57 protein-coding genes, 2 pseudogenes and 1 riboswitch (2 of these 60 only partly in view) are annotated in these 55,162 nt (G+C 65.0%); of the genes and pseudogenes, 32 read left to right on the top strand and 27 right to left on the bottom strand.

The window, feature by feature from the left end; translation table 11 throughout:
• The 3 genes from ACQP2U_RS39460 to ACQP2U_RS39450 all read right to left on the bottom strand — a co-directional run.
• Window positions 1-272, bottom strand: the 5' portion of a protein-coding gene (locus tag ACQP2U_RS39460) for a cupin domain-containing protein (protein WP_433712255.1). 139 nt of this gene lie to the left of the window's left edge; 272 of the gene's 411 nt are visible here — the first part of the coding sequence; the start codon lies at window positions 270-272; its stop codon lies off the left edge, out of view.
• A gap of 224 nt (window positions 273-496) precedes the next feature.
• Complete coding sequence (locus ACQP2U_RS39455; RefSeq protein WP_433712254.1) at window positions 497-1,069, bottom strand: methylated-DNA--[protein]-cysteine S-methyltransferase; 573 nt, start codon at window positions 1,067-1,069, stop codon at window positions 497-499.
• Between the two features lie 52 nt (window positions 1,070-1,121).
• Window positions 1,122-1,436 (bottom strand): hypothetical protein, encoded by a 315-nt coding sequence (locus tag ACQP2U_RS39450; RefSeq protein ID WP_433712252.1) that lies wholly within the window; start codon window positions 1,434-1,436, stop codon window positions 1,122-1,124.
• A gap of 62 nt (window positions 1,437-1,498) precedes the next feature.
• Between ACQP2U_RS39450 and ACQP2U_RS39445 the strand changes: the two genes are divergently transcribed.
• Complete coding sequence (locus ACQP2U_RS39445) at window positions 1,499-3,001, top strand: PLP-dependent aminotransferase family protein (protein ID WP_397033890.1); 1,503 nt, start codon at window positions 1,499-1,501, stop codon at window positions 2,999-3,001.
• Window positions 3,002-3,390: 389 nt separating this feature from the next.
• The gene (locus tag ACQP2U_RS39440) at window positions 3,391-4,056 is read left to right on the top strand and encodes an NUDIX hydrolase (protein ID WP_433712251.1); all 666 of its coding nucleotides are present in this window, start codon (window positions 3,391-3,393) and stop codon (window positions 4,054-4,056) included.
• A gap of 235 nt (window positions 4,057-4,291) precedes the next feature.
• On the opposite strand, the gene ACQP2U_RS39435 is transcribed toward ACQP2U_RS39440, so the two are convergent.
• Together ACQP2U_RS39435 and ACQP2U_RS39430 are read right to left on the bottom strand one after the other, a co-directional pair.
• Window positions 4,292-5,389 carry a CaiB/BaiF CoA transferase family protein gene (locus ACQP2U_RS39435; protein ID WP_433712250.1) on the bottom strand — a complete coding sequence of 366 codons (1,098 nt, stop codon included), beginning with the start codon at window positions 5,387-5,389 and terminating at the stop codon, window positions 4,292-4,294.
• Between the two features lie 82 nt (window positions 5,390-5,471).
• Window positions 5,472-5,786, bottom strand: coding sequence for a hypothetical protein (locus ACQP2U_RS39430; RefSeq protein WP_433712248.1), 315 nt, complete (start codon window positions 5,784-5,786; stop codon window positions 5,472-5,474).
• Between the two features lie 81 nt (window positions 5,787-5,867).
• Between ACQP2U_RS39430 and ACQP2U_RS39425 the strand changes: the two genes are divergently transcribed.
• Entirely contained in the window at window positions 5,868-6,455 is a 588-nt protein-coding gene (locus tag ACQP2U_RS39425; RefSeq protein ID WP_433712247.1) for a TetR/AcrR family transcriptional regulator, read from the top strand.
• Window positions 6,456-6,550: 95 nt separating this feature from the next.
• Here the strand turns inward: ACQP2U_RS39425 and ACQP2U_RS39420 are convergent, their stop codons facing one another.
• Window positions 6,551-7,021: a hypothetical protein gene (locus tag ACQP2U_RS39420; protein ID WP_433712246.1), complete on the bottom strand. Its 471-nt coding sequence runs from the start codon at window positions 7,019-7,021 to the stop codon at window positions 6,551-6,553.
• 362 nt (window positions 7,022-7,383) lie between these two features.
• Between ACQP2U_RS39420 and ACQP2U_RS39415 the strand changes: the two genes are divergently transcribed.
• Window positions 7,384-8,130 (top strand): hypothetical protein, encoded by a 747-nt coding sequence (locus ACQP2U_RS39415; RefSeq protein ID WP_433712245.1) that lies wholly within the window; start codon window positions 7,384-7,386, stop codon window positions 8,128-8,130.
• A gap of 96 nt (window positions 8,131-8,226) precedes the next feature.
• Window positions 8,227-8,898 carry a hypothetical protein gene (locus tag ACQP2U_RS39410; RefSeq protein WP_433712244.1) on the top strand — a complete coding sequence of 224 codons (672 nt, stop codon included), beginning with the start codon at window positions 8,227-8,229 and terminating at the stop codon, window positions 8,896-8,898.
• Between the two features lie 32 nt (window positions 8,899-8,930).
• On the opposite strand, the gene ACQP2U_RS39405 is transcribed toward ACQP2U_RS39410, so the two are convergent.
• From ACQP2U_RS39405 to ACQP2U_RS39395, 3 genes are all read right to left on the bottom strand, one after another.
• Window positions 8,931-10,145, bottom strand: coding sequence for an O-succinylhomoserine sulfhydrylase (locus ACQP2U_RS39405; protein WP_433712243.1), 1,215 nt, complete (start codon window positions 10,143-10,145; stop codon window positions 8,931-8,933).
• The gene (locus tag ACQP2U_RS39400) at window positions 10,142-10,558 is read right to left on the bottom strand and encodes a rhodanese-like domain-containing protein (protein ID WP_433712242.1); all 417 of its coding nucleotides are present in this window, start codon (window positions 10,556-10,558) and stop codon (window positions 10,142-10,144) included. Before ACQP2U_RS39400 ends, ACQP2U_RS39405 begins: the two co-directional genes overlap by 4 nt.
• A gap of 14 nt (window positions 10,559-10,572) precedes the next feature.
• A riboswitch (SAM riboswitch) is annotated at window positions 10,573-10,689 on the bottom strand.
• Between the two features lie 65 nt (window positions 10,690-10,754).
• Complete coding sequence (locus tag ACQP2U_RS39395; protein ID WP_433712241.1) at window positions 10,755-11,210, bottom strand: Rv0361 family membrane protein; 456 nt, start codon at window positions 11,208-11,210, stop codon at window positions 10,755-10,757.
• 318 nt (window positions 11,211-11,528) lie between these two features.
• On the opposite strand from ACQP2U_RS39395, the gene ACQP2U_RS39390 reads away from it, so the two are divergent.
• Window positions 11,529-12,971 (top strand): FAD-dependent oxidoreductase, encoded by a 1,443-nt coding sequence (locus ACQP2U_RS39390; RefSeq protein ID WP_433712240.1) that lies wholly within the window; start codon window positions 11,529-11,531, stop codon window positions 12,969-12,971.
• A gap of 94 nt (window positions 12,972-13,065) precedes the next feature.
• Window positions 13,066-13,956 (top strand): amidohydrolase family protein, encoded by an 891-nt coding sequence (locus ACQP2U_RS39385; protein ID WP_433712239.1) that lies wholly within the window; start codon window positions 13,066-13,068, stop codon window positions 13,954-13,956.
• A 56-nt stretch (window positions 13,957-14,012) separates the two neighbouring features.
• On the opposite strand, the gene ACQP2U_RS39380 is transcribed toward ACQP2U_RS39385, so the two are convergent.
• Entirely contained in the window at window positions 14,013-14,510 is a 498-nt protein-coding gene (locus ACQP2U_RS39380) for a DUF456 domain-containing protein (RefSeq protein WP_433712238.1), read from the bottom strand.
• Window positions 14,511-14,738: 228 nt separating this feature from the next.
• On the opposite strand from ACQP2U_RS39380, the gene ACQP2U_RS39375 reads away from it, so the two are divergent.
• Both ACQP2U_RS39375 and ACQP2U_RS39370 read left to right on the top strand, forming a co-directional pair.
• Window positions 14,739-15,242: an effector-associated constant component EACC1 gene (locus ACQP2U_RS39375; protein ID WP_433712236.1), complete on the top strand. Its 504-nt coding sequence runs from the start codon at window positions 14,739-14,741 to the stop codon at window positions 15,240-15,242.
• Window positions 15,242-16,597 carry a caspase family protein gene (locus tag ACQP2U_RS39370; RefSeq protein ID WP_433712235.1) on the top strand — a complete coding sequence of 452 codons (1,356 nt, stop codon included), beginning with the start codon at window positions 15,242-15,244 and terminating at the stop codon, window positions 16,595-16,597. The genes ACQP2U_RS39375 and ACQP2U_RS39370 overlap by 1 nt, the downstream gene beginning before the upstream one ends.
• 1,142 nt (window positions 16,598-17,739) lie before the next feature.
• On the opposite strand, the gene ACQP2U_RS39365 is transcribed toward ACQP2U_RS39370, so the two are convergent.
• The 5 genes from ACQP2U_RS39365 to ACQP2U_RS39345 are packed head-to-tail and all read right to left on the bottom strand — an operon-like array spanning window position 17,740 to window position 20,803.
• Window positions 17,740-18,849 carry a hypothetical protein gene (locus tag ACQP2U_RS39365; protein WP_433712234.1) on the bottom strand — a complete coding sequence of 370 codons (1,110 nt, stop codon included), beginning with the start codon at window positions 18,847-18,849 and terminating at the stop codon, window positions 17,740-17,742.
• A 22-nt stretch (window positions 18,850-18,871) separates the two neighbouring features.
• Entirely contained in the window at window positions 18,872-19,354 is a 483-nt protein-coding gene (locus ACQP2U_RS39360) for a hypothetical protein (RefSeq protein WP_433712233.1), read from the bottom strand.
• Between the two features lie 54 nt (window positions 19,355-19,408).
• On the bottom strand, window positions 19,409-19,627 hold the full coding sequence (locus ACQP2U_RS39355; protein ID WP_433712232.1) for a hypothetical protein: 219 nt from the start codon (window positions 19,625-19,627) through the stop codon (window positions 19,409-19,411).
• A complete protein-coding gene (locus ACQP2U_RS39350) occupies window positions 19,624-19,956 on the bottom strand; it encodes a hypothetical protein (RefSeq protein ID WP_433712231.1) in 333 nt (110 codons plus the stop codon). Before ACQP2U_RS39350 ends, ACQP2U_RS39355 begins: the two co-directional genes overlap by 4 nt.
• Before the next feature lie 52 nt (window positions 19,957-20,008).
• Window positions 20,009-20,803 carry an IS5 family transposase gene (locus ACQP2U_RS39345; RefSeq protein ID WP_433716563.1) on the bottom strand — a complete coding sequence of 265 codons (795 nt, stop codon included), beginning with the start codon at window positions 20,801-20,803 and terminating at the stop codon, window positions 20,009-20,011.
• A 1,299-nt stretch (window positions 20,804-22,102) separates the two neighbouring features.
• Between ACQP2U_RS39345 and ACQP2U_RS39340 the strand changes: the two genes are divergently transcribed.
• The 5 genes from ACQP2U_RS39340 to ACQP2U_RS39320 all read left to right on the top strand — a co-directional run bounded on the left by ACQP2U_RS39340 (window position 22,103) and on the right by ACQP2U_RS39320 (window position 26,364).
• Window positions 22,103-23,338 carry a helix-turn-helix domain-containing protein gene (locus ACQP2U_RS39340; protein ID WP_433712230.1) on the top strand — a complete coding sequence of 412 codons (1,236 nt, stop codon included), beginning with the start codon at window positions 22,103-22,105 and terminating at the stop codon, window positions 23,336-23,338.
• A 554-nt stretch (window positions 23,339-23,892) separates the two neighbouring features.
• Window positions 23,893-24,636: an SDR family NAD(P)-dependent oxidoreductase gene (locus ACQP2U_RS39335; protein ID WP_433712229.1), complete on the top strand. Its 744-nt coding sequence runs from the start codon at window positions 23,893-23,895 to the stop codon at window positions 24,634-24,636.
• Window positions 24,637-24,725: 89 nt separating this feature from the next.
• On the top strand, window positions 24,726-25,172 hold the full coding sequence (locus tag ACQP2U_RS39330) for an RpiB/LacA/LacB family sugar-phosphate isomerase (RefSeq protein ID WP_433712227.1): 447 nt from the start codon (window positions 24,726-24,728) through the stop codon (window positions 25,170-25,172).
• 40 nt (window positions 25,173-25,212) lie between these two features.
• On the top strand, window positions 25,213-25,854 hold the full coding sequence (locus tag ACQP2U_RS39325; RefSeq protein WP_433712226.1) for a DJ-1/PfpI family protein: 642 nt from the start codon (window positions 25,213-25,215) through the stop codon (window positions 25,852-25,854).
• A 57-nt stretch (window positions 25,855-25,911) separates the two neighbouring features.
• Entirely contained in the window at window positions 25,912-26,364 is a 453-nt protein-coding gene (locus tag ACQP2U_RS39320) for a MarR family winged helix-turn-helix transcriptional regulator (protein ID WP_433712224.1), read from the top strand.
• A 168-nt stretch (window positions 26,365-26,532) separates the two neighbouring features.
• Here ACQP2U_RS39320 and ACQP2U_RS39315 read toward each other — a convergent pair whose 3' ends face one another.
• A complete protein-coding gene (locus ACQP2U_RS39315) occupies window positions 26,533-27,288 on the bottom strand; it encodes an HAD-IIA family hydrolase (protein ID WP_433716734.1) in 756 nt (251 codons plus the stop codon).
• Window positions 27,289-27,771: 483 nt separating this feature from the next.
• Here ACQP2U_RS39315 and fgd point away from each other — a divergent pair, with 483 nt between their 5' ends.
• Entirely contained in the window at window positions 27,772-28,782 is a 1,011-nt protein-coding gene (gene fgd, locus ACQP2U_RS39310; protein WP_397033859.1) for a glucose-6-phosphate dehydrogenase (coenzyme-F420), read from the top strand.
• 95 nt (window positions 28,783-28,877) lie between these two features.
• On the opposite strand, the gene ACQP2U_RS39305 is transcribed toward fgd, so the two are convergent.
• The gene (locus tag ACQP2U_RS39305) at window positions 28,878-29,381 is read right to left on the bottom strand and encodes a nitroreductase family deazaflavin-dependent oxidoreductase (protein ID WP_433712223.1); all 504 of its coding nucleotides are present in this window, start codon (window positions 29,379-29,381) and stop codon (window positions 28,878-28,880) included.
• 80 nt (window positions 29,382-29,461) lie between these two features.
• Here ACQP2U_RS39305 and pta point away from each other — a divergent pair, with 80 nt between their 5' ends.
• Window positions 29,462-31,534: a phosphate acetyltransferase gene (gene pta, locus ACQP2U_RS39300; protein ID WP_433712222.1), complete on the top strand. Its 2,073-nt coding sequence runs from the start codon at window positions 29,462-29,464 to the stop codon at window positions 31,532-31,534.
• A gap of 182 nt (window positions 31,535-31,716) precedes the next feature.
• Window positions 31,717-32,979, top strand: coding sequence for an acetate kinase (locus ACQP2U_RS39295; protein WP_433712221.1), 1,263 nt, complete (start codon window positions 31,717-31,719; stop codon window positions 32,977-32,979).
• Between the two features lie 385 nt (window positions 32,980-33,364).
• Here the strand turns inward: ACQP2U_RS39295 and ACQP2U_RS39290 are convergent, their stop codons facing one another.
• The 3 genes from ACQP2U_RS39290 to ACQP2U_RS39280 are packed head-to-tail and all read right to left on the bottom strand — an operon-like array spanning window position 33,365 to window position 38,255.
• Entirely contained in the window at window positions 33,365-35,896 is a 2,532-nt protein-coding gene (locus ACQP2U_RS39290) for a serine/threonine-protein kinase PknG (protein WP_433712220.1), read from the bottom strand.
• Window positions 35,897-35,901: 5 nt separating this feature from the next.
• On the bottom strand, window positions 35,902-36,879 hold the full coding sequence (locus tag ACQP2U_RS39285) for a glutamate ABC transporter substrate-binding protein (RefSeq protein ID WP_397033850.1): 978 nt from the start codon (window positions 36,877-36,879) through the stop codon (window positions 35,902-35,904).
• Entirely contained in the window at window positions 36,876-38,255 is a 1,380-nt protein-coding gene (locus tag ACQP2U_RS39280) for a hypothetical protein (RefSeq protein ID WP_433712219.1), read from the bottom strand. Before ACQP2U_RS39280 ends, ACQP2U_RS39285 begins: the two co-directional genes overlap by 4 nt.
• Before the next feature lie 114 nt (window positions 38,256-38,369).
• Here ACQP2U_RS39280 and ACQP2U_RS39275 point away from each other — a divergent pair, with 114 nt between their 5' ends.
• On the top strand, window positions 38,370-39,077 hold the full coding sequence (locus tag ACQP2U_RS39275) for an NUDIX hydrolase (RefSeq protein WP_433712218.1): 708 nt from the start codon (window positions 38,370-38,372) through the stop codon (window positions 39,075-39,077).
• Between the two features lie 305 nt (window positions 39,078-39,382).
• On the opposite strand, the gene thiE is transcribed toward ACQP2U_RS39275, so the two are convergent.
• The gene (thiE, locus tag ACQP2U_RS39270; protein ID WP_433712217.1) at window positions 39,383-40,090 is read right to left on the bottom strand and encodes a thiamine phosphate synthase; all 708 of its coding nucleotides are present in this window, start codon (window positions 40,088-40,090) and stop codon (window positions 39,383-39,385) included.
• 57 nt (window positions 40,091-40,147) lie between these two features.
• Here thiE and thiO point away from each other — a divergent pair, with 57 nt between their 5' ends.
• The 5 genes and pseudogenes from thiO to thiG all read left to right on the top strand — a co-directional run.
• Window positions 40,148-41,245, top strand: coding sequence for a glycine oxidase ThiO (gene thiO, locus ACQP2U_RS39265; protein ID WP_433716733.1), 1,098 nt, complete (start codon window positions 40,148-40,150; stop codon window positions 41,243-41,245).
• The gene (thiS, locus tag ACQP2U_RS39260; RefSeq protein ID WP_062990150.1) at window positions 41,242-41,454 is read left to right on the top strand and encodes a sulfur carrier protein ThiS; all 213 of its coding nucleotides are present in this window, start codon (window positions 41,242-41,244) and stop codon (window positions 41,452-41,454) included. The genes thiO and thiS overlap by 4 nt, the downstream gene beginning before the upstream one ends.
• A gap of 4 nt (window positions 41,455-41,458) precedes the next feature.
• The gene (locus ACQP2U_RS39255; RefSeq protein WP_433716732.1) at window positions 41,459-42,220 is read left to right on the top strand and encodes a thiazole synthase; all 762 of its coding nucleotides are present in this window, start codon (window positions 41,459-41,461) and stop codon (window positions 42,218-42,220) included.
• A gap of 236 nt (window positions 42,221-42,456) precedes the next feature.
• Window positions 42,457-42,678, top strand: a complete 222-nt coding sequence (locus ACQP2U_RS39250; protein ID WP_433716817.1) for a hypothetical protein — start codon at window positions 42,457-42,459, stop codon at window positions 42,676-42,678.
• Window positions 42,679-42,709: 31 nt separating this feature from the next.
• A pseudogene (gene thiG / locus ACQP2U_RS39245) lies at window positions 42,710-43,000 on the top strand (thiazole synthase); the annotation flags it as partial.
• Between the two features lie 142 nt (window positions 43,001-43,142).
• Here the strand turns inward: thiG and ACQP2U_RS39240 are convergent.
• From ACQP2U_RS39240 to ACQP2U_RS39225, 4 genes are all read right to left on the bottom strand, one after another.
• Complete coding sequence (locus ACQP2U_RS39240) at window positions 43,143-43,535, bottom strand: hypothetical protein (RefSeq protein ID WP_433712215.1); 393 nt, start codon at window positions 43,533-43,535, stop codon at window positions 43,143-43,145.
• Window positions 43,532-43,972, bottom strand: a complete 441-nt coding sequence (locus ACQP2U_RS39235; protein ID WP_433712214.1) for a hypothetical protein — start codon at window positions 43,970-43,972, stop codon at window positions 43,532-43,534. Before ACQP2U_RS39235 ends, ACQP2U_RS39240 begins: the two co-directional genes overlap by 4 nt.
• A gap of 123 nt (window positions 43,973-44,095) precedes the next feature.
• Window positions 44,096-44,350, bottom strand: a complete 255-nt coding sequence (locus tag ACQP2U_RS39230; RefSeq protein ID WP_433712213.1) for a hypothetical protein — start codon at window positions 44,348-44,350, stop codon at window positions 44,096-44,098.
• Between the two features lie 2 nt (window positions 44,351-44,352).
• A complete protein-coding gene (locus ACQP2U_RS39225) occupies window positions 44,353-44,649 on the bottom strand; it encodes a hypothetical protein (protein WP_433712212.1) in 297 nt (98 codons plus the stop codon).
• Window positions 44,650-45,090: 441 nt separating this feature from the next.
• Here ACQP2U_RS39225 and ACQP2U_RS39220 point away from each other — a divergent pair.
• Window positions 45,091-45,270: pseudogene (locus tag ACQP2U_RS39220) on the top strand (helix-turn-helix domain-containing protein); the annotation flags it as partial.
• A 258-nt stretch (window positions 45,271-45,528) separates the two neighbouring features.
• Here ACQP2U_RS39220 and ACQP2U_RS39215 read toward each other — a convergent pair.
• Window positions 45,529-45,747 (bottom strand): hypothetical protein, encoded by a 219-nt coding sequence (locus ACQP2U_RS39215; protein WP_433716816.1) that lies wholly within the window; start codon window positions 45,745-45,747, stop codon window positions 45,529-45,531.
• Here ACQP2U_RS39215 and ACQP2U_RS39210 point away from each other — a divergent pair.
• From ACQP2U_RS39210 to ACQP2U_RS39190, 5 genes are all read left to right on the top strand, one after another.
• Window positions 45,746-46,348 carry a hypothetical protein gene (locus ACQP2U_RS39210; protein WP_433716815.1) on the top strand — a complete coding sequence of 201 codons (603 nt, stop codon included), beginning with the start codon at window positions 45,746-45,748 and terminating at the stop codon, window positions 46,346-46,348. The two genes, ACQP2U_RS39215 and ACQP2U_RS39210, sit on opposite strands and share 2 nt — an antisense overlap.
• On the top strand, window positions 46,345-46,722 hold the full coding sequence (locus ACQP2U_RS39205) for a hypothetical protein (RefSeq protein ID WP_433712211.1): 378 nt from the start codon (window positions 46,345-46,347) through the stop codon (window positions 46,720-46,722). The genes ACQP2U_RS39210 and ACQP2U_RS39205 overlap by 4 nt, the downstream gene beginning before the upstream one ends.
• 230 nt (window positions 46,723-46,952) lie before the next feature.
• The gene (locus tag ACQP2U_RS39200) at window positions 46,953-47,897 is read left to right on the top strand and encodes an ABC transporter ATP-binding protein (protein WP_433712210.1); all 945 of its coding nucleotides are present in this window, start codon (window positions 46,953-46,955) and stop codon (window positions 47,895-47,897) included.
• Complete coding sequence (locus ACQP2U_RS39195; protein WP_433712209.1) at window positions 47,897-48,655, top strand: ABC transporter permease; 759 nt, start codon at window positions 47,897-47,899, stop codon at window positions 48,653-48,655. Before ACQP2U_RS39200 ends, ACQP2U_RS39195 begins: the two co-directional genes overlap by 1 nt.
• 369 nt (window positions 48,656-49,024) lie before the next feature.
• Window positions 49,025-49,942 (top strand): adenylate/guanylate cyclase domain-containing protein, encoded by a 918-nt coding sequence (locus ACQP2U_RS39190; RefSeq protein ID WP_433712208.1) that lies wholly within the window; start codon window positions 49,025-49,027, stop codon window positions 49,940-49,942.
• 923 nt (window positions 49,943-50,865) lie between these two features.
• On the opposite strand, the gene ACQP2U_RS39185 is transcribed toward ACQP2U_RS39190, so the two are convergent.
• A complete protein-coding gene (locus ACQP2U_RS39185; RefSeq protein ID WP_169338115.1) occupies window positions 50,866-51,009 on the bottom strand; it encodes a hypothetical protein in 144 nt (47 codons plus the stop codon).
• 175 nt (window positions 51,010-51,184) lie between these two features.
• Between ACQP2U_RS39185 and ACQP2U_RS39180 the strand changes: the two genes are divergently transcribed.
• The 3 genes in view from ACQP2U_RS39180 to ACQP2U_RS39170 are tightly spaced (each overlapping or abutting the next) and all read left to right on the top strand, a layout consistent with a single transcriptional unit that may run on beyond the window.
• Window positions 51,185-52,897 carry an acyclic terpene utilization AtuA family protein gene (locus ACQP2U_RS39180; protein WP_433712207.1) on the top strand — a complete coding sequence of 571 codons (1,713 nt, stop codon included), beginning with the start codon at window positions 51,185-51,187 and terminating at the stop codon, window positions 52,895-52,897.
• Window positions 52,894-54,084 carry an acyl-CoA dehydrogenase family protein gene (locus ACQP2U_RS39175; protein ID WP_433712206.1) on the top strand — a complete coding sequence of 397 codons (1,191 nt, stop codon included), beginning with the start codon at window positions 52,894-52,896 and terminating at the stop codon, window positions 54,082-54,084. Before ACQP2U_RS39180 ends, ACQP2U_RS39175 begins: the two co-directional genes overlap by 4 nt.
• Window positions 54,081-55,162, top strand: partial view of an acyl-CoA carboxylase subunit beta gene (locus tag ACQP2U_RS39170; RefSeq protein WP_397033826.1) — the 5' portion only. 517 nt of this gene lie beyond the right edge of the window; only the first 1,082 of its 1,599 coding nucleotides appear in the window; it begins with the start codon at window positions 54,081-54,083; its stop codon lies beyond the right edge, outside the window. The genes ACQP2U_RS39175 and ACQP2U_RS39170 overlap by 4 nt, the downstream gene beginning before the upstream one ends.

The raw sequence follows: 55,162 nt of genomic DNA, 5'->3' as shown, positions 1-55,162 counted from the left end.
TCGGGCCCGAGGATGATCTCCTCGCCCCCGATGTCGAGCGCCAGCGCCCCACCCCGATGCCACAACCACACCTCATCCGACCGCACCGTATGCGGCGCTGACCGCTCACCAGGCATCAACAGGAAATAGATCGCGGTCCCACTGGCTCGCCGCCCGGGGTAGCCCTCCGGCCTGAATTCCACCGCACTACGCCAGGTTTGCCGATACCACCCGCCCTCCGGATGCGGCTCCAAATCCAGTGCAACGGCCAGCGCCGGTCGATCATCACTCATGTCCCGACTATGCCCGATCTATGGTTTTCTGGGAGCCCAGCCACGATGCGGCTGACCGGTCACTGCGGCGATGCAGTCGAAGTCGTGATCCCGATGCAGCAAAGTCAGCCCGCGCAACTCGGCAGTGGCTGCGAGCACGAGGTCGACCGGGACCGCGCTGCGATGCTGTCCCCGCTTGGTGAGCTCGGCCTGAACCTCCCAGGCGCGGGCGTAGGCGATTCTGGTCAGAAGAGGGTGGGTTCGCCGAAGCCGGGGGTGCGTTCGATTTCCAGAAGGCGTTGCTTGGTGGTGATACCGCCGGGAGCGGAGAAGCCGGTGAGAGTGTGGTCGGCGGCCAGGACTCGGTGGCAGGGGATGATCAGCGGGATCGGGTTGCGGCCGAGGGCCTGCCCGACGGCTTGGGCGGCGCCGGGCGCGCCGATACGGTCGGCGACCTGGCCGTAGCTGAGGGTGTGGCCGGGATCGATCGCACGGGTCACTTCGTAGACGGCGCGGTGGAATTCCGGAATTCCACTGGTGGTCACGGGAATCCAGCGCAGATCGTCGAGTTCCCCGGCGAGGTGGGCCTGGATGCGGGCGATGACATCGGCGAGCGGGCCGGTGGGTTTCGCCTCCGGAATGTCCTGCGAGTCCGGAATTCGGCTGCTGCGACGCATGATCCGGGTCCGCGTCGCGGCGGGGCTGGCCTCGGGCAGTCCGAATCGGAATACGAAGTCGTCGGCCCAGGCGATCGCGCAGGTGCCGATGGCGGTTTCGAACTGCGCCGACCCGGTGACCGGACGAGCGGAAGCACTCATACGGTCAGTGTGCACTCCGGGTCCGACAGCTGAGAGCAGACCAGTCCAGTTCTCAGAAACTGGCCTGGATACCACCGATGGTCGGCTTCACGGCCCCGCAGCTCGGGTTCGAGATCCGGCGCTGCGCGGCCCGCTCGGGATTCGCGAGGGCCGGCGCATCCGGATCCGGCACATCGTCGCGACCGTAGATCGCGGCGAGATCCGCGTATTGGCGCTGGTTTTCGTAGTAGGAAGGCGACCAGTCGGTCAATGGTCCCGGCGCGTGGAACCGTTCGAGGCGAAAGGCCTCGCTCGGGCGTCGCGGTGCGAACCGATGGATGAGATAGGCGAAGGCGGCGATGACGAGCAGGGTGGCGAGAGCGGTCATAGAAGTCAGCGTGCGCGCACTGGCCTTGTCATTGAATATCCACTTGGCTAATACTGGACTTTATGTCGACGAGAGTTATCGGTGCCGCCAGTCTTGCCCGCGATCTGGGGAGTTGGCGCAGTGCGGACGAGAACGGCGAACCGGGGGAGCGCCGCTCGACGCGACCGGCCTATCTGGCTCTTGCCGAAGGCATACGCCTGCTCATCCATGACGGTCGCGCACCGCTCGGTGTCGCGCTGCCCAGTGAGCGCGACCTCGCCACCACCCTCGGCGTCAGTCGCACGACCATTACCTCCACCTACAGCCTGCTGCGCGAACACGGCTATCTGATCAGCCGTCAGGGTTCGCGCAGCACCGTCGCCCTGCCGCGCGATGTGCAGCACGACGGCACCAAACCGGCCCGCAGCATCCTCGCGATGATGGCGCAACCGGAACTGCCGACCATTGATATGACCTATGCCGCCATGGCCGCGCCCATGGAGATGCAGGAGGCGTACTCCGTTGCACTGCAAGGCCTTCCGGCCTATCTCGGCACGCACGGCATGGATCCGGTCGGTGTGCTCGCGCTGCGCGAGGCGGTGGCCCGCCGCTACACCGAGCGCGGCCTGCCCACCGAACCGGACCAGATCCTGGTCACCCTGGGTGCCCAGCACGGCCTGCGGCTATTGCTGAATGTGCTCACCGCGCCCGCGGCCCGGGTTCTCATCGACCACCCGACCTATCCGAATGCCATCGAGGCGATCCGCGATGTCGGCGCCCGCCCGGTACCGGTGCCGCTGCGCCCCGAAACCCCGGAGTCCGGCTGGGATCTCGACGGGATCCGCAGTGCGGCAAGGCAAACCGCGGCCACCCTGGCTTACCTGGTCCCGGACTTCAACAACCCGACCGGCCTGTTGCTCGGCGCCGACGGCCGCGCCGAACTGGCCGCCATCGCTCGCGAAACCCGGATGACCGTGGTGATCGACGAGTCGATGGTGGACCTGAGCCTGACCGACCGGACCGCGCCACCGCCGGTCGCGGCCTTCGCCAAGGGCAGCGAGATCATCACCATCGGCTCGGCCTCCAAATCCTTCTGGGGCGGTCTGCGCGTCGGCTGGATTCGCACCAACCAGTCGCTGATCACCAAACTGCTCGGCATCCGATCCACCGTCGACCTCGGCACGCCCGTCATGGACCAGTTGGCCACCATCCACCTGCTGGACAACGCCGACACCATCCTCACCCGTCGTCGCGACCAACTCCGCGCCCAGCGTGCGGCTTTGCTCACCACGCTCGGCGAAGAGCTCCCGGACTGGCGCACGATCGTCGGCGATGGCGGAATGTCGGTCTGGGCGCAGCTACCGGCTCCGGTCTCGACGGCACTGGCCGCAACCGCCCCCAACCACGGTGTATTGCTCGCCGCCGGACCGAGATTCGGTGTTCAGGGCGCCTTCGAACGCTTCATCCGACTGCCCTTCACCCATCCCGAACCGGAACTGCGCCTGGCGGTGAAGTCCATCGCCGCCGCCTACGAAGCCCTCACGCCCCGCGCCGCGGACCCCCTCCAACCGCTTACCTGCTACTAATGCTTCTCACATAGCGAATGGCTATCTCGTGCACGGCGTGGAACCTATTGCCGAATTGTTGCGGATTTGGCCATTGCGCAGGTCGCCCCTATTTCGTCGGTGGCCGTGCAATCATGCTCAGCCGGGGGTGATTTGGTCCCCCGAGTGTGACGTTGATGTGACGGAACAGCCGCCCAGGGGCGCATTGGGCAACAGGAGTCCGATCCGCTGCGTGGATACCGTTGGGGCGGGAAATCGGTGTGTTCGTCCGGGACGTCGTTTGAGGCTTGATGCGCACAGTTCGCGCAACAGGCTCAATGCGGTACGTGAGACAGCGACTTGGTGTGCGAGAGCCGTAGGGCAAGATCTAGGGTATGGGACCTAGTGCGGGACCAGGTGTCCCTGAGAGTGTGGATGCCTTCCGTGTGCTCGCGCGTGCGCGGTTGGGCGAGTTCCCGCATACCGAGGTGGCCGATGTGCCAGGTATTCGGCGGGCAGCGGTGTTGTTATGCGTGGTAGCAGTGGACGGCCCACCATCGGTGATGGTCATCAGACGCGCGTATCGGGGACGCAACGCCGGGCAATGGGCGTTGCCCGGTGGGCGGGTCGACGACGGGGAAACGGTTGAGCAGGCGGCGATCCGTGAATTGCACGAGGAACTCGGACTGACCGCCAGTCAGGCCGATCTGCTCGGCAGGCTCGATGACTTTCCCGCCGCGTCGGGCTTCGTCATCACCCCGATCGTGGCGGCTCTCAACGACGCATCCGAGCTGCGGCCCAGTCCGGACGAGGTCCACTCGGTCCATCGAGTGGATCTCGCCCGGCTGGCCGCCGACGATGTACCGCATTGGGTGCACCCGAACGATGCCGTGCGACAAAAGGATCTGCGCGGCGATGCTCCTTCGGTCAACTCGGACGGCCTTGGCCTGCTGCAGATGCGCCTCGCCGAGAACATGACCATCCACTCACCGACCGGTGCCATGCTCTGGCAGTTCCGCGAAGTCATACTGCTTGGCCGAGACCCCGCCGCCGCCCGGATCGCGCATTTCGCCCAGCCGGAATGGACGCGGAACTAGCGCCGAGCGCCGCACCCCTTCTCGGGCTGCGCTTGGGTTGCCGGGCTGCTCCCGGGTTGTGGGTCTGCGCGTGGACTGTCGGTCTGCGCGTGGACTGTCGGTCTGCGCTTGGACTGTCGGGCTGCTCCTGGGTTGTCGCGCCGCGCATGAATTCGCGGGCGAAAACATGCGTGGCGCGTGAATCGGTGCGCGGGAGCAGTAGAGCCGCGCCGCGGAAGGTGCTGGCGACGAGTTGTCAGTTCGTCCAGATGGATTCGATCGGGGTGGCGTTGGTGGGGGGTGGGGTGGGGGTACCGGCGGGGGTGCGGGAGAAGCGGGGGGCCGGTGCGTGTTGGACGACGCCGTCGATCTCGATCAATCCGGTGCGCGCCACAATGTGTGGATTCTGTTCTGCTTCAGTGAAAGTCAATACCGGTGTCGTGCATGCGTCGGTGCCGTCGAAGATCGCGGCCCATTCGTCCCGGGTCTTGGTCTTGAACTTCTCCGTGAACAGCTTCTTCAGCTGATCCTGACCGTTCGGATCGATCTGTGCGGGCAGACCTTCGGGATCGATCTCCAAGCCCCGCAACAGCTCAGCGTAGAACTGTGGCTCGATCGCGCCGACCGCCATGTACTTGCCGTCCGAGGTCTCGTACGTGTCATAGAACGCCATGCCGGTATCGAGCAGGTTGGTGCCGCGCTCATCCGACCACAGGCCCATGCCGCGCATACCCCAGATCATGTGTGAAAGGGCAAGCGCCCCATCGATCATCGCCGAATCGATGACCTGCCCCTTACCGGAACTCTGCCGTTCGACCAGGGCCGCGAGAATGCCGAATACCAGGAACATCGAGCCGCCACCGAAATCGCCGACCATATTCAGCGGCGGTACCGGGCGCTCACCCTTGCGGCCGATGGCGTGCAGCACACCGGTCAGCGAGATGTAGTTGATGTCGTGTCCGGCGCGATCGGCCAGTGGACCGTCCTGCCCCCAGCCGGTCATCCGGCCGTAGACCAGCCGTGGGTTGCGCGCGAGCACGGCATCCGGGCCGAGACCCATGCGTTCGGTGACGCCGGGCCGGAACCCTTCGATCAGCACATCCGCCTTCTCGGCGAGTCCCAGCACCTTCTCGATATCCGCCGGATCCTTCAGATTCGCCTCGACGATGGTGCGCCCGCGCCACTGCGGCCGCTCCATGAAGCCGGGCAGCATATTGGGTCGCTGTACCCGCACCACATTCGCGCCGAGGTCCGCCAGCAGCAGTGCCGCATGCGGACCGGGGCCGATACCGGCCAGCTCGATGACCTTGATGCCCGCGAGCGGGCCCTGCTCGGCGGTGGATGGTGTACTCACGCCCTACCTCGGTTCGTCGTTGATCCAGCGCTCCTCGGGGGCGACCCGAGGCTGTATTGACAGTATGACAATAACGCCGAAGCTATACCCGAGATGGGTTCGCGAGCCCCAGGGCGGAGTTGAGTCGATAGGCCCCACCGCGGCCGTGGAATATCGCCATCACCACCGCGCCGACCAGGGCGCCGCCGATGCCCGCGTAGGCGTGCGCCGGGAGGTCGGCCCAGTATCCGATGACGGCAGCGAGTGCGAGTCCGAACGTGCCCGCCACCGCATTGCGCAGCGGATCGTTACCCCACACATTCGGAAACTGTTCGCCGACCATGCCTTTGACGAAATGCGGTACCGCATTCGCGCCGAACAGTCCGGCGAGCGCGGACAACAGGATTGTGTGCCACATGATGATCCTCTTTCAGTCAACGGTTGTAGACCGAAAGCTAGCATGGCGGGCGGCTTCGGTCAACGTCCGTAGACTGAGCCGATGAACTCTCGCCCTCGCAGCCGCGCCGAGCAACGGCAGAGCACACAATCCCGGATCCTTGATGCGGCCAGGCGGCTGTTCGCCGAGGTCGGCTACGACCGGGCCACCATCCGTGCCATCGCCGCCGAGGCGCAGGCCGATCCCGGACTGGTGATGCGCTATTTCGGGTCGAAAGACAATCTCTTCGCCCAGGCTTCCGGTTTCGAACAGGAAGACCTGGTCACCGGCACGCCCGAAGAGGCGGCCGACCAACTGCTCGCGGCACTCGAAACCAAGCTCGCCCAGCAGCCAACAGACGCGCTCGCCGCGATCCGTTCCATGTTCACCCACCCCGACGCCGCCGCCGAAGTCCAACTCGCCATGGTGTCCCGGCAGCGGCAAGCCGCCCAGCACCTCGCCGACGACGATGCGGACCTCCGCGCCGGGCTGATCGGCGCAATCACCATCGGCACCGTCATCGGTCGACACCTACTCCAACTGGACGGACTACGCGACGCCCCGCCCGAGCGCATCACCGCCCTGCTCCGCGAAGCCTTCCACGACATCGCCTGCGGCCCAACGGCAACATCTCCGGAACGCGGCGCATAGTTCCTGAGCCCCAAGGTGTTGATGGCGAAATTCGGATGCGGTGGCCACAGGTCGAATGTTGCTAGGCCGCAGTCGAATCGGCACCTACCGAGTGGTCAGCCACGATTCGTTCGTGACGCCTGCGGCAGTTGCTCGCTGTCCGGGGTGTACAGACGTACCGCTCGAACCGCGGCGGCGACCGCTACGAGCGGGGGTATGCGATGGCCGTCTCCGCCGCCCGCCGACCATGCGAGGCCGAGTCCCGAAACAGGAGGCAGGGGCCATACGGCGCGGTCGACGTGAAGCACCGCCCCGCAGTGTCGGAGGTACTCAATAGCCCGATCGGCTTTGCTGATGCCGGTGACGAGTCGGATATGGCGCCCGACCGGACCGCCGATAGCGATGGTGGGTCCAGACAGGCCATTGTCCTGGAAAAACAACTCCACCCCGATTCGCAGCGCAGCAGGTAGCTCGATTCCGGCGCGTTCCACTCCGAACGTCACCACGAGCGTGTCGTCGGCGTGGCCGATCGACCAATCGAACCGGTGAGCCGTCGCGGCGGATTCGGCGGCGGCCGTGGACGCCATTGGATTCGTCGGTGTCGCAATCAATGTGTACCCCCTTTTCGAGCATGGACAGTGGGCGCGGAACGCACATATGCCCGGACGTCGGTGGTGGGCCGCCATATCGTTACGCTGGCCGATCGGTTGGGGAGAGCATCGGGCATTCGCCTTGCCCGCGTTCTGCTCTCTGGGATCCAGGTTTTATTCGAGTAGATGTCGTGGACCGGAAGACCGTTTCGGCGGATGTTCTCGAAATCGCGCAAAGGTAGCTATGTACCAACCGCAGGGCATATGGCTAATATTTGGCTAGCAAAGCGGAAAATTTAATTAAGATCGATCCGGTAAATCTGTGAACTGGGCGTATCTCGCCGCTATAGTCCTCGGCTATGACTGATGTACAAGTAAGCGACAGTGGGTATGCCTTCGCTCGCGATATGTGGGCAACTGAAAGGTTGTGGCTGTCACGGTCCGTGCGGACTATCCTCCTCGGACTCGCCGGCCAACTGAGCGGGCTCGGACCACAGGCATGGACTCGCTATGAAGACGGTGAGCTGGAATTCCTGGAGGCACGCGAGTTCCAACTAGCCTTACTGCGAGTGCACAGTGTGCTCGCGAACGAGATCGACGCCGGGATGACGGAAGCCGCCGCCGCCGCCCTCGACCATACGGCCGGACTGGGCGACGTCGCCTCCGTCACGGGCCTGGACCGGGCGCATATCTATCAGCGCTGGGGCGCCCTCACCGCGGTCGGTGAACGTATTGCGCTCATCATCTCGCAGCCGTGGCCGGATGCCGGGCCGTCTGCCCTCCAGTCCCCCGAAGCACTCTACGAGCGAGATCGGCGATGGTGGCGGGTGAGCAGCGCCGCGAGACGCCACGCCCACTACGCCATCGTTGTCGTCGACCGACTGGTCCAACGAGTATATGCGATCGGCCCGGACGGTTGGCAATCGGATTCCACCGGAACACGGTGGGAGTTCCGGGCACTCGGGTCCGAACCGCTATCGCAGATCCACGTGGACCGTGCATACCGAAAGGGTCACCTACCGGTCCGATTGGGCGACCCCTATCCCGCCCGGCTGGATCGCGCGTGTGTCCCCAGTTACTTCTCGGATGGGCACGATGGCGACTGAGGTGCGGACATCGATGTCATCCCCCATTTCGAGCTGATCGAGACCTTCGCGGACTTCTTCGGTGCCACCCCTACTGGCAATAGAAAAGGACATTTCATGATCGAAATCTCGCGTATCGCGGCGATCGGTATCGCATGCGTCGCAGCAATCGCGCCGGTCACCGCCCGCGCGGAAGCACCCGCCGAACATGACATCGAGTACAAGATCACCTCGATGGAACGCGTTGTGACAACCACGCTCTCGGGAGGGACCTTCGTACTCGACCACGATCACAGCTCGTTCACGATTCGCGATGAGAGCGGCGCACCCGTGATGGTCGTGCCAACGCGATTCGCCGTGGGCGACAAGGTGCTCACAGTCGACTCCGCACTCAGCAAAGACGCGAAGGAGCTGCGGTTGACGCCTGGTGAGCTGCGACCGGCCGCCGCGCTGGCCGCGACGCCGGTCGCATCGCCCGTCGAGAACCAGGCCGCGCTCGCGGTGTTCTCGACCCGAATGGGGCTTGCCGCCACGCTCGGTACATTCGTCGGCACCACGATCGGTCTGGTCGTCGGAGGCGTTACCGGATGCATTATGGGTTTGCCGCCGCTCGGGGTGGGCTGCATACCTGCCGCGATCGCCGGTGCGGGGATCGGCGGCATTTTGGGGACAATCGCGGCCGGGGGACCGGTCCTGGTGCTTTCGGCTGTGGAGCTGATCGAGACGCTCAACGCACCCGACGGCACGAGTAAATGGGCGCAGAACTCTCCGCTGAAACCCGCGAATTAGGTGATCAGCTACGCGATGTCACTCCTCATCATCTAGCTCAGCGCGTAGTCCAAATCGCCCAGCAAATCCTCGACATCCTCCAGCCCCACCGAGACGCGGACGACGCCGTCGGACAGGCCGATGGTGGCGCGGCCCTCGGGGCCCATGGCGCGGTGGGTTGTGGTAGCCGGATGGGTGATGAGGGTCTTGGAGTCGCCGAGGTTATTGGAGATATCGATGATGCGCAGGCGGTTGAGCACCTCGAAGGCGCGCTTCTTGGCCTCGTCCTCGGGCGCATTCAGTTCGAAGGTGACCACGGTGCCGCCGCCGCTCATCTGGCTGATCGCCAGGTCGTGCTGCGGGTGCGACTCCAGGTACGGGTAGCGCACCCACGAGACGGATTTGTTGCTCTCGAGGAAGCGCGCGATGCGCAGTGCGGCTTCGGTCGAATGACGCACGCGCAGCGGCATGGTCTCCAAACCCTTGAGCAGGGTCCATGCGTTGAAGGGGCTCAGCGCCGGGCCGGTATGGCGCATAAGGGTTTTCACCGGACCGCCGATGTAGTCCTCGGCGCCGAGGATCGCACCACCGAGCACCCTGCCCTGACCATCGATGTGCTTGGTGCCCGAATACACCAGCACATCGGCACCGAGTTCGAAACCGCGCTGCAGCAGCGGCGTAGCAAAGACGTTGTCCAGCACCACTTTCGCGCCTGCGGCGTGCGCGAGCTCGGTCACCCGGCGCACGTCGACCAGCGTCTGCATCGGATTGGCCGGTGTCTCGAAGAATACGGCCTGAGTCGGCACCGAAAGCGCCTGCTCCCACTGATCCAGATCATCGCCGTCGACGAAGACCGTCTCCACACCCCAGCGCGGCAGGATCTCGTTGCACACCACGAAGCACGAGCCGAACAGGCTGCGCGCGGCCACAAGTCGGTCGCCCGCGCCCAAAAGCGCACCGAGCGCGGTGAATACGGCCGCCATACCGCTCGCGGTCGCGAAACACGCTTCGGCGCCGTCGATCAGACGCAGCCGCTCCTCGAACATGGCGACCGTCGGGTTGCCGTAGCGGGAGTAGACGAAATGCTCGATATCGCCGGTGAATGCGGCCTCGGCCGCCTCGGCGCTCTCATAGACGAAACCGGAGGACAGATACAGCGCCTCGGCGGTTTCCTCGAATCCCGAGCGGCGCAGGCCACCTCGCACGCCGAGCGTCGCGGGACCGACACCTTCGGGCAGCGGCTTGTCGAACGCGCCACCGGTGATCATGACTGCCGCCACGGCAGGCCGATGGCGCGCCAGCCGGAACCGCCACGATGCCCGAACTCGTCGATCGGGCCCTCGAAGCCCTCCAGCACATTGAACGACGGAGCGATGCCTGCCCCGGTCGCGGCCACCGCCGCGCCAACCGAGCGCTGTCCGGAGCGACAGAGGAAGACGACGGGCGCCGCCGGATCGCGACCCTCCAGCGCCTTGGTCAGTTGCTCGACGAATTCACCGTTGCGGGCGCCGTTGCTGTCGACCCATTCGATCAGGACCGTCGGCCGGTCGATCGAACTCGTATCCGGCACGCCGACGAAACGCCATTCGGCCTCGGTGCGCACGTCGACCAAGACGGCTTCGGGGTTGTCCTGCAATAACTCCCACGCCTGCTGTGGGGTGATGTCACCGGCATATGTCATGCGATCCTCCTGTGAATCCACGCTTGCCGCACCTGGGCTTCGGTGCGCGGCCAGGTCGTCACCCGGAGCACCCCACCGCGGAGGAGGGTTGCCGACCAGCCAGCCGGGGCTTGGCGCTGGTACTCATGACCCGAAAATGAGATTGCCTGGGCAGGTGCCGCCGTGTCAAACCCCAGTTCGCGCCGCGCAGAAGTAATCAACCGCAGACGATCCAGCGGTCTTGGGAACGGGTCAGATTCCAGGTGGCCGGGGTCTCCCGGCCGTCGACCGCGATGGTCACCGTCGCCTTGGCTTTATCGCCGTCGACCATCGAATTGTCAATCTTGGTGACCTTGATCGACTTTCCGGCGGCGGACCCACCGAACTGACCTGCGAGCGGTGTCTTGCTCTCATCGAATCCCGGACAGGCCACCCCAGGCGGCGGTGTGTCGTCGGTGGTGGCGCGGGCCTCCGCGTAGCGCTGCACCGCTGCCGCGATCTTGTCCGATTCTGTGACATTTTTCTCAGCGGGCGAAAGTACCGCCCCGAGCACGATCGCGATGAGCACGACAGCGGCGAAGACGGCCGCCGCGATGAACGGCGCGATGGAGCGACGATCGGTCTGATCGACCTCGATTACGGGTTCTTCATCGGTGCCCTGCTGCTCTGTCATGCGTCGATCATCCCTGGTCGACGGTGGTATCCGGCACTCGCCCCCGCGCGCACGCCATTACCCGCGACGCGCGGATTTGATAGATGTCACCAGAGCGGGTAGTCACGGTAGGTGGGCCGGGACAGCAAACACCCGGTGTACGCACCGCCGCAGGGTGCGCGCTATGCCACCGATAGAATCGCGAGACTGCGGCGTGGCTGTCATAGCCGAGATGGCCGCCTGTTCGTATCGGCAGATGCGACCGAGAGGGTGCGTCAAGTTAGCCTAAGCTAAGACTGACGCCGTCAATTGTTTCGACCATAAGGGTGCGCGTAAGAGATGACCGAAAACAGTGCTGAGTCGACCAGCGGTGCGCAAGCTGCCTCCTCCAGGCCTGACGCGCACACCGCGGGGCCTCGCCCGCTTCGCATCGCGATCGTAGGCGCAGGCCCGGCCGGTATCTACGCCGCCGACGCGTTGATGAAGTCCGATGCCGAGGTGAGCATCGACCTGTACGAGCGCATGCCCGCGCCGTTCGGATTGATCCGCTACGGCGTCGCGCCGGACCATCCGCGCATCAAGGGCATCATCACCGCCCTGCACAAGGTGCTGGACAAGCCGCAGGTCCGCTTGCTCGGCAATATCGACTACGGTACCGACATCACCCTCGATGATCTGCGCACGTTCTATGACGCGGTCATCTTCTCCACCGGCGCCAACGCCGACCGCGCACTGCCTATCCCCGGCATCGACCTGGAGGGCAGCTACGGCGCCGCGGACTTCGTCTCCTGGTATGACGGCCACCCGGACGTGCCGCGCACCTGGCCGCTGGAGGCGGAGAAGGTCGCGGTCCTCGGCGTCGGTAATGTCGCACTCGACGTGGCGCGCGTGCTGGCCAAGACCGGTGACGAACTGCTGCCCACCGAGATCCCGCCGAACGTTTACAACGGCCTGCAGGCCAATAAGGCCGTCGAGGTGCACGTCTTCGGGCGCCGCGGCCCGGCGCAGGCCAAGTTCACCCCGCTCGAGCTGCGCGAACTCGACCATTCCCCGACCATCGAGGTCATCGTCGATCCCGAGGACATCGACTATGACGAGGGCTCCGAGGCCGCGCGGCGGCACTCCAAGCAGGTCGACATGATCGCCAACACTCTGGAGCAGTGGGCTATCCGCGATGTCGGCAACCGCCCGCACAGGCTGTTCCTGCACTTCTTCGAATCGCCCGCCGAGATCCTCGGCGAGGACGGCAAGGTCGTCGGCCTGCGCACCGAGCGCACCCAGCTCGACGGCACCGGCAATGTCAAGGGCACCGGTGTGTTCAAGAAATGGGACGTCCAAGCCGTCTATCGCGCCGTCGGCTACCTGTCGCAGAACCTCACCAACCTGCCGTTCGACGATCAGGCCGGTGTCGTCCCGAACGAGGCCGGACGCGTCCTTGCCGACGAGGACGCGGACGGTGCGGACCGCTACCTTCCCGCCACCTATGTCACCGGCTGGATCAAGCGCGGCCCGGTCGGCCTCATCGGCCACACCAAGGGCGACGCCAACGAGACCGTGGCCTGCCTGCTCGACGACAGCGTGAACTTCACCCCGGCCGCCGAGCCGGAACTGGACGCGGTCACCGAATTCCTCGAGGGCAAGGGCATCCCGTTCACCACCTGGCAGGGCTGGTACCGCCTCGACGCGCACGAGCGTGCACTCGGCGAGCCGGAGGGCCGCGAGCGCGTCAAGGTCGTCGAGCGCGAGGACATGCTGCGCGCCAGCGAGCCGCACAAGGTCTAGTCCCGCCGCTGGGCGGCGACGGAAATCCGTCGCCGCCGCAGCAGCTCGCCAACATGAGCCGGGAATCTCCCTCCCTCAGGCGGGAGCGGATTCAATGAGGCATTCTGTACAAGTGTTCGATGCCCATCTCCACATCTTCGACCCGCGGTTCCCGCTGGCCGAGAACGAGGGCTACCTGCCCGACCCGTTTACCATCGCCGATTATCGAAAGCGTATGTCGCGGTTCGATGTCGGCGGCGGGGCCGTGGTCAGCGGATCGTTCCAAGGCACCGATCAGACCTACCTCAAAGCGGCGCTGGCCGAGCTCGGCGAGGGGTGGGTCGGCGTCACCGCGCTGGACCCCGACGCCACCGACGAAGAGATCATCGAACTCGACCAAATCGGTGTGCGTGCGCTGCGGTTCAACGTCAAGCGCGCGGCCGCGGATATCACCGCGATGACGCTCCAGGCGTTGCGTGCGCACGACCTCGTCGGCTGGCATGTCGAGGTGTATATCGACGGCAACATGCTCACCTCGATGCAGCCGGTGATCTCGAAGCTGCCGGTGTTCTCCATCGACCATCTCGGCATGTCCGAGGAAGGCCTGCCCTATCTGCTGGATCTGGTGGATCGCGGGGCGCGGGTGAAGGCGACCGGTTTCGGTCGGGTGCACATGAAAGTAGCCGATACGCTGCGCCGAATCCATGCCGTCAATCCCGAGGCGCTGATGTTCGGTACCGATCTGCCCGGCACCCGGGCGGGGCGGCCATTCCGGGATTCCGATGTCGACCTGATCTGCGATGTGGTCGGCACCGATATGTTCAAGGTGCTGGAGGACAACGCGCGGGCGTTCTACCGGCTGCCCGCCCGCGAACGCGCGATTGCGGCCGACCCGACGCCCACCCTGCCGATTCACCGCACCGAGCAGCCGACGCTGCCGCTGCGGCGCGATGAACTGCCGAAGTTCGAACCGGCGGATACGATTCCGTTCCCGATCATCGAGTGAGCGCGCCCTGGCCGTCGGCCGCGACCGCAGCGTATGAGTGCCGCAGACGCTGACGATCAGGCGATGATCGCGCCGATGACCCACACGCCCGTGGCCAACAGCGCACCGAAGAGCTCGATCAGCATCGACAATCCGACGCCTTTGAGCGCGTGAACCGTTGCCTGCCAAGCGGGTTGGTTGTCACGCAGCCGCTGCAACTCCGAAAGGTATACGCCCAAAACGAATCCCACGAACAACCCGACCACCGGGATGAGGAAGAAGCCAACGATGCCGAAGATCGCACCGATGAACAGCGAGCGATTGGATACCCCCGCATCCTTCATCTTCCGGCCCGGCCAGGTGTATTTGATGACGCCGGACAGCACCAAAAAGGCAGTGCTGATAGCGAATACGATCCACGCCGTCGTACCCCCGGTCAGGAACGCCCACACGGCGATGGCCCCGAAGATCAAGATGGCCCCCGGCAGAATCGGGACGATGATCCCGACCAGTCCCACCAGAATTACCAGGCCGACAAGTACTAAAAACCACCCCTGATGGGCGTACGTTTCCACAGGTGCAGCCTATATTCCCCCCGATGCTGCGGGCGACCGGTGCGATGGTGCAGGATGCGCCGGTCTTGCCGTAGTCGCTTTGCGAAGGCCATCCGCTGTACTACGAGCAGATGTATTGTGCTGGAACAGAAACGTTGCGGTGGAGCTGAGCAGATCTAGCGAATGCGATCAGGGCAGTGATTACTGCGGTCACAACGACAACCTACTGGTGACAAGGTGCCCGGAAAGGTGGAGGGCAAGCCCCGAGGGCGCGGCAGAACCTTGAAATGTTCGTTGACTAAGGGGTGGTCTTCGACAGCGGCCGAAACCCTTTCGCCAGCGGTATTGGAATGGCCTGCAGCCGGTTCCGATCACTGGCAGGATGTGCCCGTGGATTACTCGGGGCGGTTGTGGATACGAACTGCGGACGGAGACGAACTGCGTCTGCTGCTGGCCTGGCTGCGTCGCGACGACGGACTTCGTGGCCGTGTTCACGCTGCGGATGCCGCGGTCGAGTTGGGTGAGATGGGTGGGGCTATCGACGCGATAGCCGTTGCGGTCGGTTCCGGCAGCATGGGAGCTGTGCTGGCAAAATCGCTGTCGACCTGGCTCGTCAGCCGACGCTCAGATATCAAGGTCACGCTGAGTAACGGCGACGGCCGCAGCATTGAGGTTGACGCGAAAAGGGTCGACCCTCACGTCGTATTGCAGAACCTGCGCGATCTTCTCGGGGACTCGGAGTCTTCCTTGTGATGCGATTTCCGGACCGTCTGCAGTCCAGGGCGGTTCTGATCGGTGTCGGTCGCCATGACGCGTCGTCGTTGCCGCCGATTCCAGCCGTGCCGAGGAATCTGGCCGACCTACGTGCGGCGCTCATCGATCCGGTCGGCGGCACTCTATCCGCCGAGAACTGCTGGAGCCTCGGCGATCCGGTTGCGGCAACCGACATCGGCGACGTCGTGGCGCATGCGGCGGCTCAGGCGACCGACGTGCTACTGGTGTACTACTGCGGTCATGGCCTGGTCGATGATCGGGGCAGGCTTCATTTGGCGCTGCAATCGACAGACCCAGCTCGCCCGCGCTGGACGGCATTGCCTTTCGACACACTCCGTGAGGAAATTGTCTCCAGCCCGGCTGCCGCGCGAGTGTTGCTGCTGGATTGTTGTTTCTCCGGCCGCGCGATCGAGGCGATGACAGACAGCCTGGGGATTGTCGCCGGTCAGGTAGACATCGCCGGGACCTATACGATCACGTCCACCACGGCCAACTCCGTCTCTTACGCGCCAACCGCCGATCCACACACTTGTTTCACCGGCGCTCTGCTCGCGGTATGCACCTCCTCCAAGGAGGCTCTGACGCTCGACGAACTCTACGACCAGGTCAATCGTCGCCTCCGCGCTCAGGGGCTTCCCGGACCGCAACGACGAGCCTTCAACGCCACCGGCAATATGGCACTGTTCAAGGGACCAGCGCAGCGCCCGTCACCAGTTCGACAGCCTGCCCTGCGGACGCCTTGGTCCGTTCAACAAGACGACCTGACATCTTCACCGATTCGGCAGGGTCATCAGACGAGTTCGCCGCGAAAGGCACCGTGGTGGCCAGCACTGTTGCCGCTGCCTGTGATCGCAACAGTGTGGATCACTCTCTCAGTGATCGACCAGATCGACAACCACGGCCACAGCGTCGCCACATCGGCTGCTGTGCCTCCCGCCGTAACTGGCTCGGCCCCGGCGTCAACTCCGCCCAGATTCGCGGCCTCCCCCTCGTCACCGCCGACGGTTGACAAGTCGGTGTTGGTCCGCGTGGTCACCGATATTCAGAGCAACATAGACACCACCTTGGCTGCCGATCGGGCCACCACGTATACCGCGCAGTTGAAATCTGGCGGCTGGACCATCGTCGAGTTCGGAGTCACCCGCCTAGAGACGGATCGGCCGACTGTTTACTTCAACGACAGCTCCCCAAAGGGACCGGTCGCCGCAATCGCGATTGCGAGCGAACTCGGCATTACGGCCCCGCTCGTAAAAAGCACGGCACCGTTCGGTATTCCGCTAGCTGATGTTGTCGTCGTCGCCCACGTGTGCGGATTAGTCCTTACTACGTGCTGATCAGCGCCGACCTGTTCCTTGCGACACCAGATGTGGTCTCGTCGCCACCTCGGCAAGAGATAGGGCAGGTGGCTCCGGCAGGCCGACAAGTACCAAAAGCCACCCCTGGTGCACGTCCACCGATGCATCGTAAGGGGTCTACGCGGCTGGGGCGAGTCGCAGATGCCGGGAGAGCGTCAGACGCACCAGGCAAGACGGCGGGGCCTACGACGAAAGTTTCTAGGCTCAACGCAATCCGGTCCTGCGAGCGGCTCGGGATCTCGACACTCCACGCTGATCTCGATCACCGTACTGTTTCACCTCTGCCCACTGGCGCTCACCCGCCGCCGAACCCACGCTTCTTGAGACATTCTCCGCCGAGGTCGGCGCACTCATCCTCGCCGACTGGCGATTCCGGCCCGCACCAAACCATTCCCTACAGCAATGGGCCGACGACCTCACCACACTGCAGAACGAACCACCCAGCATCTATTCCGCGCTCGCCAGATACATCGAGTCATAGACCGCTACCCGCGCTCAACGAATCTGGTGAACCCGACACCAGCCGCCTACCCATTCGCCAGATCCACTGCGCGGGGACACCCATGGGAATGACCAAGGTTGCAAGTCGCAAACAACAAACCATGCCTCTATGTCACTGAATGGGCGGTGGCGCCGCAGCATCCGCAACATGGCATCCGCCCTGAATGCCTGAACGTCTGTCGGTGCGCAGTGGTACACATGCTCACGTGCCTAGGTCTGACGAACATGACTACGTTACAAAGGTTTTCATCGATTGCGCACGAGAGATGTCGCGCTCGGAGGTGTTCGGGTACGCCGAAGCGGATCGAGGTCGTTTCGACTTCGCTTGCGTGCTGACACGTGATCATTCTCGAAATCTGATAGGGCAGACGCTCACACATCATGCGGCAGGAATCGATAAGGACCTTGCTTCATTGCTACACGATTTTGGCGGCGAGCTTCCCGTATATCTCTACCCTCACGAAGCCCGTAGCGAGGGTCGCGTCGTGCGGCACAACAGATTTCGCGGGACTGTTTGGTAAGCCTGCTCGATCTGCGACGCACCCCGGCAGGCATCCTGCACGCGGGGTGCCAGGATTGGGGTAGCCGAATCCGGCACAGCGGCGCTCAGTATTCCAGCGCTACTCGCCACGGTGTCGGCTCTCACGTTCGCGTTCGGCGCGTTCACGTTCGCGCTGCTGATGTATCGACCGGTCTCGTTCGGACTCGGCGTGTGCTCGGGCCTGGTCAACGTTAATCATCTTGGGCGGTTCATTGCTGTTGAGTCCGAGAATGCCCATTATCTGGGGCGATAGCCCATTCTCTCTTGCTAGTGCTCGCGCGTTGTTGCGTTCCTGTATAGCTCGCGCTCGGGCGTTTTCGTGTTCCTGCTCCGGCGTTCGTTGCGGTACGGGTGGTGGTGCCGGGGGTTCTTGGGCGCGTCCCGGTTTGATCTCAAGGCCGGGCATCTCCACCGCTTGCGCGTTACGGTCAGCGCGGGTGGGTGGTTGCCCGTTATCTCGGTTGTCTTCTCGGGTGAGTATCTGCGCCCAGGTCGGAAGTTCCCGCAGCACCCGTGTGGCGGGCTCGGGTTCGAGCCTGGCGCGTTCGTCTCGCGCCTTGTTCTCCCGTGCCTGCTCGTCCCGCTCTTTCGTTATTCCTCGCTGCTGAGGCTCTTTCTCTTGAGCCCGTTCCTCTTTTGCCTTGCCTTCCCGTGCTCGCACGATTTCCCGGATTTTCCCTAGCCGTTTACGTGCACGGTCGGCGCGAGTCAGCTCGTATGCCCTGATCAATTCGAGTTGTTGGGATATCAGGGACTGACCGAGTCGTATCGCCCGCGCCGCATCAGCGCGGGAAACGACCTCGTGACGAAACTGGCCGGGGAAATCGCGTTCCAATGCCTGCATATCGCCCAGCATTTTAGCCGGGAGTTTTTCACCTTCGACCGTTTCCCAGGTACTGTGTGTCAGTTGCTTGGAGTCGAGCGCCTCCCGCTCTAGACCGAGTTGCTTTCGCGCTTCTGCTTCGTTTACACGTCCTGATTTTCGTTCAACACTTCTTGCGCCTTTTCCGTCGGTTCGGGCTGAATCGAGTATGCGCCGTACCTGTTCCGGTCCGACCCTGATTTCGAACTGCCGTACCCACCCTTTGTCGGGAGTCTCCCCCCTTATCTGCGCTCTGCCTAACTCGAAATACAGACCTTTTTCGTAGTTGGACATGTCACGTCTAACGGCGTCGTATTCGTCGGGCATACCCCCCCTTTGTTACCTCAAATCAAGCGGGTTTTCCGGCTGTCCGAATGCAGTATTCGACCATCCTTGGGCCGTCGTCGTCGAAAAGCCAGTGGGCGATGGATTTCAGTGACGCACCGGCCCCGCTGGCGGCGTAGTGCACGGATGGAGTGAAATCGGTATACAACGACCAGTTCGAGGCGGACTTGTTCGTCCACGTCATTCCGGGATTCCGCCGTATACAGCATTCGCCGAGGAATCGGACGAACTGGTCCGCACGGTCCCGGTTCTCGGGCGCAATGAATCCATCCGGGTCGCCGAACAGTTCTTTCGCGGCCTCGAGAATGCGAGTCAACAGCGGAGGCTTCCACCATGTATCCGTCGAATAGTCCGCGACATCCGGAATGGTTTCGGTGAGGAACCTACTTATCTTCGATTCCATATCCTCGGGTGCGACCCAATCCAAAAACGCTTGGGTTTTGTCATCGAATTCGATATCGAAACCGATCTGGTCATCATTCCCCACGCCGATCATCCCTCCGTATGGTCGTCACTGTCCGTGTCCGGTCAGTCTCTCATCTCACGGTGAAAGGTAGAGCCGTTCATTCGGTAGGCGCTGAAGGCCGGTGGTGTCGCCAGGGAGCACATTTACCGCGTCGACGTAGTGCCGTGCCCGATGCTCTTCGATGAAAGTTAGTGCGGCGGTCAGACATGCCGCGAAGTCCATCCGCACCCCGTGCACGAACACGCTCAGGTGCACGTCGGGTACGTCCGGTAGCGGGGAAACCTGTTCAGTCATGACGTCCCCCGTAATCGTTCGGTGCTGGTGCAGGCCACGAACTTGGTTGGCGTGATCAGGTCACACGCCAGAGCGATGGCCCGGACGCGGCTGCTGAAGTGGGCCATGCTCGGCGCGATAATCGCCGCCGCTCCCTTGCCGCGTGCCGTCCCCACAATGAGGGCTGTCGGCATGAACGTGTCATCACCAATGGTGACCAACCCCGTCAGGGCGTAACCGCGTCGCTGCGCCAACTCGGTGATCACTCGTTCGTCCCGCAATAGGTGCGGGCCGCTCACATCGAGGGAAAGAACACCGATCGCCTTCGGAGCCAGAGTATTCACTGTCATGGCCGCTGCACCTGTGTCGGAGGGACTGAGAACGTGTTTGAGAACCGGATGGTCACGCGGCTGCGGTGGGTTTGCTGCGGGCGAGGCGGCGGGACATCGTGTAGATCATCGCGATGTAGATCATGGCTTCGTGGTGGTCGGGGCGAGTCTCGTAGTCGCGGACCAGGCGGCGGTGCTTGACGATCCAGGAATAGGTGCGCTCCACCACCCAGCGTCGTGGCAGGACCGTGAAACCGGCGATGTCGTCGCAGCGTTTAACGATTGTGACAGTCAGGCGGGCAACGGTTTTCGCCCACCGGACCAGGCGACCGGCGTACCCGGCATCGGCCCACACCATCGTGATGGTGGCGAACCCCGCCCGCAGCGCGGCCAGCAGCCGGATGGCGGCGTCGCGGTCCTGGATCGAGGCCACGGTGACCACGACGGCCAATAGCAGGCCGTTGGTGTCGACGGCGATGTGGCGTTTGCGCCCGTTGGTTTTCTTGCCCGCGTCATAGCCGCGGCTGCGGGCGGGGACGGTGTCGGCGCCCTGCACCGATGGGGAGTCGATGATCGCCGCCGTGGGCTGCGGCGCCCGGCCCGCGCGCACGCGGGTCCGATCACGCAGGGCGTGGTGGATCCGCTGCCAGGACCCGGCCCGTACCCAGCGGCGGTAGACGGCGTACACCGTCGAGTACGGCGGGAACTCCGCGGGCAGCTGCCGCCACGCGATCCCGCCCCGCACCACATAGAAGATCGCGTCCAAAACCATTCGGCGGCACCACTTTTCTGGTCTGCCTCCCTTGCCGCCAGTGTTGCCCGGCGGCGGGAGCAGGCCCTCCAACTGTTCCCACTGCGCGTCGGTCATCGACGACGACGGATACACCGCGACCCGGTGACCGCTGGACTGACCGCTTACCGGGCATGACGAACACGACGCGATCGGGGAAGATGACACACGAACTCCTGGTGGCACAGCGACTTCAGCAATCACTGCACTACCAGGAGTTCACTCAAATCTCGAGCGTCACGCGCCCACCGAGGCCGTTCTCAAACACGTTCTGAGGCAGAGCCATCGGGCATGAAGTCGTCAACGTCATTCACAACCCGAACCCCGATCCACGGGCACGGCAACGGAGACAACATGTCGGTGATGCCGTAATGGTCGCCGATCTTCCCATCGACCAGCGGAGCCATAGTCATGCAGAACCGGGACGGGCACTGTACCGACTCCAACTCCCCGGTCGTGCTGTTGAAGCTCCCAATCCCGCACATCGAGAGTTTGATCCACGGCCCGCAGTCACATTCAGACATGAGCGGCCCATCTGCGGACGGGCCGATACGGCGCAGAACACGCGCGGATCGCATCAACCACGACAAGCCCGGACGGTCGGAATGTGCATCGGGGTGGCTCGACCCAGCGCCGGAACTGCGCGCCCTTGTCGAGCGGTGACGGCAACGCGACAGTGCCACCGGTTCGCACCACCGACACGTTCAGACGGAACAACTCGGCGAACAGGCGAACGTCGTCGGGGATGTCCGGTCTGACGAGCAGTGTCCACCGGTTCGAGCGTGGATGCGACAGAATCGGCCCGATTTCCGAACCATGGTGTTGCATACAGGCTTTCACGGCTTGGCCGAGGTGAGCGGGGAGGATGAGTGCCCATACGTGGTCGGCCTTCATGATGATCCGCCCGAGGTGGGGAGGGTCGACGGTGGCGGGTAGGTCACACACCCGCCGGTAGAAGTGACATCGGGACAACGGGGTATCGCCAAAAGCTGTGTGGTCCATTGGATTTCAGACCCCTTGGTCAGGATGTTCGGTGGGCGTTTGCTCGGGGTGCCATTCGTGTAGCGCGTTTAGGTATCGCTCGACAACGTCGGCAGGGACATCGACCGCGAGTGGAGCGGGCGGGCCGACAAACGGCATTCGGTGCGGCTGATTCGGGTTCAGCATCGTTCCCCCTCAATACGACGAATGTTTAGGTGCGCCCGGCTCGGACAACCCCTGAATGTCCTCGGAGTCGGAGCGGACTGCATAAGGGCTAGCTGGCCGTTCTCCCCACCGGGCGCTATTCCAGATCAACACGGCCGTGTCCGGTTGTGCAGGTCTACGCTGTTTTCAAACAGCGCTTCTCGGATCTGAATACACGCGGGCGGGTGTGTGATGGACACGGCGGTAACAGGATTGCTGGGGATGGAACCTCAACGGACTGGGCGAGTACTGCGGCGGTTGCGCGACGACCGCGGGTTGAGTCTGCGCGAGCTCGCTGGGCTGACTTACTGTGCGTGGTCGCATCTCGCGAATATCGAGGCCGGTCGGCGTTGGCCGAAAGATCGGGGATGGGCTGAGCGAGTAGACCGTGCGTTGGACGCGCACGGGGAGCTGCTGGCCGCATGGGACGACGACCAGCGGGACAACGCGCGCCGGGATGACACCTTGCGAATGTTGGAGCAATCTCGACGCGAGTCAGAGGCGCTGCTCTCCGCTCCCGATGCCGCCCCGCTCGATGACATGCAAGACCGAATCATCGATGTTGCGCGCCGAGCACGGTTCGAGTCATACGACCAGACGCTGTCGCAGGCGATGGCGATTCGATCGGAGTTGATGCGTCGCATTCGTGCTGGCGCCCATCGGCCCGAGGAAATACGTGAATTGTATGTAGCTCTCGGTCGCGTTTGCGGGGTGCTGTCCTATCTCACGCTTGATCTTGGGCAAGCGGATACGGCACGAATTCACGCGCAAGCGTCGTTCGAACTGGGAGACCGGGCTGACCATGACCAGTTACGGGCTTGGGCGCGTGGCACGCAGGCGCTGGCGTTCAGGTTCGTCAAAGATTTCGAAGCGGCTCGCGATTCTGCGACCGATGGGTTGCGATACGTGACCGGTTCGACGGGGACCGCTGAAGCGCGCTTGCTGTGTGGGCTGGCCGCGTCGGTTGCGAACTTGGGTGACTCGGCAGGGGCGCTAGAACTGCTGGACGAAGCCGATCGGGCGCGCGATTCGGCGGGACCGGATGAGATTCCGGGGCTGTTTACGTTCTCGCCAGCGAAACAGATCTATTACCGGGGGTTTTCGCTGATGTGGGCCGATGACCAGAGGCTTCTGCGGAAGTCGGTCAAAGCCTCCGAGCGCGCCATTGATGCTTGGCAAGTTCAGCGCTCACCGGGTGACGAGATGCTGAGTCAGATCTACCTTGCGTCCGCGAACGCACGGTTGGGTGATCTGGATGCATCGCTTGCTGCCGTGACGCCAGTGCTGGAGAGCCCCATATCAGCGCATTTCTCGTGGGTGCGAAAGCGCCTGAACCAACTCGAGGGATTGCTGAGCCAGAACTTTCCCGACTCTAGCGTCGCGGCCGAGATGCGCGAAACCTTGACCACCTACGTGCACACCAAGTAGCCAATTATCGCCCACGCCGGCGGCGATGGCGTCGGTGAAGGGCCGTAGGTTTCATATCCGGCCGCGTGGTGTGAACAGTCGAAGCAGTCGAATTGACCACTCGCAGCGAGAATTTCAACGCGCGGGTTGGCAACGGGCTGAAGGGAATGACGGTGACGGTCGCAGGTACGAGTGGTCTCGACGCTTCGACTTCGGCACGATCGCCCCGCAATGGGACGCGGGCGGCGATGAGAAGTTTGGTGGGGTGTCAAGCCGACGCGCCTATCGGGGGCAACCATTCGGTACGCACGGTCATTGCCGTAACTGATTGGTGTGCAAGCAGTTCGTGGCCGAAGAGGGCAGATCTCAAGCGGGGGTACGCTCGATGGTGCCGTCTTGTGTATGAGGCCGACAACTACCCACCCCACGCGGTCCCTCCGCTCTGCGCGTCTTGTCACGCTGCCAGGATTCTGGCCCACTTGCCGGGTTGATGCATGGGGGAGTAATCGAGTCGGCGTTTGTGAGGCCGCTCACAGGTTGTCACGTCGCGGGTGGAGCCGGGCGTCTTTGTGGGCATGACGAACACAGAACAGACGACAGTATTGATCACCGGAGCCAACAAGGGCCTCGGTCTCGAAGCGGCGCGGCGGCTCGGGGAACAGGGGTGGACGATCTTCCTCGGGTCGCGTGACGATGCGCGCGGACGAGCCGCCGCGGAGAAACTCGCCGCCGACGGGGTGCGGGTGGTGCTGGTCCCGCTGGACGTGACCTCGGACGAGTCGGTGTCCGATGCGGTGCGGCTGGTTGGGGAGCACACCGACCGACTGGATGTGTTGATCAACAACGCCGGTGCGCCGGGAAATATTGTCGCGCCCGCGGACGCGACGGCTGACGAAATTCATTCCGTCTACGACACCAACGTGTACGGACCGATCCGGGTCACCCATGCGTTTCTGCCCTTGCTGGAGGCGGCGCAGAATCCGCGGGTGGTGATGGTGTCCAGTGGTGGCGGTTCCTTCGCGGTCGTGACCGATCCGGATCAGCCGGTCTCGAAGATGCACGAGCTCGCCTACAGCTCGTCGAAAGCGGCGCTGAACATGATTACCGTGCGGTACGCCCAGGCGCTTCCGAAGATCAAATTCAATGTCGCCACTCCCGGCGAGGTCGCACATCGCAAGTTCGCCGCCACGGACATGAACCATCACACCGGACAGCTGACGGTTACCGAGGGCACCGATTCGATCGTCGAACTCGCGATGATCGACGCCGACGGGCCGACCGGGATCTTCATCGATCGCCTCGGCCCAGTTGCGTGGTGACGGGCGCGGTGGCCCGTCCTCGGAACGGGGGACGGGCCGCTCGCCGTTTTTGCGGGGCTGTGTGATGGGGACGTTATTACGCTTGGGGTATGCGAATTTCGGTTGCGGCGGATGAGCGGGTTGGGGTGGCCGAGGAGCTGGTGGTGGAGCTCGGGCGGCGGGGACTCGAGACGTTGGTGCATGGGGCGCTGTCGGATAGTGAGCGCGACGACTGGGCTTGGGCCAGTGAGGCGGCGGCGCGGGATGTGGCCGAGGGCCGCGCGGAGCAGGGGGTGGTGTGCTGTTGGACGGGGACGGGGGCTTCTATTGCCGCCAACAAGGTGGCGGGGATCCGGGCCGCGCTGTGTGGGGATGCGGCGACCGCCGCTGGTGCGCGGAAGTGGAATGACGCGAATGTGCTTGCGCTGAGCCTGCGTTCGACTTCTCGGGCAGAGCTGACGGAGATTCTTGACGCGTGGTTCGGCGGTGAGCCCAGTGCTGATGTGGAGGATCGCGCCAATATCGCGCATCTGGCGAAGATCGAACGCGGACATTGAGACATTGACAGCATGCTGTCAAGTATGACAGCATGCTGTCATGCCTACGAAAACAGTTCATATGGCCGTTTACGACACGCTCGCCGACTGGGAGGTCGGTGCGGCGACCGCGCATATCAATCGGCCCAGCTGGCAGAAAGCGCCTGGAACCTTCCAAGTGCAGACCGTTGGGCTCACCGCCGATCCGATCATGACGACAGGTGGGATGCGGATCGTGCCGGATATGGTGCTCGCCGATCTCACGCCCGCCGCGAGCGCGATGCTGATCCTGCCCGGCGCTGACACCTGGGAGACTGGCGAACTCGTGCCCTTCACTCACAAGGCGCGGGAGTTTCTGGATGCGGGGGTTCCGGTCGCGGCGATCTGCGGTGCCACCTTCGGATTGGCGAAGGAAGGGCTCCTCGATAATCACGCCCATACCGGTGCCGCCGCGGAATACCTTGCCTACAGCGGGTATTCGGGCGGCGATCGCTATCTGGACCAGGCCGCGGTGTTGGACGGCGATCTCATCACGGCAGGTCCGACCGCGCCCTTCGAATTCGCCCGGGAGGTATTGCGCAGGCTCGATGTCTATGAACCGCATGTGCTGGACGCGTGGTATCGCTTGTTCGGCCACAGCGATCCGGCCGCATTCGCCGCGCTTTCCGAGTACGAGGCGCATAGGGCCACCGCTTCCGTGTGAGGAAGAATTCGCAGAGAATCGCCGATCGAGGAAGGCGCGCAGAACAGGAGTTCCGATATGACTGACACGCCTGAGCAGGAACTCTTCGCGAGCGTCGCCATTACCTCGTTCCAGCTGAACGGTCAATTCCTCGCCATCGCCGAGGAATTGGCCGCGCCCGGCGGAATCACGGCGGCGTGGTGGCAGGTGCTCGGCGCGGTGCTGCGCGAACCACTGCCGGTCGCCGGAATCGCCCGAGCGATGGGGATCACCCGGCAGAGCGTGCAGCGCATCGCGGACCTGTTGGTGGACAAGGGACTTGCCGAGTACCAGCCGAATCCAGCGCACCGCCGGGCCAAACTCGTCGCGGTCACCGAGTCGGGTCGCGAGGCCATCAAACGCATCAATCCACCGCATGCCGTCATGGCGAAACGGCTCGCCGATGAACTCGGTGCCGAGCAATTCGCCCTGACCGCGCAGGTCATGACCCGACTCTCCGCCGCGCTCGACGCCATCACCGACCAGGCCTGATTACCGGCTGTGGGCAACGGACCGATTCCGAACGCCTAGACCACCGTGCCCACGCCAGCGCTGCCATCAGCCGGTCGTCGATTCGGCCCAGTGAGTCAGCGAATCCGCTCACGCCAGCCCGCGCCGTCCTGGTGTGCGGCGGCCGTACCGGATGCGAATCCGCGCTGGTCAGGCGAAGGGTTTGTCGGTTCGGCCGACCAGGTCGGCAACCGAATCGAGCACCAGGGTCGGGCGGTACGGGAATTGCTCGACCGACTCGCGGGTGGAGATGCCGGTGGTGACCAGGACGGTGCGCATGCCCGCTTCGAGGCCTGAGACGATATCGGTGTCCATCCGGTCGCCGATCATCACCGTCGACTGCGAATGCGCGCCGATCCGGCGCAGTGCCGAGCGCATCATCAGTGGGTTCGGCTTGCCGACGTAGTACGGCTCCCTGCCGGTGGCGCGGGTGATCAGCGCGGCAACCGAGCCGGTCGCGGGAAGCAGACCCTCGCGGGACGGTCCGGTCGCGTCCGGGTTGGTGGCGATGAAGCGCGCGCCTCGGTCTACCAGGCGGATCGCGGTGGTGATCGCCTCGAAGGAGTAGGTGCGGGTTTCGCCGAGCACCACGTAGTCCGGAGCGCTATCGGTCAGCACATAGCCGATTTCGTGCAGGGCGGTGGTGAGGCCGGATTCGCCGACCACGTAGGCGGTTCCATTGGGGCGCTGATCGTTGAGGAAGGTCGCGGTGGCCAGCGCCGAGGTCCAGATCGCCTCCTCCGGAATATCGAGTCCGGTGTGACGCAGCCGGGCCTGCAGATCGCGCGGCGTGCGGATGGAGTTATTGGTGAGCACCAAGAACGGGATCTCGTTGCTGCGCAGCTCGGCAAGGAACTTGTCGGCGCCCGGCACCAGATGGTCTTCGTGCACCAGCACCCCATCCATATCGGTCAGGTAGGACAGGATCGGTTCATCTGGTGTGCTCACGGGTCAATTGTCGGCTACCCGCCCGCGCACCGCTGGGATACCAGATCAGGTGCGACCATCCCCACACCGTGTCGCGCACCTTCGTGCTCGAGGCTGTACGAGCGGTGGGCATCCAGCAGAGGGTACGAGCTGTGCGCGAGACACCCCGCGAGGCGCACCTTCGAGCCCGAGGCTGTACAAGTGGTGGGCATCCAGCAGACGGTATGAGCTGTGCGCGCTCGCGTAGCGCGACCCTGCACATCGCGCTGGCTCGGGCTGACTATGGTCGAGGGGAGGCCGTGTGAGAACCGATCGCGCAGCGCTCAGGTAGGCCGGTCGCGGCTCGGGAACTCCCGTGTCGCCCTTGCGGTTGTACCGGGATGCGGTCGCGGGATTCACGCGGCCGACGGTGTGCGGAACCTCCCGCACGGACCGTTGAGCTAAGCGACAGGAGTGGCGCATATGGGTGATCTCAAGCTCGGATACAAGGCGTCGGCAGAACAATTCGGACCGCGGGAATTAGTGGATATCGCGGTGGCGGCCGAGGAACACGGCCTCGACAGCGCGACCGTGAGCGACCATTTCCAGCCATGGCGGCACAAGGGCGGACACGCGCCGTTCTCGCTGGCCTGGATGGCCGCGGTGGGCGAGCGCACCAAGCGCATCCAACTCGGCACCTCGGTGCTCACCCCGACCTTCCGCTACAACCCCGCCGTGATCGCGCAGGCCTTCGCGACCATGGGTTGTCTCTACCCGGATCGCATCATGCTCGGTGTCGGTAGCGGTGAGGCGCTCAATGAGATCGCCACCGGCTACACCGGCGAATGGCCGGAATTCAAGGAGCGTTTCGCCCGGCTGCGCGAATCCGTCGATCTCATGCGCGCGCTGTGGACCGGTGAGCGCACCGACTTCGACGGCGAGTACTACAAGACCGTCGGCGCCTCGATCTACGACGTGCCCAAGGGCGGCATCCCGATCTACGTCGCCGCGGGCGGACCGCTGGTCGCGCGCTACGCGGGCCGGGCCGGTGACGGCTTCATCTGCACCTCCGGCAAGGGCATGGACCTCTATACCGAGAAGCTGATGCCCGCCGTCGCGGAGGGTGCTGCCAAGGCCGGACGCACCATCGAGCAGATCGACCGGATGATCGAAATCAAGATCTCCTACGACACCGATCCCGAACTGGCATTGGAGAATACGCGCTTCTGGGCCCCGCTCTCGCTGACCGCCGAGCAGAAGCACTCGATTACCGACCCGATCGAAATGGAGGCCGCCGCCGACGCCCTCCCGATCGAGCAGATCGCCAAGCGCTGGATCGTCGCCAGTGATCCCGACGAGGCCGTCGAACAGATCAAGCCCTACCTCGACGCCGGTCTCAACCACCTGGTCTTCCACGCCCCCGGCCACGATCAGCCCCGCTTCCTCGACCTCTTCCAGCGCGACCTGGCCCCCCGCCTGCGCGCCCTGGGCTGAGCCACAACCTGCTTCCGGTCTCAACAAATCCCCGTCGAGGGCAGTCGAATGGTTCAGCGACCCTTTGACTGCGCTCGGTTGGGGAGGGGCGGGGGTCAGGCTCGGGTGAGGGCGAAGATGCGGAGGTCTCGGGTGGTGCGGGTGCGGTAGACGCCGTAGGCGCTGGTGATTTCGATGAAGCGGGCGAAGAGGGCGTCTTTGTCGGCTTCGACCAGGGTGGCGCGCACGGGGATGCGTTGGCCTGCGATGGCGACGGTGGCATTCGGGTTCGCCAGGAGGTTGGCGGTCCAGGCTGGATGATGCTGCTGGCCGAAGTTACTGCCGATCACATAGATGGTGTCGCCGTCGTGTAGGTAGAGCAGTGGTTGGGTGCGCGGCTCACCGGATTTGCGACCGGTGGTGGTGAGCAGCATGACCGGCGCGCCGATCGGACCGAGGAGCGTGTACTTGGCGTTCGTGCGCTCGAGGATGGCCCGATCCAGCGGGGTGACTTTCCGAATCAGCCACGACCCGGGTTCGGTGGAAGCGAGCTTGGTCGCCAGGCGGGCAAGAAAATTGGTGTTCGAACCCCACTGCTGCTTCGGGAATTGCTCAGCCATGCCCGGACTATATACGGATAGTCGTGATTGCCGTCTCGCCGAACGGTCGAGGTAGCGGCGGGTTCACTAAGCTTTCGGGCATGGCCGATTCCGCTCCATCCGCTGTGTACATCGCATCTCCGGAGGGTGACACCGGAAAATCGACGGTGGCCCTCGGCATGCTCCAGATGCTGTGCGCGACCACCGCCCGGGTCGGCGTATTCCGCCCGATCACCCGCTCGACCACCGAGCCGGATTACATCCTGGAATTGCTGCTCGAGCACAGCACTGCCGATATCGATTACGCGCAGGCTATCGGCGTCACCTACGAGCAGGTACACGCGGATCCGGATGCCGCGATCAGCGAGATCGTGATGCGGTTCCATGAGGTCGCGAAGCTGTGTGACGCGGTGGTGATTGTCGGCAGCGACTACACCGATGTGGCCAGCCCGAGCGAGTTGCGCTTCAACGCCCGCATCGCGGTGAACCTCGGCGCGCCGGTGCTGCTGGTGGTGCGTGGTGCGGGTCGTACCCCCGACGAGGTAGAGCAGTTGGCCGAGTTGTGCGCGCACGAGCTGGCTCTCGAACACGCGCACCTGATGTCCATTATCGCCAACCGTTGCGATCCAGAGCAATTGGACGAAGTCGGCGCCGCACTGCAGGCCTTCGATGTGCCGTCCTGGACATTACCCGAAGTGCCACTGCTGATTTCGCCAACCATGGCCGAGCTGTGTACCGCCATCGACGGCGAAATATTCAGCGGTGATGTGGAATTGCTGCAGCGCGAGGCGCTGAAGATTATGGTCGGCGGCATGACGGCCGAACATATTCTGGAGCGATTGGTCGACGGTGTGGTCGTCATCGCGCCCGGTGACCGTTCCGACGTACTGCTCAGTGTCGTGAATGCGCATGAGGCAGAAGGCTTTCCGTCGCTATCGGGCATCATCATGAACGGTGGCATGCTGCCGCATCCGGCCATCGCGAGGCTGATGAACGGGCTCAAGCCCAAGCTGCCGATTCTCACCACCGAGCTCGGCACCTACGACACCGCGAGCGCGGCCTTCCGCACCCGCGGCCGCATGTCGGCGGGCAGCCCGCGCAAGGTCGATACCGCGCTGGCCCTGATGGAACAGCATGTCGACGCGCCCGAGCTGTTGCGGCGCATCGAGATTCCGGATACCCCGGTGGTGACACCGCAGATGTTCGAATACCAGCTGATCGAACGCGCCAGGGCCGACCGCAAGACCATTGTGCTGCCCGAGGGCGACGACGACCGGATTCTGCGCGCCGCCGGTCGCGTACTGCAGCGCAAAATCGCGGATCTGGTCATTCTCGGTGATGAGGCCGCGGCGCGTGCCCGCGCCGCGGAACTCGGCGTCGATATCTCGGCAGCACGGGTACTCGACCCGCGCACCTCCGGCTATCTCGAAGAATTCGCCGCGGAATACACCGAACTGCGCAAGCACAAGGGCATGACACTGGAGCGCGCCCGCGAAACCATGGCCGATATCTCGTATTTCGGCACCATGATGGTGCACAAGGGGATTGCCGACGGCATGGTCTCCGGCGCCGCGCACACCACGGCGCACACCATCCGACCGTCCTTCGAGATCATCAAGACCGTGCCGGGCGTCTCCACCGTCTCCAGTGTGTTCCTGATGTGCCTGGCCGACCGGGTGCTCGCCTACGGCGACTGCGCCGTCGTCCCGGATCCGACCTCGGAGCAGTTGGCCGATATCGCGATCTCCTCCGCGCACACCGCGGCCCGCTTCGGCATCGACGCGCGGATCGCGATGCTGTCGTACTCGACCGGTGAATCCGGTAGTGGCGTCGATGTGGACAAGGTGCGCGTCGCGACCAAACTGGTCCGCGAGCGCGCGCCGGAGCTGCTGGTGGAGGGCCCGATCCAGTACGACGCCGCGATCGAACCGACCGTGGCGACCACCAAACTTCCGGGTTCCGAAGTGGCCGGGCGCGCAACGGTCTTCGTGTTTCCCGACCTCAATACCGGTAACAACACCTATAAGGCGGTTCAGCGCAGTGCCGGTGCGATCGCGATCGGCCCGGTGCTGCAGGGGCTGCGCAAACCGGTCAACGATCTGTCTCGCGGTGCGCTCGTCGCCGACATCGTGAATACCGTCGCGATTACGGCGATCCAGGCGCAGGAGGGTTGATGCGAACCGACTCGTTCGATGCGCAGACCATGTCCTCCCACACTGATGGCAGACCGATGAGCGAGATGTTCGGCGGGCCGGACCACACCGGTGGCCCGCGACGGGCGGCCCGCTGCGGACCGACGGGCGGCGACCGTGATTGCTGAACGAGTGCGGGGAACGCACGAAACGCAGGAGGTGTGATGAACGCGGCATCGCGGAGCGATTCGACAAGCGGCGGTGGTCCGGCGACGGGTGGACGCGATGACCTGGTATTGGTGATCAACTCCGGCTCGTCGTCGATCAAATACCAACTGCTGGACCCGGACTCGGGTGCGGTTGCCGCCTCCGGCATGGTCGATCGGATCGGCGAGGAGCAGGCCGGAATCGAGCACCAGGTCGATGGCCGAACCATCGAACATCGCGAGCCGATCGCCGATCACACGGCGGGGTTGCGGCTGGTCTTCGATGTGTTCGCCGAATCCGGCCACGATCTGGCCGCGGCGGGTGTGCGCGCGGTGGGGCACCGCGTTGTGCACGGCGGTGAGGTGTTCTACCGCCCGACGCTCATCGATGACGCTGTGGTCGCGGCGATATCCGAGCTGTCTTCGCTCGCGCCGCTGCATAATCCGGCGAATGTGGCGGGCATCGAGAGTGCGCGCGAACTGCTGCCCGGCGTACCGCAGGTCGCGGTCTTCGATACCGCGTTCTTCCACGGCCTGCCCGATGCCGCCAAGACTTACGCCATCGACGCGAAACTCGCTGTCGCGCATGGCATCCGGAAGTACGGCTTTCACGGCACTTCGCACGAGTACGTTTCCGGTCGCGTCGCCGCTCTGCTCGATCGAGATCCGGCCGACCTGAATCAGATCATCTTCCACCTCGGCAATGGTGCTTCGGCATCGGCCGTTCGCGGCGGACATCCGATCGACACCACCATGGGACTCACCCCGCTGGAGGGCCTGGTGATGGGTACCAGGGGCGGGGATCTCGATCCGGGGATCATCGCGCATCTGGTCCGTGCGGCCCATATGGATGTCGACCGGATCGATGAAATGCTGAACCGCAATTCCGGACTCAAAGGCCTGTCCGGCGTCAACGACTTCCGTGAGTTGCAGCGGCTGATCGAGGCGGGCGATGCCGCGGCCCGCCTGGCCTACGACGTGTATATCCACCGCCTGCGCCGCTATCTCGGCGCGTATCTGATCGAACTGGGCGGCGTCGACGCCATCACCTTCACCGCGGGCGTCGGCGAGAACAGCCCGCAGGTCCGCGCCGACGCGCTCGCCGGGCTGTCCCGCTTCCGCATCGTGGTCGATCCGGACCGCAATACCGCGAAGGACCGCGCCGCCCGGCATATCTCCGCACCGGGAGCCGAGGTTGCCGTGCTGGTCGTGCCGACCAATGAGGAACTGGCGATCGCGCAGTCCGCACTACGTGTTGTCGCAGCTCAGCGCGCTGATTGAGCGGCCCTAGAAAACCTCACGGAATCCTCACAGTCGCTGCGGCAGTATTGGTGTCGGATCAGGTTCGCGCCGGCGGCCGAAACCGGGCCGAACCTCCGCCGCTATCGGGACCGCGATGCCCTCGCCCCTCCCGATGGGCCCGCTCCGGCTGCCCCCGGAGCGGGCCCGAAGCGCGGAACCCTGGGGATCATCGGTGTGCCGACTGCTCCGCGAACCCGGATCCGAGCCCGGCCGGTGTTTTCCGCCCGGCCGGGTGCTCCGCGGGCCTTTGCCGGTCGTTGAGAGCCAGGCGGGGCCTGTCGTCGCGGGCCGGCGGCTGCGAGTGTCGCTCGGTTCCGGGGGTACCCGATGAGTTCCTCACGAGATCAGTTGTCCAGCGTCGGATCTAGATCCAGGTCTTGGCGCGGATCGAGTTCGCCAGGTCCACTAGGGCATAGCGGTGATTGCGGCCAGGGGCGCTGCGGGCCAGGGCGCGCAGCCCAGCCTCGGTGCCCGCGCGCAGTACGCGCTCAGTGAACGGCGCACCGAAGAGGGTCGCCTGGTCGCTCGCGGGCGTATTGCCCGACTGCAGCCAGGCCAGCGCGGCACCGAGGACGAGCACGCGCATCTGGGTCGCGCGGCTCTCGCCGCTGGGCAGGGCGGCGATGCGCGCGGCCGCAAGGTGCAGGGTGGATTCGGGGAGTTCGGCGATCGGGGCGGCGGTGAGCAATAGCCATACCGCGGTCATCCGTGCCGTGGTGTAATGCCGGGAGGCGGCGGGCACCTCGTCGAGCGCGCGCACGGCCTCGTCGACCTGCCCCGCCTCGGCGGACTGCCTGGCCAGACCGAAGGCGGCACTCACCACCGCGTGATCGGTGCGCCAGACGGTGGCATAGAACTTCTCGGCGTAGGCTCGCCATTGTTCATGATCGGCCGAATCCCAGTGTTGCAGAACGAGTTCCGCGGTCGCCGCGAGTGCGAGTTTGGGTGCGATCTCGCCGGGCAGCACCCGCAGCACCGCATCGAAGCTGTTGTAGGCCTGCTCGTAATCCAACCGCAGCAGCTGGGCGTGGCCCAGGTACCAGTCGATGCGCCAATCGTGATCGCTGGGCAGCCGCGACAGCATCCGCAGCACCGCCGCCGATTCGCCGAGTTCGAGCCGGAGCCTGGCCTCGGCCAGCGTCAGCTCCAGATCCCATGTCTCCTGGTTCTTTTCCGGATCGGCTACGGCGCGCTCATGTGCCTCCTGCAATGCCGCGAGCGCGTCGTTCGGTTCCGGATGTGCCAACGCCGCGAGCACCGGTACCGATGCGTCGGTCGGATCGATGAGCGGAACCGGAACTGCCGCGGCCACTTCGTCGGCGCGCAGCAGATTGCTTCTGGCTATGCCGTCGGCATAGGCGTCGGTTTGGCTGATCAATTCCTCGGTGCCGAAGCTGGCGCGTTGTGGACTGAAAACTGTGGACAACTGTGGATGTTCGGCACCGGTGTCCATGGCCAGGATCTCGCGCAATACCCCGGCCAACTGCGCGGACATGACGCGCGCGGAAGGGAAGCGGCGTTCGGGATCGGGATCGGTCGCGCACAGCAGCAAGCGGTGGAAGAACTCGTAGCGCTCGAGCACCGGATGGCCGGCGGGGTCGGGAATGCCGTCGAGATAGCGTCCCTGTTCCATCGGCATGCTCAACGTCAGCACCGCCAGCGTGCGTCCGACGGTGTAGATGTCCGAGGCCACGGTCGGCCCGGTCCTGGCGATCTCGGGAGCCTGAAAACCCCTGGTGCCATAGAGGTTTCCGTAGGCATCGATGGTTGCGACGGCACCCAGGTCGATGAGCTTGACCTGATCCTCGGTGACCATGATGTTGTCGGGTTTGAGGTCGTTGTAGGTCAACCCGATCGAATGCAGATATTCCAGTGCGGGCAGAATCTCCAGCAGATAGGCGATGGCCTCGGGGACCGGCATCCGCTGCGGCCGCGGATAGGTGTCGAGGATATCGCGCAGTGAGCGGCCGCCGACGTACTCCATGACGATGTAGCCGATCGACTCGCCGTCCGGGCCGGTGTGCTCGACGAAGTTGTGGATCTTGACGATGCTGGGATGTGCTACCTCGGCGAGGAATTGGCGTTCGGCAACGGCCACCGCCTGGGCCTCGGTATCGCCCGCGTGCAGTAGGCCCTTCAAAACGACCCAGCGGTCGCTGACATTGCGATCGATCGCGAGGTAGATCCAGCCGAGCCCGCCGTGCGCGATACAGCCCTGAACCTCGTACTGGCTCGACACCATATCGCCCTCGTGCAGCGACGGGCGGAAATCATATTGCGCACCGCAGGTTTCGCAGGTGCCAGCGGACGTCGCCGGGCGGGTCGCGGTGGCGCGACCGACGGGGTTACCGCAGCGCCAACAGAAGCGCCTGCCCTCGGAGACCACAGGATCGGCGAGCACCGCGGTGCGTGGATCGGCGGGCGGGATATTCGGAATCGTGACCAGTCCGGCGCCGAGTTTGCGTGTTGTCGGTCGCGAGCGCGCGGTGCGCACGCTGCGGCCGGAGGTGCGCATGATCGCGGCGGAGGTCGGCTCCGGAGCATTCCACGCGCCGACGGTGAATTCGGCGGCCATATCGTCACGGCGAACGGTTTCGCCGGATGCGGGTCGGCGGCGGATGGTCTCGTGGGAGGCGCGATGGTCCCGGATCGTTTCGGCGGAGGGCTGGTGACGAACCGGTTCACCGGAAGCGGCGCTGGCACCCTCGGCCGCCCCGGTACGCGGGGTTTCGGCCTCGGGGCCGGTGCCCGGTGACCACCTGATCGTTTCGATGGCCGCGGAGGCGGGTTCGGCTGGTTCGAGGAACGCGGTTGCCCTGGTACTTTCTCCGGATTCCTCGGTGAGTTCCTTCGGCTCGCCCTCGGTCGAATCGGCGGCATCGTGCGGTGATGTCATCGCCGTCAGTCCTGATAGGTCGGGGCGGGCGGGTTCGGAACCGGCCCGAGTGCGATCAGGTATTGCTGGTACAGCCGGGCCCAGGTGCCGTCATTGCGGATGCGCTCCAGCGTGCCGTTGACGAAGCGGACCAGATCGTCATTGCCCTTGGGGATTCCGATGCCGTAGGGCTCGACGCTGATGCTGGGGCCGACCAACTCGGTGTACGCCGAGTCCTGTACGCCGAGTCCGGCGAGAATGGCGTCGTCGGTGCTGATGGCGTCGACTTGACGCTGCTGCAGCACGACCAAACAGTCGGCCCAGGTCGGCACCGTGAGGATGGTCGCGGCGGGCTGCTCGCGGCGCATGTGGTCCAGCGAGGTGGTGCCGGAGACGATGCATACCCGCTTACCGGCCAGATCGGCCAGACTTCGGATGCCGGAGTTCTTCACCGCGAGCACACGCTGATTGGCGTGCAGGTAAACGGTCGAGAAGGAGACCTTCTGTCGCCGTTCACAATTGATCGTCATCGTTTTGGCGACGATATCGACGACATGATTCTGCAGCGCGGATTCACGCTCGGCGGACCCGAGACTGCGGTACTCGATCTGCTCTGGACTACCGAGCAGATCCCGGGCGACCTCCCTGGCGATATCGGCATCGAATCCGACAATCGTGCCGCTGACCGGATCCCGGAAGCTGAAAAGGTTACTGCCGGTATCCAATCCGACTACCAGCCGACCGCGGGCGCGAATCGCATCGATGGTCGGTCCGTGGGCGGCCGCGCCCGCCCCGGCGGGTCGCAGGCTCGCGGTCGGATCGCCGCACTGCTCGTCGCGTTCCGGTGGAATCGGTGAATCCGTCGGTATCGCAATGGCTTTGGCGGGTAGCGGCGGTTCGGTGTACTTGGTGGTCTTGGTATCGATCGTGTCCGAGCCCGCCGCGCATCCGGCGAGCAGAGCGGTTGCGGCGAGCGCGGCGAGCAGTCCGCGCACGCGGTTCATCGGTACTCCCGAAGTCGCGGCCAGATACCGAGCCCGACATAGGCCGCGGCGAGTATTCCGAGCACCATCGCGCCCGGTGCTAGGAAGTCCAGTGACCGGGCCGCGCCGGAGATGTTGTCGCGCAACGTTTCGCGCGTCGCATCCAGGCCGAGTCCCAGTGCTCGGTCCAGCGATTCCACTTGTGCCGTTGCATCGGCTGAGCCCGGTCCGGTAGTCACCGTCGCCGCGCCGACGAAATCACCGCGGGCGAGGGCGTCGTTCATCCGCTGATGCGCCGCTCGCCAACGGGTTAGTGCCTCACGGGCATTCGCGATCTCATCGGCCGCGGGTGCTTCGGATGGATAACCACTGAGCAGTTCGTTGAGCCGGATGACGCTGGATTCGTAGGTGCGGTCGTAGTCGCCGGTGGCGTCGCGGCGCACCAACTTCAGTGTCTCAGCCGAACGCGCCTGCTGGGTCAGAATGCGGCTCTCGGTCAACCGTGAGCTCGGCACCGCGCCGTGGTCGCGGCCACCGATCATGTCCGCGGCCGAGACGGATCCGGCGATCAGTGTCCACGCCAACAGGATCAGCATCCCGGCCGAAGCGAGCAGTAGCCCCGGATTGAGTACCCGGTGCCAGCGCTTCGACAAATCGAACTGCGCCCAGACCAGCGCTCCCAACGCCAGGATCAACACGCCGATCGCGGACCACGGCGGCTGCACATGATGCCGCTGGGCCGCACTCACGGCATCGGAACGGTGGCTCTGCAGCTGTGCGGCCATCGGCAGCAGGACGGTCTGCATCTGATTCGATGCCTCGCTCAAATACGCGGCGCCGACCGGGTACCCGTTGCGATTGTTCGCGCGGGCGGTTTCGACCAGACCAGAGTAGACCGGCAGGCCGGTGGCGATGCCCGTGCGCAGCCGGGTGTCCGGATCATCGTCGGTGGCCTGTCCGGCCGCGTGACCTGATTGCGTCACCAACTCCGCGGACGCTTCGCCCAACGCCTGGCTGTATCGGTCGCGCACGGTCTCCGGTTCCAGGCCGCCCGCGATGAACGCGGTACTCGCCGCGGCATCGGCGATGGACAGCGAGGTGTAGAGGTGATGGGAGGAGTTCGCGTCCGGCTCGGTGTCGTCGAGCAGGATGTCCAGCGACTGCTGGCGATCGCTCACCGTCGCGGCGGTCATCGTGCCCGCGGCCAGGCACAGGCCGATGAGCAGCAGACCGATGGCGATCAACCGACCTGGGGTCGATAGCGCGAACGATCGTAGGTTGGCCGGGTCCAGATGGGCGCGTAGCCCCGCTTCGCGCGGCACGTCCAGCCGCTCGGGCCCGACATCGGCCGTGACCGACGGCGGCCGCGGGGCCGTCGTCGAGTCGAGCGCTGCCATCTCCACCTCCCCGGTTGGTGCGCACATGTGCTCTTGCTCGGAGCTTATTGTGGTCTTACCGGCGCCGTGGCGTGTGAAACAACCGCGCGACGGCTAGATGAGGATGGTAACCAGATGCGTGGTGACGGTGACGGTTGGTCACGTGGCCCGGACGGATTGCGGCATTGGGGCCGCTTCGGTGCGGCCGGACTGCTGCTGCGCGCGCCGCTCGCCAACGGCGTTTCGGCGGTGTTGTTGCAGCACCGCGCGCCGTGGAGTCATCAGGGCGGGACCTGGGCGTTGCCCGGCGGCGCTCGTGACAGTCACGAGACCCCCGTGCACGCCGCGGTCCGCGAGGCTTGGGAGGAAGCGGGCATCGATCCCGCCGATGTTCGGGTACGCGGCGAGCGCGTCACCGCGACAGCACTGAGCGGCTGGACATACACCACCGTGGTGGCCGATGCCGTGATGACGCTGCCGACCAGTCGCAACCGGGAGAGCAGTGCGTTGGCCTGGGTTCCCGAGAACGAGGTCGACAGCCATCCGCTGCACCCCGGCTTCGCCGTCTCCTGGCCCGCGCTGCGGGCGGCTCCGGCGCGCGTCCGCCTCGATGACATCGACGTGGACGACGCCGACACCGTCGCGGCCGCGCTGCCCCGCACCGTTGACCTCGCTGATCAAGGCTTCGTCTGGTTGCACGCCGATCCTGAGGGACCTGGTGCCTACGCCCGCATAGTCGATGCGGATATGGATTCGACGGATGCCTTGCGGCCGGAGGCGAATTCGACGATCGCCCGGGCCGATTCGATCTTGGCGCTTACCCGAGTCCAGGTGTTGTCCTGAAGAGGGGGCTCAGCGTGCACTCTTCGCGGAGGCCGCACCTCACCGCAGCGCTGAAAGCGGCAACACAGCTTCGAGTCGTGCTGGGCAGGTCGCGGCTCAGCTGAGCAAGCGACGTCGCCTCGAGTTCGTGATCGGCAGGCGCAGGACGAGGGGCGGTGCTTCGGGTTCGCACTCGGCAGGCCGTGGCTGTGCTGACCGACCAATGTCACATCGGGTTCCCGCGCGGCGAGTCTCCGCCGACCTCGGCGTTTTGCTGCAGCGCTGGAGTTGTCGCGCCGCTGCGTGCGGGTAGCGCTCGGCGAGATCTAGCCGAGCTGAGCGTTTTGCAGAAGTGCCGTCTTCAGCTGCCGTGCGGCCGCCTCCGGATCGTGCGCCTCGGTAATCGCGCGAACCACGACAACGCGCTGCGCTCCCGCCGCAAGCACCTCGGGTAGTCGCTCGGCATCGATGCCGCCGATCGCGAACCACGGTCGGGTGGGGTGGGCGTCGGCGGTGGAGCGCACCAGGTCCAGGCCCGCCGCCTGACGTCCCGGCTTCGTCGGCGTCACCCACACCGGGCCGGTGCAGAAGTAGTCGATGTGTTCGTCGATCGCGGCGAGTCCGGCTTGCGCCCGGTTGTTGGTGGAGCGCCCGATCACCACATCGGGGCCGAGAATGCGCCGCGCGTACCACGGCGGCAGATCGTTCTGTCCCAGGTGCAGCACATCGGCTCCGGCGGCGAATGCGATATCGGCGCGGTCGTTCACCCCGATCAGTGCGCCGTGCCTGCGGGCCGCGGCCTTCAATTCGGCGAGTACGCCGATTTCGGCCTTGGCCTCGAGCGGGCCGAATTTCGCCTCACCGGGGGAGCCCTTATCTCTGAGCTGAATGATGTCGACACCGCCCGCGAACGCGGCCTCGGCGAACTTGGCCAGGTCGCCCTTCTCCCTGCGTGCGTCCGTGCACAGATACAGCCGGGCGGTAGCCAAACGCTCCCTGGGCGGTAGGGACCGGAACTGGTGGGAGGGTTGCACGTGCTCGACCGTAGTCGCGCTACCGTGGGGATGCGAATAGTGAGGCAGGTGGATCTAGTGCGGACTCTGGCCGTCGTCGGTGGCGGCGTCATCGGACTCGCGGCCGCTTGGCGGGCGGCCGAGGCGGGCTGGTCGGTCACCCTATTCGATCCCGCCGTCGGGTCCGGCGCCTCCTGGGTTGCCGGGGGGATGCTCGCACCGCTGTCCGAGGGCTGGCCGGGGGAGGATCCAGTCCTGCAATTCGGCGCGGCCTCGCTGGCTCGCTGGCCCGAATTCGCCGCACGACTCGAATCGCGGACCGGTGTATCGGTATTCGTCGCCGATGAAACCCTGACCGTCGCGCTGGATGGCGCGGACGCCGCCGATCTGCGCACGGTGGCCGAATGGGTCGGTGCTCGCGGCCATGAGCTCGAGGTGCTCGACCGGGCCGGTGTGCGCGCACTGGAACCCGCGCTGGCGCGCACCGTGCGCGCCGGTCTACGCGCACCCGCCGAACCCGCCATCGATAATCGACGACTGCTGGATGCCCTCCAAAAGGCTTGCGGGACAGCAGGAGTCGAGGTGCGTGCCGAAACGGTCGAAAGAGTGGACGCACTGCCGCAGGAGCAAGTCGTGCTCGCCGCGGGCGCCGCATCCTCGCGACTGTGGCCCGAACTCCCGGTCCGCCCGGTGAAGGGTGAGATCCTGCGCCTGCGCCATCGTCCGGGCGCGACACCACCGCCGCAGCGCGTGATTCGCGCGCGGGTGCACGGCAGACAGGTCTACCTGGTGCCCCGCGCGGACGGAATCGTCGTCGGCGCAACACAATACGAAGCGGGCTTCGACACGACCGTGACCGTCACCGGGGTCCGCGACCTGATCGCCGACGCCGAGGCGGTGCTGCCCGGTATCGGCGAATACGAATTGGCCGAGGCCAGCGCCGGATCCAGGCCGGGTACCCCCGACAACCTGCCCTTGATCGGGCGGCTCACCGACCGGATCGTGGTCGCCACCGGCCACGGCCGCAACGGCATGCTGACGGTACCGCTCACCGTCGACGCGGTGCTGGGCCTGCTCGAAGGCGCACCGCTCGCTGATGCGAAAGCCGCCGCCCCCCAACGTTTTTCGACGGCGCACTCGGCGTCACTCGCAACATCTGCAGGAGGAGTTCGATGACCTCGGTCCCCATCGGTGTCACCGTGAACGGACAGGACCACGAATTCGACCGATCCCTCACGGTGCGTGAACTTCTCGATCGTCTCGGGCTGCCGTCGCAGGGCGTCGCGCTCGCGGTGGACGGTGCGGTTTTCCCGAAGTCCCGCTGGGACGAGCCGGTCGGGCGCGGCTGGGAGATCGAAGTGCTTACGGCGGTCCAGGGTGGCTGAAGCACTGGACACCCCTGACGCACTGGAGATCGCGGGCAAGCGATTCGGCTCCCGCCTCATCATGGGCACCGGCGGCGCCGAGAATCTGGCCGTGCTGGAGGAGGCGTTGATCGCCTCGGGCACCGAGCTGACCACGGTCGCGATGCGCCGGGTCGACGCCGTCGGCGGCACCGGCGTGCTCGACCTGCTCAAACGCCTCGAGATCACGCCGCTGCCCAATACCGCGGGCTGTCATACGGCTGCCGAGGCCGTGCTCACCGCACAACTGGCCGCCGAGGCCCTCGATACCAACTGGGTCAAACTCGAGGTGATCGCCGACGACCGCACCCTGCTCCCCGACCCGATCGAATTGCTCACCGCTGCGGAACAATTGGTCGATGCCGGATTCGTCGTACTGCCGTACACCACCGACGACCCGATCCTGGCCCGTCGACTGGAGGATGCGGGCTGTGCCGCCGTCATGCCGCTCGGCGCCCCGATCGGCACCGGTCTCGGCATCGGCAATCCACACAATATCGAGATGATCGTGGCGGCCGCGGGCGTCCCGATCATCCTCGACGCGGGCATCGGCACCGCGAGCGACGCCGCCCTGGCCATGGAACTCGGCTGCTCGGCAGTCCTGCTCGCCACCGCCGTCACCCGCGCCCAGCAACCCGCCCTGATGGCCGCCGCCATGCGCAATGCGGTCACCGCCGGTCACCTGGCGCGCCACGCAGGCCGCATCCCCAAACGCTTCTGGGCCCAGGCTTCCTCACCGGCCCGCTGAGTCGGGGCGACTCCGTCGCCCATGGTTCGGCGCTCTCCGGGTTTGCGGTGTCGGTCGGCTGTGGCTGAAACCAAGACACCGCAGTTGCAGCGGGTATGGGACTGGTAACCGCTTGCGTGGCCCGAGCAGTTGGGGGCATAGGCTCGGTGAGTAGGCATGAAATGGCCTCGGCGCGAGGTGCTTTCAAGCGACCATTGAATGTGAACGAGTAGGCCGCGACAGGAGAGGGGCAAAGGATGGAAACCGGCACAGTGTGGCGCTGGAAACCGCGTAACGGTACCGGCGTGATCAAACTCGATGACGCTGATAGCACGCTCGTTTGGTTCCACCTGTCGGACGCTCGCGGGGATCTCGATATAGCCACGATCGCCGAGGGGCTACCGGTCGATGTCGACGTCGAACCGATCCAGCAGGGGGAGTACACATGTCGCGCAAAGTCGGTGCACCGAAGAGACTGATCCTTGCGTCCCTGGCCGCTGCCGCGAGCATCCTCGCCGCGTCGGACTCGGCATCGACAATCCGCACAATATCGAGATGATCGTGGCGGCTGCGGGCGTCCCGATCATCCTCAACGCGGGCATCGGCGCCGCGAGCGATGCCGCACTGGCCATGGAACTCGGCTGCTCGGCAGTGCTGCTCGCCACCGCCGTCACCCGCGCTCCGCAACCCGCCCTGATGGCGGCTGCCATGCGGGATGCGGTCACCGCTGGTCACCTGGCGCGTCGAGCGGGCCGCATCCCCAAACGCTTTTGGGCTCAGGCTTCCGCACCGGCCCGCTGAGTCAGGGCGACCCGTCGCGAGGTGCGGTGCTCGCGCTCGTATTCGCAGGTCGGGTGTGAAGCAAGCGCTGGAGCCACAGCGCATCCCCTTGCGCACGCGAGCGTCTCGGCCCTCGTTCATGGGTCGGGGCGCGCTGGGCATTTCAGTACAGCTCGGGTTGCATGTCTTGCGCTGGCACATCGAACCGCGTGGTGTGGTGCATCTTCAGTTCACCGATGTCGACGCCCATCGTATAAGTGCCGGGGGCAAGGCGCGGGAACGTGGCGAACCATGTCATCGACGCCAGATCTTCGGCACCAGCGATCATCGGATATGGCATGGTGCCCCCATCACGTGAGAAAGTCACTGTTATCGATCGCTGTAGCCGTAGCACCACGTCGACTGGCAGTGGAAACGATTTCTCGTTTGGTTCGACCGCTTCGATGACGATCGCGAAATACGTTCGCGAAAGACCTTGTACGAGTCCACCGTGCCAGATCCGAACATCGCTGTCTTCGTGGATCACGCCCGGAGCAGCCAGGATGATGGGCATCATCGAAGGCTACAGCCCACTGTGACACCCGCGAGCCAACTGCCCGGCTGGTCGCCCAGGTTGTGTTTGGTGCCGTTGGTGTCTTCAATCCATCCGCTCAAAGCCAGGCTCCAAGGGCTGTTTTTGTTGTTCACACACGGTAAGGACACTGCGGACACGACCGGAGCGGACGAGACGCCGCTACGCGTCGTCTGTCCGGCAGAGACATTCCCGGAGTAGGCCGCCACAGTCAAGTTGTAACCCACCGGTGCGGAGCAGACAAAGTTGATCCCGTACCACACGGCCGTTCCGGTTCCCTGGGCTGTGATCTCGGGCGAGATCCACGTCGATGAACATCCCTGTGGTCCGGCGAGGGCTGACGCGGTGACGACGGGCGCAAGTTCGGCAAATGCGAATGCCGTGCTGAACGCAGCAACGGTAAATGCGTGCGCGATTTTCATCGGAACTTCCTTCCAACCTGCCCTCGGAAGGTTCCGGGGCCGTTTTCTGCGCGGTCACCGTGCCCAGACGGCGGCCTTCGGTTGCATGACTTTTCCTTCGCGTGCGCCGCTGACTCCCGCCGGTCATGGCGCTTCGGTGTCGATGACGCGTGTTGGCAAGCTCGTGATTTCGACGGTCTCGTCCAGGTCCGAGTCGAAGTCGGTGATCCAACCGTCCTCGTCGACCGGCATCAGCAAGCCATCTGCGCTCTCGTAGATCGGACGACTATCGACGGGAGCAAGATCGAGTTTCCGGCCAGTGTCCTGATGGAAGAAAATGAGCAGCGCCCGTACCGATGGCGCGACTTCACTTGGATGAAACGGAGCTTCTTCGGCCACAACTACGCTCCCTTGTCGTGCGCAAGATCCTTCATGCACAGAAGGGCGGCCCAGTAGTCGCTGCGAAGCTCGTCCCAGAGATCTCCATGCGCCGGAAGCAATTCCCGCGCCGCGGCAAGGTCTTGGTATGTGTCGAACATGATCGTTCCGGGTTGCGCGGCCAATAGCTGCGTGCGCGACGGCAGGCGGAAGGCCGTGAACGATTCGGCCGTGAGTTGTACGCGTAGGATCCATGCGGCTCGTCCTGCCAACTGCCACACCGCGACCTTGCGGCCATCCGGGGTTTTGGTTGTGCGCATGCCATCTCGGCGCATCAGGTCACCTCGTCGTTGGCGCGCCCGATGCCGGGGGACGTGACACCCCGGCACCGGGACGAATCTGTGGGCAGCGGCTCATCTGCCCACCGGCGGAGGGCATCCGCGAATAGTTCGACCACGTCGGCCGGTGCCCCGCCATAGGTGACTGGCGGCCCGACAAACGGATCACGTTGTGGCAGTTTCGAATTCGACATGGCTTTCTTCCGCCGTGGTTGCGGTGAGGCACCCGACGCCGAGGGCTGTACGCCACGACCGCAGGCTCACATTTGCGATCGGGATGCCGGATGAGGGGGACTCGATTGGGACATCACCCGGCGTCGGGGGCCATGACTAGCTTCGCCATCAGTGGGGTGGCATTCCGGTGTCACTTCGGTGGACGGGTGGGGCCAGTGCGGGGCTACAGTGAGCCACACCACTTACGTCATGGGGGACAGCATGGTTAGCGTGAGCCACTGGACTGGCATAGAAAGTCGCGCACTTCGCTCGGCGCTCCGTCTGAGCCAAGCCGCATTCGCAGCCAAGCTTGGTGCAGACGAGCGCACGGTCAAACGCTGGGAGGCGGGCGGGACACCTCGGCCCGTCTGGCAGGCGGCACTTGATACAACGCTGGCCCAGGCACCTGATTCGGTCGTCGATGCATTTCGCGATCGGCTATATCCGACCGAGGAGGACGATGTGGACCGGCGGAAGCTATTGAAAGCGGGTGCGCTCGGTGCTGCGGGGCTCGCGACGCTCGGTGTAGGTGATGCGGCCGAACGTGCGCGGTGGCTGACGTCCGGTGCGGGGCGCCCCGACGCCGCAACTGTCGCCGTGATCCGCAATACGCTCTACTCGGCAATGCAACTCGACGACCAGCTTGGCTCACCAGCCGCGCAGGGCCTGGTGATAGCTCAGCAGCAACTCGTCGAAGCGATGCTGCGCGATTGTCCGGCCGGACTGCGCGCTGACGTGCTGAGTCTGCACGCCGAATGGACCGGATTCGCGGGGTGTCTCGCGTGGGACGCCAGCGAGTACGAGACGGCATCGCGTCTGTACACCCTGGCGCGCGAAACCGGAGGACGCCGACCTCGGCGCGTACATGTTATGTCACCTCTCCCAGCTCGCCCTCTGGCAGCATCGCCCGCGCGTCGCTGTCGACTACGCTGTCGCCGCGCGTGCCTGGGTCGCGCAGAGTCCGGACCGGCCACTGCGCGCATATGTTGCGATACGCGCGGCCGAGGCCGCTGCAATGGCGGGCCAGCGGCAAGCATGTCTCACCGCGCTGGACGAGGCGGACCGGGATATCGCAGGGCTCGAACCATGCCACCCTTCGCAGTCGCGCGCCTATTTTGTCGGCGGTGCCCTTCTGGAGTCCTATCGCGGTAACTGCCTGACGATCCTGCGCGAGGCGGCTCCAGCGGCCGAGGCGACCCGGCGGGCACTCACTCTTATCCCGTCGCATTTCACGCGTGACCGGGCTATGTCGCTGCTCGAGCTGGAGCGGGCGTTGATCCAGCTCGACGAGGTCGACGAGGCCGCGCGCGTTGTCGGCGCCGCGGCCGACCTCACCGCCCAGAATCGTTCGCCGAGGCTCATCGGCGCTATCCGTGATGGCCGCCGCGGCCTGTCACCATGGGCGGGCTCACGGACGATACGGGAGTTGGACGAGCGTCTCGCCGAGCGGGATATCGTGGCCGTATGAGTGCGGACCGCGAAGCGGAGGTCAGGTTGCGGCTCGCGGATGCTCACGCCCGCCTCCTTGCGACCGGCGAGACGTACACACGCAGCGAAGGCGGTCGTGCCCCAGAGAGGTCTGAGATGTTCCGGCAGGCTCAGAACGATATCCACGCGGCCGAGCAGGCGCGTAACCGCTTGCTTGTCGAGTTGGTCGGCGATGCCGACAAAGTGCCGGTTGAGCTGGCGGAGCGCCTTGGCCTCACCGGTCGCGAAGCCGTGCACATTGTGACGACGGCGCGCACAGGTTCGCAGCGGATGAGAGCGCATGTGCTGGGGGAACAGTCGGACACCGAGGCCACTCGCCCGGTCTGGACCAGCGAGACGGATCCGGAGCGGTAGACAGCGCGTGCCGACTCATGACCGCAATGACGACGAGTAGACGTTCGCTCACGTTCAACGACGGGCCGATCGGAGACCCGGCGCGCCTGGCTCGTTAACGGAGGCATCGGTCAGGGGGATTCCCCTGATACGACTAGGGGCCGAGGGCATCCCTCGTCATCCTCGAGGATGATTGAACTCGGCACCATTTAATGACGCGCGTGGCCGCGCAATGAGGAAAGCTGGTCACCATGATCGAGCTGAGGGGCCTGACCAAGCATTTCGGGCAGACCGTCGCGGTTAAAGATCTCTCCTTCACCGTTCGACCCGGACAGGTGACGGGCTTTCTTGGGCCGAACGGCGCCGGTAAATCCACCACTATGCGGATGATCCTCGGCCTGGACAAGCCCACCGCGGGCACCGCATTGATCCAGGGCAAGCCGTACCACGAGCTGGACCATCCGCTGCGTGCCGTCGGTGCGCTGCTGGATGCCAAGTGGGTGCATCCGAACCGTTCGGCCCGCGCGCATCTGCAGTGGATGGCCGCCTCGAACGGCATCGCCACATCCCGCGTGGACGAGGTGCTGCGGCTGGTCGGCCTATCCGAGGTGGCGGGTAAGAGCGCCGGTGGTTACTCCCTCGGCATGTCGCAGCGGCTCGGCTTGGCCGGGGCACTGCTCGGCGATCCGCCGGTGCTGTTGTTCGACGAGCCGGTGAACGGCCTCGACCCCGAGGGCATCCTCTGGATCCGCCGCTTCATGCAGCGGCTCGCGGCCGAAGGGCGCACGGTGCTGGTCTCGAGCCATCTGCTCTCCGAAATGGCCCAGACCGCAGAGCATTTGGTCGTCATCGGACGCGGTCAGCTGATTTCCGATTCGACCACTCAGGAATTCATCGAGCGCGCCTCGGAACAGTCGGTACGCGTGCGCAGTCCGCAACTCGAGCAGTTGCGCAGCTTGCTCACCTCCAATGGCATGACCGTCCGCGAGGACGGCACCGGCCAGGACGGCGCCGCATTGGTCGTGGCCGGGGTAACCAGTGACACGGTCGGCAAGCTGGCCGGTTCCAACGACATCACCCTGTACGAATTAGCGCCGCAGCGGGCCTCGCTGGAGGAGGCCTTCATGCGGATGACCGGCGGTGCGGTGCAGTACCACGGCGAAGGCTTCGACCAGGTGATGGGAGGTGCGCTCTGATGGGCGTGCTGGCAGCGGAACGTATCAAGCTCACCTCGACCAGGTCGCCGTGGTGGTGCTCGGCGATCGTGGTGGTGCTCGCCCTCGGCTTGGCCGCGCTGTTCGCGGCGGTGGCCCGCTCGTCATCGGGCAAGGAGAATGCGCTCGATCTCACCGTGTCCACGGCGGTCGGCGGGATCAGCGGATTCGGCGTGATGGTCCTGATGATCATGGCCACCCTGACCGTGACCAGCGAATACCGCTTCGGCATCATCCGGACCACCTTCCAGGCGACACCGCATCGCGCGAAGGTGATCGCCACCAAGGCGGGTCTGGTCGGCGTCTACGGCGCGGTGCTCACCATTGTGCTGGCCTTCGCCGCCTACGCGATCGCCAAGGCAATCGGTGGTGATGCGGCCAACAATCTGACGCTCTCCGGCGGTGATGCCTGGCGCGAGATCTACGGCATTCCGATTTATACGTTCCTCGGCGTGATCCTCGCGGTCGGCATCGGTGTGCTGGTCCGGCAGTCGGCCGCGGCGATTTCCCTGATCGTGCTGTGGCCGCTGCTGATCGAGCCGCTACTCGGCGCCTTCGGCAGCTTCGGACGCAATGTGCAGCCGTTCCTGCCGTTCGCGAATGCGAGCCACTTCTACAGCGCCTCGGAATCGACGGCGAACTGGCACTGGGGACCGTGGGGCGGTCTGCTCTACTTCGCGGTTTTCGTCGCAATTGTCTTCGGCGGTGCACTGGTTATGGTCAACCAACGCGATGCATGATTGAACTACCCGAGTTGCCCTCCCTCGCCGCTCGGGTGACGGGCGCCGACCTTGTCGGGAGGTCCGAGCGCCCCGCGCACCGTCTGCCACTGCCCGGCGGACGATGTGTCATCGGCCCGGTGTGTGAATCCCCTTCCACACCGGGCCGGTGTATGTATTGGGACAATCCGGGCGGCATGTGAACATCCCGGAAACTATGCCCGGCAGCGCTTCCATCCGGAATCAGCCCTGGCTACGCTCGGGGTTCAGCAACCAGTGAGTTATCCATTGGCGGACCCGTCGAAGTGCCCGCTCAGTCTGATCGAGGGGGCGCAGGTGGCGATAACACGTACCCCGCCGACGGTTGGTCGGCTGAGATACGCTCGGGGCGTGACCGAAACACCTTCCGGCGGTGCTGAGCCGGGGACGGAGCCGGAGAACAACGGGGGCGGCCCATCCGAGGTGGCCATACCGTTGGTGCCCGCCGACGAGGACCGATCCGCTCGTCGTCCCGGCTCGGGAATTCGACGCGGTCAGTTCTCCGCCTTGGTGAATGCCGCGAACCAGCGGCCCGACATCATCGGTGCGCTGCGCAAGGCGCGCGAACAACTGCCAGGTGACCCGTCTTTCGGTGACCCGCTTTCGGTTTCGGGTCCCGGAGGTGCCCGCGCGGTGGCGCGCGCGGCGGACAAATTGGTCGGCGATACACCGAGCGCGGCTCGGGAAATCGGGTTCGGCGCACTGCAGGTCTGGCAAGCCATGTTGGAACGCGTCGGCCGCGGTCGAGGTAGCGAAGAAATAACTGTGATGTTCACCGATCTGGTGGCGTTCTCCAGTTGGTCGCTCTCGGCTGGCGACGAGGCGACCCTCGAATTGTTGCGCGGAGTAGCCAAGGCCATCGAACCGCCGATCGCCGATCGCGGCGGTCAGGTGGTCAAACGCATGGGCGACGGCGTGATGGCCGTGTTCACCTCGGCCGATCATGCGGTGCGCGCGGCTGTGCAGGCCAAACGGAATCTCGCCGATGTCAGTGTGCGCGGTTATCGGCCGCAGATGCGGATCGGTCTGCACACCGGCTCGCCGCGCGAGATCGGCGGCGACTGGCTCGGTGTGGACGTGACGATTGCCGCCCGGGTGATGGAGGCCGGAGGCAATGGCAACACCATGCTTTCGCATGCGACATTGCAGGCCCTCGCGCCGGAGACGCTCGACGAACTCGGGTTCTCGGTCAAGCCGTACCGGCGCAGTTTCTTCGCCGCACCGCTGAGTGGGGTGCCGGAGGACCTGCGGATCTTCCGGCTGTGTTAATGGCCGCGGCTTCGCCGCGGCGGGTTCGCGGCCCCCTTGGTCTCGCGTCCGAGCCGTCGAGACTCGCGCCTGCGGCGCATGCGCTTCGACGGCTCGGACGCGAGACGGGCCGCGAACGGGTCGCTCGTAAGACTCGCTCCGTGGTGGTTGGTGGTGGCGGGGGTGTTCGGCACCTGGTGCACGCATGCCGGAAAAGCGGGGCCCGCGACTTCGGCGCATGCGCTTGGACGGCTCGGATGCGAGATGGGCCGCGAACTCCTCGCTCGTGAGGTTCGCTCGGTGGTGGTTGGTGGTGGCGGGGGTGTTCGGCACCTGGTGCACGCATGCCGGAAAAGCGGGGCCCGCGACTGTGGCGTATGCGCTTGGACGGCTCGGATGCGAGATGGGCCGCGAACTCCTCGCTCGTGAGGTTCGCTCGGTGGTGGTTGGTGGTGGCGGGGGTGTTCGGCACCTGGTGCACGCATGCCGGAAAAGCGGGGCCCGCGACTGTGGCGTATGCGCTTGGACGGCTCGGATGCGAGATGGGCCGCGAACTCCTCGCTCGTAAGACTCGCTCCGTTGTGGTCGGTGATGGCGGACGTTCGATATCCGGTGCACGCGTGCTGGAAGGGCGCGACTTGCACCTGCAGGCGCATGCGCTTCGAGGGCTCGGACGCGAGAACGGGCCGCGAAGGGGTCGCTGGTAGGGCTCGCTTCGTTGTGGTCGGTGGTGGCGGGGTGTTCGGCATCTAACGCATGCGGGAAGGGCGCGACTCGCACCTGCAGCGCATGCGCTTCAACGATTCGGATGCGAAACGGGCCGCGAAACGGTAAGACTCGCTCCGTCGTGGTCGAGTGGGTTGTGGGGTGCCTATATCAACCAGGTGATCGCGCAGGCGGCCGCTAGTACGGCGAGCACGCCATTGCGATGGCGAGTGGGGTTCCTACATCAACCAGGCGACCGCGCCCGCAGCGGCTAGAACGGCGAGCACCACCAGGGCGATGGCGAGGGGGCGGGCGGTCTTCCAGGTGGAGTAGGCGCCGCCCAGTAGGAATCCGGCCAGGGCGAACAGGATGACGGACGACATTTGGTCATTCTGCCTCGCGTGGGTCTGCCTGCTGATAGCGCACTGTTCAATTAACAAGCACGCGTGCTTGCTTTTTTCTTGATCCGGTGTGATGCTGGACCCGGAACGCGGACTTCACCGGCGGCGCAACGCGGCGCGCTGGGACGGTTCGCCGCACAGGAGGGCCTTCCAGCTGATGAGTATGCTGGCCGCCGATCCGGAGCTGATCCGAATCGGCAACTGTTCCGGGTTCTACGGTGATCGGCTCAGCGCCATGCGGGAGATGCTCGAGGGCGGGCAGCTCGATGTGCTCACCGGTGACTATCTGGCCGAGCTGACCATGCTGATACTCGGCCGCGACCGGATGAAGGATCCCAGCCTCGGCTATGCCAAGACCTTCGTCCGGCAGATCGAGGACTGCCTCGGGCTGGCGCTGGAACGCAATGTGCAGATCGTCACCAATGCGGGCGGCCTCAACCCAGCCGGGCTCGCGGAGAAGCTGCGCAAGGTTGCCGCGGATCTGGGACTCGATGCCAAGGTCGCGCATGTCGAGGGGGACGACTTGCTCAGCCGGGCAGGCGAGCTCGGCCTCGGATCACCGTTGACCGCGAATGCCTATCTCGGTGCCTGGGGCATCGTCGAATGCTTGAATGCGGGCGCGGATATCGTGGTCACCGGTCGGGTCACCGACGCCTCGGTGATCGTCGGCCCGGCCGCCGCTCATTTCGGTTGGGGGCGAACAGATTACGACCGGCTCGCCGGTGCGGTGGTGGCCGGACATGTGATCGAGTGCAGTACCCAGGCCACCGGCGGCAATTTCGCGTTCTTCACCGAGCTCGCCGATCTGGGGCGGCCCGGTTTCCCGATTGCCGAAGTGCGTAGGGATGGCAGCAGTGTCATTACGAAGCATCAGGGCACGGGCGGTGCGGTTACGGTGGATACCGTTGCGGCACAGCTGATGTACGAGATCCAGGGTGCGCGTTACGCGGGACCCGATGTCACTACGCGGCTGGACAGTATCGAGCTGACTCGAGAGGGTCCGGATCGGGTGTTGATCAGCGGTGTGACCGGTGAAGCGCCGCCGCCGCGGCTCAAGGTGTCGCTCAATACTCTCGGTGGTTTCCGCAATGAGATGGAGTTCGTGCTCACCGGACTCGATATCGAGGCGAAAGCCGAACTGGCGCAACGGCAGCTGGAGTCCTGGCTGCCCGTGCGGCCCGCGGAATTGACCTGGACGTTGGCGCGACTCGACCGTCCCGATGCCGAAACCGAAGAGCAGGCAAGCGCTTTGCTGCGCTGCGTGGTTCGCGATCCGGATCCGAACAAGGTCGGTCGCTCCTTCTCCAATGTCGCGGTCGAATTGGCATTGGCCAGCTATCCGGGCACCAGCTTCACCAGCCTGCCCGGCAATGGTTCGCCGTACGGCGTGTACACGCCGGGATTCGTCGATGCCGCCGAGGTGCCGCATGCGGCGGTGCTGCCGCAGGGCACGCGGGTCGATATCGCACCCGCGTCGGACACGCTGGAATTGGCGGAGGTAGCCGAGCCGGAACTGCCGCAGCCATTGCCCACCAACGACACTCGCCGAGCCCCGCTCGGCACGATCGCGCTGGCCCGCAGCGGTGACAAGGGCGGCAATGCCAATATCGGCGTGTGGGTTCGCACCGATGAGCAGTGGCGCTGGCTTGCGCACATGCTGACGGTGGAGCGGATCAAGCAACTGCTGCCCGAGGCCGCGCCGCTGACCGTCACCCGACACGTGCTGCCGAATCTGCGTGCCGTGAACTTCATTATCGAGGGTCTGCTCGGGCAGGGGGTGGCCTATCAGGCCCGCTTCGATCCGCAGGCCAAAGGGCTCGGCGAATGGCTGCGCTCGCGTCATGTTGATATCCCATTGGAGTTGCTATGAGTCCGTGGAATACACCGGAACGGCGTGAATTACGCGCCACCGTAAAAGGTTTCGCCGAGCGAGAAGTTCTTCCATACCTCGACGCCTGGGAGCGCGACGGCGAGATCCCCCGCGAACTGCACAAGAAGGCCGGAGCGCTCGGGCTGCTCGGCATTCAATTCCCGGAATCCGCGGGAGGTTCCGGTGGTGACGGTATCGACGCCATGATCGTCTGCGAGGAGATGCATCAGGCCGGTTGCTCCGGCGGTCTGTTCGCCTCGCTGTTCACCTGCGGTATCGCGGTGCCGCACATTATCGCCTCGGGTAATGAAGATCTGATCGAGCGCTTCGCGCGCCCGACACTGGCCGGGGAGAAGATCGGCTCGCTCGCGATTACCGAACCGGGTGGCGGCTCCGACGTCGGCCACCTCACCACCACCGCACGCCGCGATGGCGACCACTACATCGTCAATGGCGCCAAGACCTACATCACCTCGGGTGTGCGCGCCGATTTCGTGGTGACCGCTGTGCGCACGGGCGGTCCGGGCTCGGGCGGGATTTCGCTGCTGGTGGTGGAGCGGGGTATGCCCGGCTTCACGGTCAGCCGCAAGCTCGACAAGATGGGGTGGCGGGCCTCCGACACCGCCGAACTGTCCTATGTGGATGTTCGGGTGCCGGTGCAGAATCTGGTCGGGCCGGAGAATTCCGGCTTCTATCAGATCGCCGGTGCCTTCGTCAGCGAGCGGGTCGGGCTCGCGGTGCAGGCGTATTCACAGGCCCAGCGCTGCCTGGACCTGACCTTGGACTGGGTGCGCAACCGAGAGACCTTCGGCCGCCCGCTGATCAGCAGGCAGGCCGTGCAGAATACGGTGACCGAAATGGCCCGCCGCATCGACGTTGCCCGCGTCTACACCCGAGATGTCGTGCAGCACTGGGGGACGGTAGCCGACGCAGTCGGCGGGGTGGGTAGATACAGCGCCGATGGCGAGACCGATTTGATCGCCGAGGTGTGCTTCGCCAAGAACACCGCGGTCGAGGCGGGCGAATGGGTCGCCAATCAGGCTGTGCAGCTATTCGGCGGCCTGGGCTATATGCGCGAATCCGAGGTCGAGCGGCAGTATCGCGATATCCGGATTCTCGGTATCGGCGGTGGCACAACTGAAATCCTGACCGGACTGGCGGCGAAACGATTGGGGTACCAGTCTTGACGACACTACGCACCACCCTCGATACCGCATCGCCGGAGTACACGGCCGCGGCCGAGGCCATGACCACCAAACTCGCCGAAGTGGAGGCCGAATTCGCCAAGGCCATCGCGGGCGGTGGCCCGGATAAGCTCGCCCGGCATCGCAAACGTGGCAAGCTCACCGCGCGCGAGCGCATCGAACTGCTCATCGACGAGGATTCGCCATTCCTCGAACTGTGTCCGCTTGCCGCGTGGGGCAGCGACTTCCACGTCGGGGCGAGTGTTGTCTGTGGTATCGGCATTGTCGAGGGCGTCGAATGCATGATCGTCGCGCCGGATCCCACGGTGCGCGGCGGCACCTCGAATCCGTGGACACTGCGCAAGAACCTGCGCATGAACGACATTGTCATGCAGAACCGACTACCGGTGATCGGACTCGTCGAATCCGGCGGCGCGGATCTGCCGACACAGAAGGAAGTCTTCGTGCCCGGCGGACGGATGTTCCGCGACCTCACCAGGGCGTCTGCGGCTGGAATCCCCACCATCGCTCTGGTTTTCGGCAATTCGACCGCCGGTGGCGCCTATATCCCGGGCATGTCCGACTACACGGTAATGATCAAGGAGCGCTCCAAGGTATTCCTCGGCGGGCCGCCGCTGGTCAAGATGGCCACCGGTGAGGAATCCGATGACGAATCGCTCGGCGGCGCGGATATGCACGCGCGCGTGTCGGGTCTGGCCGATTATCTGGCGGCCGACGAGCAGGACGCGATCCGCATAGGTCGCTCGATTATCAAGCGGCTGAACTGGAAGAAGCAGGGTCCGGCGCCACGCGCCGAGGTGATCGAGCCGCTGTACGACCCGGACGATCTGCTCGGCATTGTCCCGTCCGATCTGAAGATTCCGTTCGATCCGCGCGAGGTGATCGCCCGCGTGGTCGACGGCTCCGATTTCGATGAATTCAAACCGCTCTACGGCAGCAGCCTGGTGACCGGCTGGGCGGAACTGCATGGTTATCCGGTCGGCATTCTCGCCAATGCGCGCGGCGTGCTGTTCTCGGAGGAGTCGCAGAAGGCGACCCAGTTCATCCAGCTGGCCAATCA

This window comes from Nocardia sp. CA-084685 (assembly GCF_050955785.1).
Lineage (GTDB): Bacteria > Actinomycetota > Actinomycetes > Mycobacteriales > Mycobacteriaceae > Nocardia.
The sequence above is the reverse complement of the archived record's forward strand: the minus strand, read 5'-3'. Positions and strand labels throughout refer to the sequence as shown.

Coding starts and splice junctions, on each gene's coding strand:
- ACQP2U_RS39320 (WP_433712224.1), top strand. CDS start 25,912: ATGACTGACACGCCTGAGCAGGAACTCTTCGCGAGCGTCGCCATTACC.
- ACQP2U_RS39370 (WP_433712235.1), top strand. CDS start 15,242: ATGCGATTTCCGGACCGTCTGCAGTCCAGGGCGGTTCTGATCGGTGTC.
- pta (WP_433712222.1), top strand. CDS start 29,462: ATGGCCGATTCCGCTCCATCCGCTGTGTACATCGCATCTCCGGAGGGT.
- ACQP2U_RS39295 (WP_433712221.1), top strand. CDS start 31,717: ATGAACGCGGCATCGCGGAGCGATTCGACAAGCGGCGGTGGTCCGGCG.
- ACQP2U_RS39355 (WP_433712232.1), bottom strand. CDS start 19,627: ATGACTGAACAGGTTTCCCCGCTACCGGACGTACCCGACGTGCACCTG.
- ACQP2U_RS39225 (WP_433712212.1), bottom strand. CDS start 44,649: ATGCGCACAACCAAAACCCCGGATGGCCGCAAGGTCGCGGTGTGGCAG.
- ACQP2U_RS39430 (WP_433712248.1), bottom strand. CDS start 5,786: ATGTGGCACACAATCCTGTTGTCCGCGCTCGCCGGACTGTTCGGCGCG.
- ACQP2U_RS39315 (WP_433716734.1), bottom strand. CDS start 27,288: ATGGATGGGGTGCTGGTGCACGAAGACCATCTGGTGCCGGGCGCCGAC.
- ACQP2U_RS39345 (WP_433716563.1), bottom strand. CDS start 20,803: ATGACCGACGCGCAGTGGGAACAGTTGGAGGGCCTGCTCCCGCCGCCG.
- ACQP2U_RS39335 (WP_433712229.1), top strand. CDS start 23,893: ATGACGAACACAGAACAGACGACAGTATTGATCACCGGAGCCAACAAG.
- ACQP2U_RS39395 (WP_433712241.1), bottom strand. CDS start 11,210: ATGACAGAGCAGCAGGGCACCGATGAAGAACCCGTAATCGAGGTCGAT.
- ACQP2U_RS39455 (WP_433712254.1), bottom strand. CDS start 1,069: ATGAGTGCTTCCGCTCGTCCGGTCACCGGGTCGGCGCAGTTCGAAACC.
- ACQP2U_RS39365 (WP_433712234.1), bottom strand. CDS start 18,849: ATGCCCGACGAATACGACGCCGTTAGACGTGACATGTCCAACTACGAA.
- ACQP2U_RS39305 (WP_433712223.1), bottom strand. CDS start 29,381: ATGGCTGAGCAATTCCCGAAGCAGCAGTGGGGTTCGAACACCAATTTT.
- ACQP2U_RS39250 (WP_433716817.1), top strand. CDS start 42,457: ATGGAAACCGGCACAGTGTGGCGCTGGAAACCGCGTAACGGTACCGGC.
- ACQP2U_RS39240 (WP_433712215.1), bottom strand. CDS start 43,535: ATGATGCCCATCATCCTGGCTGCTCCGGGCGTGATCCACGAAGACAGC.
- ACQP2U_RS39425 (WP_433712247.1), top strand. CDS start 5,868: ATGAACTCTCGCCCTCGCAGCCGCGCCGAGCAACGGCAGAGCACACAA.
- ACQP2U_RS39325 (WP_433712226.1), top strand. CDS start 25,213: ATGCCTACGAAAACAGTTCATATGGCCGTTTACGACACGCTCGCCGAC.
- ACQP2U_RS39340 (WP_433712230.1), top strand. CDS start 22,103: ATGGACACGGCGGTAACAGGATTGCTGGGGATGGAACCTCAACGGACT.
- ACQP2U_RS39275 (WP_433712218.1), top strand. CDS start 38,370: ATGCGTGGTGACGGTGACGGTTGGTCACGTGGCCCGGACGGATTGCGG.
- ACQP2U_RS39280 (WP_433712219.1), bottom strand. CDS start 38,255: ATGGCAGCGCTCGACTCGACGACGGCCCCGCGGCCGCCGTCGGTCACG.
- ACQP2U_RS39400 (WP_433712242.1), bottom strand. CDS start 10,558: ATGACATATGCCGGTGACATCACCCCACAGCAGGCGTGGGAGTTATTG.
- ACQP2U_RS39215 (WP_433716816.1), bottom strand. CDS start 45,747: ATGTACGCGCCGAGGTCGGCGTCCTCCGGTTTCGCGCGCCAGGGTGTA.
- ACQP2U_RS39185 (WP_169338115.1), bottom strand. CDS start 51,009: ATGTCGTCCGTCATCCTGTTCGCCCTGGCCGGATTCCTACTGGGCGGC.
- ACQP2U_RS39385 (WP_433712239.1), top strand. CDS start 13,066: ATGAGGCATTCTGTACAAGTGTTCGATGCCCATCTCCACATCTTCGAC.
- ACQP2U_RS39330 (WP_433712227.1), top strand. CDS start 24,726: ATGCGAATTTCGGTTGCGGCGGATGAGCGGGTTGGGGTGGCCGAGGAG.
- ACQP2U_RS39285 (WP_397033850.1), bottom strand. CDS start 36,879: ATGAACCGCGTGCGCGGACTGCTCGCCGCGCTCGCCGCAACCGCTCTG.
- ACQP2U_RS39350 (WP_433712231.1), bottom strand. CDS start 19,956: ATGACAGTGAATACTCTGGCTCCGAAGGCGATCGGTGTTCTTTCCCTC.
- ACQP2U_RS39175 (WP_433712206.1), top strand. CDS start 52,894: ATGAGTCCGTGGAATACACCGGAACGGCGTGAATTACGCGCCACCGTA.
- thiS (WP_062990150.1), top strand. CDS start 41,242: ATGACCTCGGTCCCCATCGGTGTCACCGTGAACGGACAGGACCACGAA.
- ACQP2U_RS39405 (WP_433712243.1), bottom strand. CDS start 10,145: ATGATCACCGGTGGCGCGTTCGACAAGCCGCTGCCCGAAGGTGTCGGT.
- ACQP2U_RS39290 (WP_433712220.1), bottom strand. CDS start 35,896: ATGACATCACCGCACGATGCCGCCGATTCGACCGAGGGCGAGCCGAAG.
- ACQP2U_RS39445 (WP_397033890.1), top strand. CDS start 1,499: ATGTCGACGAGAGTTATCGGTGCCGCCAGTCTTGCCCGCGATCTGGGG.
- ACQP2U_RS39195 (WP_433712209.1), top strand. CDS start 47,897: ATGGGCGTGCTGGCAGCGGAACGTATCAAGCTCACCTCGACCAGGTCG.
- ACQP2U_RS39205 (WP_433712211.1), top strand. CDS start 46,345: ATGAGTGCGGACCGCGAAGCGGAGGTCAGGTTGCGGCTCGCGGATGCT.
- ACQP2U_RS39200 (WP_433712210.1), top strand. CDS start 46,953: ATGATCGAGCTGAGGGGCCTGACCAAGCATTTCGGGCAGACCGTCGCG.
- ACQP2U_RS39180 (WP_433712207.1), top strand. CDS start 51,185: ATGAGTATGCTGGCCGCCGATCCGGAGCTGATCCGAATCGGCAACTGT.
- ACQP2U_RS39210 (WP_433716815.1), top strand. CDS start 45,746: ATGTTATGTCACCTCTCCCAGCTCGCCCTCTGGCAGCATCGCCCGCGC.
- ACQP2U_RS39390 (WP_433712240.1), top strand. CDS start 11,529: ATGACCGAAAACAGTGCTGAGTCGACCAGCGGTGCGCAAGCTGCCTCC.
- ACQP2U_RS39235 (WP_433712214.1), bottom strand. CDS start 43,972: ATGAAAATCGCGCACGCATTTACCGTTGCTGCGTTCAGCACGGCATTC.
- ACQP2U_RS39410 (WP_433712244.1), top strand. CDS start 8,227: ATGATCGAAATCTCGCGTATCGCGGCGATCGGTATCGCATGCGTCGCA.
- ACQP2U_RS39420 (WP_433712246.1), bottom strand. CDS start 7,021: ATGGCGTCCACGGCCGCCGCCGAATCCGCCGCGACGGCTCACCGGTTC.
- ACQP2U_RS39415 (WP_433712245.1), top strand. CDS start 7,384: ATGACTGATGTACAAGTAAGCGACAGTGGGTATGCCTTCGCTCGCGAT.
- ACQP2U_RS39450 (WP_433712252.1), bottom strand. CDS start 1,436: ATGACCGCTCTCGCCACCCTGCTCGTCATCGCCGCCTTCGCCTATCTC.
- fgd (WP_397033859.1), top strand. CDS start 27,772: ATGGGTGATCTCAAGCTCGGATACAAGGCGTCGGCAGAACAATTCGGA.